The organism is Legionella sheltonii (assembly GCF_026191355.1).
GTDB classification, from domain to species: Bacteria; Pseudomonadota; Gammaproteobacteria; order Legionellales; family Legionellaceae; genus Legionella; species Legionella sheltonii.
This window is the reverse complement of the sequence record NZ_JAPHOQ010000001.1, coordinates 115,343-173,013: the sequence shown is the minus strand read 5'-3', so window position 1 is coordinate 173,013 and position 57,671 is coordinate 115,343. Positions and strand designations below refer to the sequence as shown.

The following is a 57,671-nucleotide window of genomic DNA, read 5'->3' as shown; positions in this document are numbered from 1 at the left end:
CAATCCTTCTGCACGTATCACAGTGAAACGGGTTACCCCTATAAAATTAAAAACACTCTGCAGATAATATTCTTGATGATCCATCGCCTGCATGGATGCGTTATTCGTATAAAAATTGCCCCGAGTAGAAAGAATAATCACTCGCTTATCACCTGCAAGTCCCATGACTCCTTGCTCGGTATATTTAAATGTTTGCCCAGCCACTAAAATACGATCAATCCAGGACTTCAATTGAGAGGGGATACTAAAATTATACATCGGTGCGCCAATGACGATTTCATCGGCACTTAAAAATTCATGCAACAAAATTTTAGCAAGCGCCAACTCATTTTTTAACGCTTCGGATCGTATTGATTCAGGCTGCTTGGCGGCATTCAGTGACTCAGAGGATAGGTGGCTAAGACCTTGCTTATCCAAATCACGATAAATCAATTCTCCTTCGGGGTATGTACGTTGCCAATGATTCAAATAATGGGTCATTAATTGGCGTGAGACCGATCCTGCTTCAAGGATGCTTGAATCTAAAGCTAATAATTTCATAAAACCTCCAACATTCATTCTTTTAATTAAGCATATAGATAAAACAATAAAAGATAATCTGGTTATTTTATGAAACATTGTCCTATAATTGTTACTAATTAGCGCTTTTGAATAGGATTACGCTTGAACCATTTTTTACCTGATTTAAATGATTTATTTTATTTTTGTCGTGTGGTTGATGAAGGAAGCTTTACTAAAGCCAGTCAAGGTTTGATGCTAACTAAATCCAAGCTAAGCAGACGAATTAGCGAATTAGAAAATCATTTAGGGGTGCGTTTACTGAACCGTTCTACACGTAATCTCAGTCTAACCGACATAGGGCGCTTGGTTTACGAACACAGCATCGCTATGGTGAATCAAGCAAGCTTTGCTCAAGATGCAGCACTGCAAGCACAAGCACAACCCAAAGGACGAATTCATGTGACGTGTCCTACTTTATTTGCGCAATCTGATTTCGGCCTGATTCTGATCCATTTTATGCAAAACTATCCTGACATCCAGATCCATCTTTATGCTAATGACAGAAAAGTAGATTTAATCGAAGAAGGATTTGATGTAGCCCTGCGCTTTCAGATCAACGATTTAACTGATTCCAATCTCATCGCAAAAAAACTAGGAGAAAGCACCCACGTGCTAGTCGCCACTCCTAATTATCTAAATAGTAATTCAGCCCTTCAGACACCACATGATTTAACGAAAATCTCCTGGTTGGGAAAAAGTAGAGGGGAAGGATATCAGCAAATACAATTCGTACATCAGACAGGAGAAAAAGTGAGCATGCAATTATCCTCCAGGCTAGAGAGCAATGAATGGATGATATTGAAACAAGCCGCCTTAGCCGATCTGGGTGTTGCACTGCTTCCTCTAGAGTTGTGCCAACAAGAAATAAATAGTGGTGCATTCAGTCGTGTTCTTGCCGATTGGTCTTTATCGACTGCCAGTTTGTACCTAATTTATCCTTCAAAAAAAGGCTTAACTCCTGCTCTGCGTCATTTCATCGATTTTGTGAGCGCGGAAACTCAGAAGGGCTGTGCCAAACAGACACGTGTTTTGATGAATCGCTAGGGACTTTTAACCCCCAAATTATTTTCGAAACAAAAATAGTGATGCGCCGAATACTTCAGAAATTTGAATTAAGCGCTTACTTCATTAACGATGCAACCAACCCGCCCATTTCAAAAACACCTTTTGCAAACATTCCAGCGGCATATCCTGCACTTGCAGACTGACTGCCCATCGTGAGCGCGCCCGGGAATGGTTGAGCAGCACTAAACGATAATCCATCGACTAGGCCATATAAAAAGCCCACGGTATTGCATGCTTTATCGACAGCAGAACTTTCATTTTGTTTTAATTCATTCCCTTGTTCCAATTGCTCAACAGATCTATCAGGTTTTGGGCCCACCGTACTTTCATATAATGCAGCATATCCCGAAGCAGTTTTCATCACTTCTTTGCCAACAGGCGTAGCGCTCAATTCTTTTTTGTGCTTCAAGAGATCAGTAGCAAATTGATTTCTGGAATAATTTTCAGACCAAGAATCAATTTCATTTTCAGGTAGATTAAATGGCATTTTTGTTTTGTTTCGTATGAGTGTATTGAGCAAAATCATAAAGTACATATCAGCTATTTTTTTATTTGACTCTTCCTCTAATTTCACTTGTTTACGAATGGATTCTGGCTCATGTCCCTGAGAGAGTAAATGCATCGCCTCCTTCTCGTCTGGCGTCCACTGCTCGGCTCCCAACATTTCCTCGGTTACTTGTTGATAAACTTGTTTAAATTCAGAAATTGCTCGTATATCATCGAGATCTTTTTTAACATCTTTTGAACTGCTGAACATAATTACCCCTCTATGTGGTGCAAAGTTAATACAATTATAGCAAATTCTATGCTCTAGTGGCGAAAACGAAAAGAGTACCTTTATTTAATATAATTCTTGTTGAGGACCAGGGCGATTCAATGAAAACTTATAGAAAAGAATTGTGGTTTCATCTTCCCGAACGAATGGGATTTATCAACATAACCGATAAAGTACGAGAATGCTTAAACGACAGTGGCATTCAGGAAGGACTCATTTTAGTAAACGCAATGCATATAACTGCTTCCGTTTTTATTAACGATGATGAAGTGGGTCTACATCAAGATTATAAAAAGTGGTTGGAACACATTGCCCCTCATGAACCCATATCGCATTATCAGCATAATGACACAGGAGAGGATAATGCGGATGCCCATATCAAGAGACAAATCATGGGTCGTGAGGTAGTCATAGCAATCACCGAAGGAGCACTCGATTTTGGACCTTGGGAACAAATTTTTTATGGCGAATTCGATGGATGCCGCGATAAGCGAGTCCTGGTAAAAATAATTGGATCCTAATAAAGCATTCCGTACCTTTTATTTCCAATCATGAAGTGGTTTGAACGATATACAAACCTCTTTATTGGTTAATATAACTCTTTGGCTATTTTTCCCTTTTATTTCTGTGTATTATTCCCGACAACTTTGCATCTATTTTAACAAAAGGGGATTTTTATGAAGCATCTTATTAATAATGTCTTGCGTACAAAGAATATGGTGGAGTTGTTGCACGCTATGGGTATTCCCGTAAAGAAAGAGCAGGTTACATGCAAAGACGAACGTATCATTTTTAATCTCGAAAGCATCAAAGAAGGTGTGGAATTGGCTGGAGATTTGCAAAATCTGCTACAAAATGATGCGGTAAAACTACCGATTAAACGAAGGACTGTTGCTGAGTTACTTGCCGAGGAGATTGCAAATGCAAGCTGCTCTGACAGTACAAATAGCGAGACACTCAAAAAGTCCTGTCTCGCGTTATTGGATATTTTACAACTCAAAGATACACTAGATGAGCAGCAAGAATACCTTGATATTCAACTTCCCTCTGCTGTTTATGGACCAATATTTAGTGCTCTAAACTATAAATACTTGAGCATCAACGGTGAAAAGATAAAATTTAATATTAAAGAATATTTAAAAGCGCACAAACAAGAACTTATTTTAATTGATGGACAATCACCTTTACTTTTTGCCTATTCAGAACTGTTTGAAAATAGAAAGGTTTTTTATGCCGAGAAAAAAGTAAGTGCCGATATCACTGAAGTAACACCTTACTTCTTCGTTCCTGATGCACTGACACCACCTGCCTATCATTTTGTTTTGGATACAAGCGGCAGTATGTTTGGAAAGAATTTAGATACATTAAAAAAGAGTGTCATCGAACTGGCGGATGCCTTATTTCAATACCAACCCGATGCAGTCATCAATATCTCTGAATTCAATACGGAAAATCGAACTGTTGGTAATTTCCGCAAACAAGACATGAGCCGACTCAAGTATGAGGTGAACAGATTATCAGCAGACGGTTCAACACGGCTTTATGCGACGATCGTCGATCAATTAGCGATGCTGATTCACTCGAAACTACACAATAATATTTTATTATTTACAGACGGAATAAATTCGTCAGATCATGAATCCCTACTCATAAATCAACTGGAACGAACAGTAGAATCCTTAGGTGAGGAAACTTCTTTAATTCGTGTGAAAAATAAATTCTTCATTTTGAGTTATGGAGTAAAACAACCAGAGGTATTACAAAAAGTGGCCAACGCATTTGCCTCCCCAATTATAAATACAAATACCGTTGATTTTATTGAGGCGTTGTCTCAACAGGATAAGTTACAGGAATGGGCAGCAGCCAGAGAGTTATTCACTTGTCGTCTTGAAGTGGCAGGAAGTTCTACTTTGGATACACAATCAGAAGAGTATGTTTGTTCGTTTGACATGTCTGGCCAATTTGTTGCTTTAAAGCCCAAGCTCCATAAGAATAATGAGCGTCTGCATTTAACGATCACTGACAGTAATGGTAAAATATTGCTCGATGATCAACGATCTTTAGCGAAGAAACCAATGGACTCTGTGCTATTGCCTGGCATCGCAAAAACGGCAGTTCAACATGGTGTGTTTGCAGTGCAAAATACGCCCAAAACAGATGTTCCTACTCCATCGGTAACGCCAACATTTCTTTAAGTCCTCTGTTAGACTATAGGCCAAGGAAAATTAAGACCAAGGCCTGTAGTCTTAACACGCTACTCAATCGCAAAAGTCCGAATCCAATTGTATTGGAACACTCTCTATAATCAGTCAAAATAAATGGGTGCCCTACTTTAATCGGAGCAACGCACTTAAGTATTAAAGGATCTATAATTGAGCTCAAAGAACAAATTTAGTGATCATGATTTTTTTGGCAATACGATTATTTATCGCACCAATGATTCTTGGGGTGATATTTTTGTCATTGATAGAGGCAGTATCAGAGCACTGAACTTCGATCCAGTCTATGATCAAACCGGTATTTATCTTCAATACCCGCACATTCCTGTCCACGAATATACCCGCGTGATGTTGTTAGTTCTCGCATTTATTCAACATCCAGCACGCATCACCCTATTAGGGTTGGGCGGAGGAAGTTTGCTTCATTGCCTTCATTTTCTCTTACCCGAGTGCTCGCTGTTTTGTATTGAACTTCGTAAAAAGGTCTATGAAGTCGCGATGGATTTTTTTCAATTACCTGCGGCTCAAAATATTGAGATACTTATTGCGGATGCGCAAACCGCAATCAAATTTCAAAAGGGTCATAGTACGCAAATCATTTTTGCTGATATGTACCTCGATTATGGGATGGACGCTTTTCAAATCCAACAGCAATTTATAGAACAATCTCATCGTATTTTGGATTGCAAGGGGTGGCTTGTGATCAACTTTCACGAGCTCCCTGAACTGGATTCCCCTTTTATTCAATGCCTGCAGGAGTATTTCGTTGAACTCTTTATTTGTCCAACAGTAAGCGATAATTATATTTTATTTGCCGGCAAATCACCGGTTGGCGATTTGCATTCAGACAGTCATCAAACCACTCTTGCCGAATTGGAAAATAAACTCAACATCAAATTGCTCCGCTTACTTCGCAAAACGAAACGGTGCTATGGAAAGTGAGACGGTCGGGATGGACAATTCGGATTCTATCTCTGCACGTGGAGTGGGAAAGAGTGTGGAAAGAGTATGTTGAGAAAGCTTTAGTCCGCCTTTAAATTTTAATCCCGGATCCAATTTAACGGGTATACGTTGCAAATTTTTTATTTCTGAAAAAGCATCAGCAAACAATTTGGAAACAGGATGTTCAGGAGCAAGTTCACCATAAATCATTACTTCTTTAAACCAAGACTGTTTGGCGAATTTTAAACACTCGGGGCTGTAGAAATGGAGAATTTCAAGCAATTCATTATTTCGAGGCATATTAAGCTTAGAAAAAATACTGACTCCAGACCGAGGTTCTGGTTCTAGGACTTCTTGAATTATTTTATTTATCGTTTTTTGGCAGTGAATAAATTTTGCCAATGACTTGGTTAAGAAGGACATGTCCTTTTTCAATTGCCTTAATTGTTCCACCTGCATCGCCCGTTTCTGATTGGTTTGAAAATAAGCCTCAACGCGAAACAACAATTGTTCCATCACAGGAACAAAATCAAAAGTCAAAATGGGTTCCAGTTTGCCAGTAACAGCATCAAGGTGCGGGTTTGCTGCATAGGCAACAAGTTGACGCCATTCTTTACTCACGTTCATTAATGATTTCCTGTCATTGATCGAAAGCAGCTCAATGATTGTAAGCTTCAATTCTTTAGGTAATAGCTTAATGAATGCAGAGTTATCTTTTAAAAACTCTTTAAAACTAGATATTTTAAGACGTTCATCGTGAATAATGCGCAAACTAAGCCCCGGATAATCGCGAGCAATCTTGGTGAGAATAAGGTTTTGTAATCGGTCAGGAGTGCGAGCTTCCGTTGTTGCTGGACTCTCAGATTTAGCGAGCATTTTTACATTCCGTTATAAAAAAGAAAATAGCGTACATTATAATCTCATAAAAAGATATTTTTTGTTTTATTTATAATTAAATCAAGTAATTATTATAAGAAGGGAAACACTTTGCTAAATGGCTCCCTGACTGGGGGCAGAAAAGTCACTCCTTAACATAACAAACGCAATAAAAAATATAGGCCTATAATATGGAGATAAGGACTCTTTTGAAAGCATGAGGGATAATATGATCAAAGGCGCCGAACTCTTAGTTGCAGCCCTGGAAAATGAAGGTGTGAAACACATTTTTGGCATTCCTGGGGAAGAAAATCTTGACGTTGTTGAAGCACTTCGCAACTCGTCCATTGAACTGGTACTGACCCGACACGAACAGGCCGCTGCATTCATGGCAGCAACCTATGGTCGCTTAACGGGTAAGGCGGGTGTTTGTCTCACCACGCTTGGCCCTGGTGCCCTCAATCTTACCACCGGGGCAGCTTATGCACTTCTTGGGCACATGCCCATGATCATGATTACTGGCCAAAAAGGAGTTTTATCCTCACGGCAAGCGCGATTTCAAATGGTGAATACCGTGGCGGCAATGCAACCTTTAACCAAAATGTCTCGCCAAATAGTTTCCCCGTCAATGATTCCTACGATAGTGCGCGAAGCATTCCATCTTGCAGAAGAAGAAACCCCAGGCCCAGTTCACTTAGAACTCCCTGAAGACATTGCTGCAGAAAAGAGCAAGCAGGTGCCGCTCATTCCGCCACATCCTTTTGAATACCCTATTGCGAGTGAGGAGGCCCTCAATCGTGCCGCTGAAATGATCATGGCGGCGAAACGCCCGCTGGTGATGCTTGGCGCAGCAGCTTCCCGTCCACGAGCAACCAATGCGTTGGCTCAATTTATTACTCGAACGAATATCCCCTATTTCACCACGCAGATGGGTAAGGGCACGGTTTCTGTAACCACAGAACTTTATATGGGCACTGCAGCTCTTTCAGAACGCGATTATGTGCATGAGGCGATAGAACAAGCCGACCTCATTATTACCATTGGCCACAGCACCGTTGAAAAACCACCGTTTATCATGGGTCCCCAGCTGAAAGTCATTCATGTTGGCTATCAATCCGCTACCGTAGAAAAAATATATTTTCCCCAGGCAGAGGTTATTGGTGATATGGGTCCATCCTTAAAACTACTGGCCGATAAGATAGAAGGCAAGATTCCTCATGCAGATGCCCTCCTTCCTTTGCGGGAAGGTATTTTAAGTAAAATTACTGCGCGCTCTACTGAAGATCGCTTTACTCCACAACGCATGGTTCATGATGTTCGACAAGTGATGCCACGCGATGGGATTCTCGCGCTGGACAATGGCATGTATAAAATCTGGTTTGCGCGAAATTATCGCACCCAAATGGCTAATACCATTCTTCTCGACAATGCGCTGGCGACCATGGGCGCAGGCCTTCCTTCAGCCATTATGGCCTCACTGCTGTATCCTAAGCGCCGGGTGATGGCGGTGTGTGGCGATGGGGGGTTTATGATGAACAGCCAAGAATTAGAAACCGCGGTTCGCCTTAAATTAAACCTTGTCGTCCTCGTGATCGAAGACCACGCCTTTGGCATGATCCGTTGGAAACAAGCAGTAGATCACTTCCCCGATTTTGGAATGACCTTCTCTAATCCCGATTTAGTCAAATATGCAGAAGCCTATGGGGCGCGAGGTACACGAGTGGAGCACATTCAAGATTTTCAATCCATTTTGGAGAATGCGTTCAATGAGGGCGGGGTACATCTGGTCATTTTTCCAATCGACTACTCGGAGAATAAACGCGTACTTGTGGATGAATTACAAAATCGGTTGCCACCAGAGCACAAGGTGAAATAATGAAAAACACACTGCACGTGGTACACGCATTTGATCGCACATTAATCAAAGAAATTCCTACGGATGATGCCCAAGCTCTTGCAACCAAGATTAATACGGCAGCATCTGCTCTAAGAAATCGTGCTGGATGGCTGAAACCTCACGAACGCATGACCATCCTGAAAGGTGCCGCCCAATTATTGGCAGCGGACCAGGGCCGCTTTGCACGGCTTATTGCACAAGAAGGAGGAAAACCATTTACTGATGCAGCAATTGAAGTCACTCGTGCTATCGATGGATTAAACGATGCGGCAGAAGAACTACGACATTTTGCAGGCAAAGAAATTCCAATGGGCCTTACCCCTGCCAGTGATAATCGCTGGGCATTTACGATTAAAGAACCCATTGGCGTAGTGGCTGCTATTTCTGCCTTTAATCATCCCCTAAACCTCATTGTTCACCAAGTTGCGCCTGCAATCGCTGTAGGTTGTCCGGTCATTATTAAGCCCGCAACCACAACTCCCTTATGTTGTCTGGAACTGATTAAGTTACTACGGCAAGCCGGCCTTGATGAAGCGTGGTGTCAAACGTTCATTACCGAAGATAATTCTTTAGCCGAACAACTCGTAACTGATGAACGAATCGCTTTTTTAAGCTTTATTGGCTCAGCAAAAGTTGGCTGGTACCTACGAAGCAAACTTGCGCCTGGAACTCGCTGTGCGTTAGAACATGGAGGTGCGGCCCCCGTAATTGTCGATCGCAGCGCGAATCGAGCTAAAACCACACAAGCGCTTACTAAAGGCGGCTATTATCATGCCGGACAAGTGTGTGTTTCCGTACAACGGATTTTTGTGCATAAAGAGATCCTCTCTTCATTCATGGATGAATTCGTGGAGCGAGTCAAATCACTGCGCGTGGGGGATCCACTATTAAAAGAAACTGAAGTTGGGCCATTGATTCTCCCTCGCGAAACAGAGCGTGTCGTATCGTGGATTGATGAAGCGGTAGCCAAAGGAGCAACACTTTTTGGTGGCGGTCGTCTTTCTGAAACCACCTTAATTCCCGCCGTACTGCTCAATCCGTCCGCTGATGCCAAAGTATCCCAATTGGAAATTTTTGGTCCGGTCACCTGTGTTTATGAATATGAACAGATGGAGCAAGCAATTCATACCGCAAATTCATTACCCTTTGCCTTTCAAGCCAGTGTATTTACAGAAGATTTAGGTACCGCATTAAGCGCAGCCGAACGCCTTGATGCCTCAACGGTGCTCATTAATGATCACACCGCATTCCGCACCGATTGGATGCCGTTTGCTGGGTTAAAGCAATCGGGTTATGGTGTGGGTGGAATACCCTGGACGATGAAGGATATGTCCAAAGAAAAAATGATTGTCCTGAAAAGGGATGGCTTTTAGCAGTCCAATTTATAACCCAAAGCGCCGCTGTGTGCCTCGTTCGAGTTATATCGCGCCCTTAGCAAACTCAACCCTTCGAACCACCGCATTAAAATAGTCTACACTTAAAAAGAGTCTCATTGACTAATCTTTATTGGACAATCGTGTGATGGAGTTATCATGGAAGCAAAATCAGAAAAAAATTCAATTATTTTTTCATCAGCAATGAATGCTGCTAAGGCTGGTGAAAGACTGGACCTGGAAGATGCGCCCTATAAATCAGATAAGGAAGTATGGCTCTTACGGGAAAGTTCTGTCCCCGGACTTCTGACTGTCACTTTTTATAGCCATGAAAAAAACAACTATTCTCATGCAAGGTTGGGGTTTATGGCTGGCAGATGGCATTTTGCTCCCGCAGATGACTTTAAAGCCAAAGAATTTGTAAAACGGGCCGAGGCCGCTTTTAGCCAAGCGCTTCCTGAAAAAAGTTTTGATAGTTTAATTGAAATATTAGACAAACAAGGATTTGACATAAATAAACTCATATTTCCCAATCCCAAAGAGTCTTCCAAAACGGAGCAATTATTAGCCTATACCAATGATTCGCTTGAAGACTCACCCAGCATATTAGAAAGATATAGGACGTCCTTGTAATTATAATGAACTGGTTTACCTCCAACACGGCCCCATTTTAAAAAAGTACTTCCTGGATCAAAATGGACTATTAGGGCGTGTTGACAATTCATCCCCACCGGCTACGTGCCGCGACGTGTTCGCGGCAACCAGCCGATCTTAATCAGTGGCAAATTTCTTCATAAAGATGATGCCATTCTGTATTTAGGTTCTCAATCAAATTTAACTTCCACTGCCTGGGCCAATTTTTGAATCGCTTTTCACGTCGAGCAGCTTCTATATAGGTTTCATGAACCTCATAATAAACCAATATATGTACATTGTACTTAGCTGTAAATCCCGGAATCAGGCTGTTTTTATGTTCCCAGACTCGTTTAATTAAATCTGATGTTGAACCAGCGTATAGTGTACCATTTCGCTTGCTTGCCATAATATAGACATAAAATGACTTCATTTTGCTTCCTTGTTTTGCTCAGAGTGTTGGACTCAATGCGATGATATCACCTAAATTTCACTGATTACATTGGTAGCCAAATATAGGAACAAGCCATTGCGAGCATTGACGCATCATTTCTCTTCAATTTATCATATCTTGTGGCAACAGCTCGAAAATGTTTAAGTCGCGCAAATACGTTTTCAACTAGATGACGATATTTGTATAGACCCCAATCAATATCAGCATTCCCAGTTTTAGAGTTCGTCTTCCGAGGAATCATTGGAGTAGATGATTTTTGCCTAATCTGATCTCGAATTTCCTCGCTATCATATCCTTTGTCTGCAATGGTGTAATCAGCTTTAGGGAGTGTTTCAATGAGACCTGAAGCTGCTTTAGCATCATGTACCTCTCCGCCAGTCAATTGAAATTCAATCGGAAGGCCGCAAGCATCAACTGCCCTATGAATTTTTGTTGTATTACCACCAACGGATTTCCCTATTGCTTGATGTTTCTTTCCTATGGCGCCTGAGCTATGTTGATGGGCACGAACGATACTGCCATCAATAAATTCCGATTCAAGATCAGGATGTTGTATGAGCGCTTTGAAAATCATCATCAACTTGTTCTTTGAGGACCAACGATTGAATTGTTGATAGACAGAATTCCAAAATCCAAACTCTTTAGGTAGGTCTCGCCAAGAGCAGCCTACACGCATGCGATATAACATTGCCTCAACCATCATACGAACATTAGGTTTGTCATATATCTGATGTTGTAGCATTATCTCCTTTAGCTTAGACCATAGCTCATCACTGAGCATCAGTCTAGCCATTGCAAACTCGTTTTATACTTGATATTGAAATCGATATATTATGAGTTTGCTCTTATTCATCAATCGATTAGAGCAATGAATTAAGTCCATCTTTAACTTGACCATTTCCTGGATGCCGCGAACACGTCGCGGCACGTAGCCGGTGGGGATAAATTGTCAACACGCCCTATTAATTTTTGCTTTTTATAGATCGAGCTGTTTTCACCATTTTCATTATCATGAAATACCTTTCAATTATTCGAGTTATTTACAAAAAATGAAAAACTTGCTCTCGAAGTTTCTGGATCTATTTTAAGGGTTTCCGAACTATTTAATAAAGAATCGACTTTTTTTATTAATTGAGATAATTGCTCCTCGATGAGTCTATTTTTTTGTCTTAAATCCTCAATTGTCCGCTCATGTTCTGTAACTTTTTCTCTAAGTATTTCTTGTTTCCGTAATAGTGCATCGTGCTTCCAGCGATGCAGATTCTCTTGAAAAAAATTAGAATTATTGTGCACAAACTCATGGTCGCGTGTTATTTCGGCCCCCCAAGAGATAAATTTATCAATTAAACACGCTCTCGTAAAATTATCCACATGTTCATTAAAAGCTACCTCATCTATCATTACTGCAAAAGTTTCGCTATTTATCGTAGGTTTATATTTGTCAATGATCTTGAAGAAGGGACTGCTATCCTCGAGGAATGGACTGGTCAAAAGATAGGTTAAAGGGGTAATACCTATCTTCATTCTAAATGTACTGTTTATGTCTGCCCCATGTTTTATTAAAAATTCAAAAAAATAAAGTAATCGAGCCAGTTTTGCCTCAAAAAAATCGATACTATTTTTTCTTGCTAATAGTTCGGATACTGCCTTCATTAGTTTATGGAGGATTGTTTCACCATGTCCAAAATTAAATTGAATTAACTGTTCAGGAAATTCAAAAGGATCATATTTTTTTGTGAAATCTTCTAGATCCTTACATAAGGCATCACGATGAATTTTTTCAAACAGGTCAAGCAGTTCTCTTTCATTATAAATTCGAGTGGTCTTGCTAAGTTTCATTTTTTGACTCCTTTCAATTCGACGTTTAATCAAAACTAGATTCTTTTTATGAGGATAATTGCCCCTATTCAAAGGCTTGGCTTAAAGTCCAAAAAAAGAGTGCCACGTTGGCGCTGGATTTGTGTCAACTTTTTCCGAGGATTTTATTAAAGAATCGATCTTCTGCGTCAGTTGCGCCAGCTGCTCGGTAAGTAAATTATTTTGCTGCTCCAAACGTTGCACGTTCAGTTCGTAGCCTTCCACTTGTTGTTGAAGTTTTTCATGTTTTCGTTCCAATACCATGCAACGCCATCTATATTTATACTCCTGAAAGAATATATCACTTACACAGATAACCTCGTGTTCGGTCGTGATTTCGGCGCCGTTCAAAATCAGAAGATCAACTAATTTCCTTTTTTTAAGATCAGGCACATAGGGATTTAGAAGTAAATACAATATCATTTTTTCTAAAGTGGAAGCTGCTATAGGCAATTTAGCTCTTTTACCAATATCCAAAATTTCGCGAAAATAATTTTCGCCAAGGATGATTTGGTTTGTTACAAGATAAGATAAAGGAGTGACTTCTTTACCAGAGTCGTCTTTTATCCTGATATTTATATCTGCCCCACTCTCGATTAAAAACTCAAAACAAAGGATTAAATTTGCTAACGCACAAGGCTCTCCCCTACAATCAGAGATTGCTTTCAGCACCAAACAGAGGGCTGATGTGTTGTTTTCACTTCCCGATTTAAAATGAATTAACGGCTCAGGAACTTCAAAAGAATGATATTTATCCCAAAATGCTCTGGGATTCATAGACAATGCATCATTTAGAATTAATCCAACTAGGTTCAATAATTCGCTTTCAGTAAAATTACGGATAGCTTTAATGAGTTTCATTCTAATGCTTCCTTACCGGCTATTTTGAGCAAGAGTAGTTAACCATGCGGTGTAAATTGTGCCAAATTATATATATTTAATTCCTTTTCTATTTCAGCAACTTGCGACACAATTCCTTCAAACCCCTTCGTTCCAAAGCGCTTATGCTCTTCATCTTCAAATTTTTCGCCCAACTCTTGGTACTCACTATCAGAGACAATGGACTTAAAGGCAGGAAACAGAACCGTATCTTCGCGGGCAGCATGGGGTTCATACATATTTATAAATTGGTACAAAACTTCGATAAGCTTTTTATCGTGCGATTTGGAACTTTTTGCGCGAGTCGTCTCTAAAATATAATTGGTTAATTTTCTGCCCGCTTGATGTTGCGTTTTCAGGGTGGCCACCAAATCAACCAGAAGACCGGCTTTTTCAAAGCGTGGGAATAGAAAGTTCTCTTCCAGTTGTTCATGGTATTCTTCAATAAATTGTCTAATAATTGTTGCCGACTTATTAATAAGTACGGGATTTAAATCGCGCTCCTTTTCAATTCGGTTAATCGCTTCTCGATAAATAAGCATGATCCGACGCAAAACACCATGCTCCCGCATCAAATCCTCATCAGGAGAGACATCCTCCTCTTTTTTTTCTAATGCTAATAGAGGTTTTGCAAGTGTAGAACCTGCAATAAGAGTACCGCCAACGACAACGGCTGCATTTTTAAGAAACTGTCGACGATTGCTATCGATTAATTCAGACGACATCCTTGCTCCTGTAACTGATAGAGAAAATTCAAATTCTTGCCATGTAGTTTCATTATGCTGAATCGGCGAAAAAAAAACCATCCGGATAAACAGGGGAAATTACTGTAGCCAGATGTTTAAAACATAAAGCTCACCCCTCCTCCATAGTAGGTATTAAAGTTGCCAAGCTCACCGCTGAGGCTTTTCCCTATTTCCATATCGATTGCAAAATCTTTAGTAATGAGAAAAATAAGCCCTGTATCCAAATTGTATCCTGCGCCCTGATTTGGCGCTGTACGTGTTTGCCCAAATACTTCCAGATAAAACTGTAACCAATTTCGAGCGTACCAACCAAAGCAAACATCCGGGCTAAAGCTATTATAACGTACGCCGCCAGCTGCACTGGAAGTGCTCCAGGAGGAAATGGAGGCCATCGCAGTAAAATTAAAAATAGGTGTTTTATACGCTAAAATCCCATTGAGGGAATAGCCATCATGTGCCGTGCCATAATCTTTGCTCCCTGAAGCGGGAATGTAAACTACTCGTGTCGCAACATTCCAATATTGGGTGTAGGCAATATCATGTTTTAACGCCAATTGCGTTGCGAAAAGTCCCAAAATATTTGCATGAGAATTGATTCTTTCGCTGGGAAAAAGAATGCTCAATTCGCTGAGCCACGGTAAACCAATTCGAGTTTTGGATTGAGGTAATGTCCATTTCTCGTCTCGATTAATGAATTCGTTGTATTGTATGCCCCCGTCCAAGGTAAATTGGCCATAGGGTACGGGACAGGCACTGGTAATAATCGTTGGCCGTTTAAAATAAGTGAGGATGCTGCCATTTGCGCAGGGATAAATACTCGTACTTGCAACCGATTCCGCAAAAGATAATGAACTCGTGAATAGTAGGATAGCCAAAGCGATTTTTTGTAACATCTAATTAGGCATTTCAAAAAAAACGTACAAGATGAGCTACTTAAACTATTACAACACGGGAGGAAATTCAATCATTGGGTAAAGCCCTCACCCCTACCCTTCTCCCTAATAGGGAGAAAGTGCCCGTCAGGGCGGATGAGGGCAACAACCTTAAAAATCTTATTTATGCTGCCAACCTGAAATTTGTTGCAAATAATGCACCTCTCCCGATGAATCAAACATTTCCGCTTCCATTGATTCTTCCAAGGTGTAATCATCGTACAATAGAGCATGCTTACTCACCATTTCTCGCTCTGGAGTCGCATTTCCAAGAGGACCTCCCGGGATGGGTTGAGGTAGCATATTAAAAAAAGTATATTTTTTTTTGTAGTTAATTTCATGGGTATATACAGAATTTTGTGTATCGGTGGAATATCCATAAAGCAGGGACTCATGATTTTTAATCGACCCATCAGGCCGGGTACTGATATCTATTATACGCGGATCCCAGGCATCAACCTCTCAAAAGGAGTAATCATTTTCATCTTTTAATTGAATTTTAATTTCTAAATAAACATGATCCCATTTGACCGAGCGAACAACACGAATTCGCGCATTAGCGCCTAGACGATCAATTTCCTTACCTATCTCCACTAAAAGATAATCTGCCAATTCATGACAATTACCCATACCCACATACTCAATAAGATCATGTCGATATTTATATTGAGACTCTTCAGTTTCGTTAAGCGGAGCACGAACATTTTTAGCGAAATAGCTATTTTCTTTAATCTCTCGGTGATATTTAATGTATCCACCTTTTTGGTTACTGATCGCTATTTTCTTTCGTGTGTCTAAAATAGCCTGAGTACATATTGCTACAAACTCTGCTCTTGATAATAAAGCCATAATAAAATCTAACCCATGCACCACCATAAATAAAAAATAATTATACCATTTTGTTACTAAATTGATCACTCACGTTATTTAATGTTCCCAACATCATTAACACGGTTGCTACTTAAGACGTGACATATTAAGAATATAAAGGGGTGTCCTTTCCAACTACTTGGGGACTTTTCTTCCCAAGCTGCTCCTCCGATCCGGATACCAATCATTTTTACCTCTATAAATCATTGCCCCCCTGTCAGAAATAACAGATCCGCATGGTTGTTTACCTTAGGTACAATAATAAGCAATGTACAAAAACCAATCATCGTCATAGACGAAACAAACTTTTTGGCAATTAAGAAGATAAACAATGAAAAAATATGTCCTCCTCGCTTTATTAGGATTTACCACCTTAAGTGCTTATGCCTGGGAACCCTTTTGTACGCAAAGCACAACCAAAGCCAATAAAATAGTTGCCTATTTAGGAGCAGACTCGCAATGGAATATTGAACAGGAAGATATGACAAAACTCCGGGCCCAATTGCATGCAGTTGATATAGTTAATTATGCTTTTGTACGACTTGTCACAAATTCGCAGGGTAATACCCTACCCAAACTAACAATGAGTGATATAAAAAATATCCAAACACTAAAACAACTTCGACCGGATTTACCCGTGATCATCGCTATTGGTGGTTGGGGTGATCGCGAGGGATTCAGTAAGTTTATTAACGAGCCAAAACAGCGAGCAGCCTTTATTGAGGCAACAAAATCTTTACTGCAAGAAAACCAACTGGATGGTATTGATATTGATTGGGAAAATGAATTGCTGGCCTCTGCTGAGGAGATAAGAAATATCGCCGCATTGATCCGCGAATTAAAAGCAGAAATCGGCCCCTCAGGATATTGTGTGAGTAATGCCGTTCCCGGAACAAGTTGGTATTGGGAAAAATATCCAGATGCTCAACTATGGTTCGAAGCAGTAGATTGGACGACTGTCATGGCCTATGACCATTATGGTACGTTTGGCATGAGAACCGAACATGGTGCGGCCCTTTATGAGAATGATCGTCCTGAAGACTCCCATTATCCCTATCCCAAAACCTCTGGTGATATGGCGATATCCCATTACTATCAACAAGGTTTAGCCGCTGAAAAAATTCTTCTTGGCGTACCTTTTTATTGCCACTCGTATTATGTAGATGGAAAATCAATCGATACTAAGGCAAAAAATCCCGGTTTACATAGGCCAGTGATTGACCCTAATATTAATTCTCAAGTGAGTTATAATGAGGCGTGGAACCATTATGGAGAGGCATTATTTGCCTACCGTCAGCAATCCACTTCTACTCTGGAGACACAAAATTATTATGGCCTTATCCCCCTAGAAAATAGCACTATGTATCGCTTCATGAGTTGTGACAGCCCACAATCTATTGCCAATAAAATGGCTTATATTAAAGGTAACAATCCGCTGGGTAACAATGCTAACAAACCCATACCACTCGGCGGCGTATCATTCTGGAGTTTACAACAAGATTTAGCATTTGAAGATCCTCAGTCTTTATTACGTGCCATTGATGAAGGATTAAAATAAAAATACTCACGACACACTCAATTACACCAATGCATACGTGCTCGTGAGCAGACCTTGCGCCCCTGCCAAACATTCAGTATAGTGAAATATCAAGTTGATATGTAGTTCCACATTTAGACTATGGATAGCTTAAAAGGAATTTTACATGACCAGACTAGAAGAATTAATCTACTCCTTAACCACCGTGATCCTTCGTTATCACGACGGCCAACCTAAAGTAAAAAAATTAGTTACAGAAACGGATGAAGAACTATTGCAAGCAAAATACCTCATTTGTGCTAAAGAAATAATTCAAAATCAAGAAATTCCTTTTAAAATCTATTTAAGTAATCTGATTAAACAATGTACCGATAGTGGAAGAAGTCCTTTCTTATCTTATCTTTTGCATGAAGTGGCCTCGCTCAAAGTATTGTTGGACCAAAAAAAATCACTTGAACCGATGCAATTAGAAGAATACACCAATCAAATTGCTCAATTATTCATAGATCTTAAACGACTATTGGATACCCCAAAATCAAAAACTTATAAAGTCACCTACAGCAAAACTGCAGAGAGTCCGGCGGTTCCCAATCCTCTTTATGGTTTAAAAATCAAAGGATATTTCGAAGACGGATTATGCAATTCAGGAGATATTTTAAAAGATAACGTTTTAAAACCATTCAAAATCACTATACTCTCTTCAAATGAAGATCTTAAAAACATAGCAAAACAAATTTGCAACGAACATCAGCATACTTTTTTAGTACCTGAATTATTCACGCAAATTGCTCTTCATAAAAAAACAAATTTAGAATATGAAGAGAAACTGAATTCAATAGCAACACAACAGCAAGAAAAGCAAAAAAAATCAGAAAGCGTTTCTTCCAAACAAATGCTGGCTATTTATTTGCTCTGCTTTCACTATCAAAGGACACTAGCACGAGCAGAAAAGCAAAAGACCATGCTCGACACGCAACAAAAAATAATTGCTGAACTGCAACAAAAAGTCAGTGAGTTAACACAACAGATTGAGAAAAAACCCTCATCTTTCAAATTTTATAGCCCTTCTTTTTAAGCATTCTGCCTCCCGCTCTCCATAGAAGCGTCTTGAAAAATCCATGCTGATAAAATGGATTTTTCGCAACACCGCAAAATTTTTTTGGTAAAAAACCTTATTAAATGATAAACAAAACAGCAAAATATGCGAACAAAATGACCAATCAAGCCTATTTTTAATAATTCCTTAATAAAAAAATATTATTATTTTGTACATGATATTTAAACCACAGTGAGGTTAATCTGTGTTCAGCAAGCAATATAAAACAAGGACTGATGCCGTCAATGAAAAAATCAGCCGCATTATGAAAGCGACTGAGGTTCAAGACATACGATCTTTGGCAAGTTTCGATGAAATTTTGACTAAAAATCCACACCGTGAACATATTCAAGGTTATTTTGCAGAAATTCCATTATCTGAATATCAGGCATTTGTACCTAATGGACCTCACTTCCCAGATCGCTATGGTCAACCTTATGAAGGTGGCCAGTTTGATGCGCCCTTATTCACCTTAAAAGAATGGCGTGACCATTGGCAAGAAGGGCACCCCGATATGGAGCAACCCGATTTATTAGTCAATGCAAACTGGTTTAATGTATGGACCACCGGTGTGCCAAACGAGGGAGAAAAAATCAACCCTAGAAAGCAAGCACGTACCTATCTTATTGGGTTATCCCTGAGTAACGGTGAGTTGGTATCTACCCATAAGGTGCTTGATCAAGAAAATGTTGGCCTAGATACGATTACCTTTGATGCATCAACTAAAAAAGCGGAGATCATTGCACATGCTCAAATTGATCTTGAATTAGAAAAAAATCCCGACTTTTATAATCAGAAAAATGCCGTATCAGGATTTATTATTCTTCAGGATAAAACCCAGCAAAAAACCCCTGATTTAAATAATAATCATTCAAATCGATTGCCACGCACCGGCGTAGGATACAAAAATAATGGCAACACCCTGGTTGTAATGGTCATCCATAATCCTAATCGCAATTTTGGAGTCACCGCCGAGGAGTTTGGGGATTTATTTAAGGCGCTCGGTTGTACTGATGCAATCAATCTCGATAATAGCGGCTCAGCAGAACTTTATTACACAGGCTTGGGTGAATTCGGTAAAAAATCAGTCACCGTCCAAACAAAAACGTGTGATGCTGGAGCGCTAACGGAACGTCCTAAGCCAAATTGTTTGGGCTTTAAAAATGTAAGTCAATGCACCTTCTTTGCCAAGGATGATTCAGACATACCAACACGCAAAGAAAGTCTCGATATGCAGAAAAAATCAGCAACTGATGATGATATAAGCTACACGTATTACATTAAACGCTAGTTTACGGTCGATTAAAATTGTCGTAGGCAATTTGCTCTCTCTCCTCTATAGAAATTGCATCGGAAGAAGAAGTATCCGATGCAATTTTTAACGTCAACTCCCGAGGAAATTTGCCCGGACCAAAGAAACTATTATTATCGCGATAGGCTTGAGCAAGCATATGAGAAGCATATTGAATTTTATAATATTCAGTGAAGTACGAACAAACTACCGCAATATGAAATCGTGAAGCAGTATCATGTATACGTCGGTCATTGAGATAGAGAGTGCGCTCATTGGGATTAGAAACGATAAGATTTGCTTTAGCGAAATTCAGCATATGAATCACGCGATCCTTTGCCTCAACCGTCGGAAAGGTAACCCCTAACAGCTGATTTTTTGATAGAAAAGCGGGGAAAGAAACCTTATTTCCATCGACAACCAGGGCGCCAGTTTCTTGGGTTTCTTGTACCTCTTTGATTCCGTATCGACGCAAAAATACATCCCTTATTTCTTGATTTGGAAACTCAATAACCAATGATTTTTTATCACCATGAGCATATTCCGATAATTTGATGACTGGACCAAGAATACGCCGAATAAAATGATTCAATCGTTGGTTTAGATCCGGTTGATTGGCACAATAGCGATCTATAATTTTAGTGAACCAAGTAGTGCATCGGTTATTTTCAGTAAGTAGCGGTTCCAGTTGATGATGCACTTGCAGTACTTGCTTAGAGCTCCACGAATGGGAGGGGATCTTGTCTAATAAATGGATTTGCTCATGCATGATCTGGGTAATCGATTGCACACGAGGGTAATTTGGATGATTTCGAAGTTTATTTGATAAGGCTATAAGATCATTCATATCGATAACCATCAATTCTAGTATGACGTTTTTTATTGACATTCTGTTTCCTTACAACGCTCCATGATTCACAGACTCTACCAAAATGAGCTTCATTATGTCTAATAATTCCATTGTGTCATTTTATTTATCACCATTTTCTATGGCTCTCTATACATTCGCGAGCTTGAACCAGCATGGCTGAAATGTTCTAGGCCCTTAAAATAAATTCTTTACCCTTGTGGGTATTTTATGTACCCTGGCTTTTCCCAAATTTAATGAATAAGGATCTTTCATGGCCAATTTTTTTACTTTTAGCGTTTATGAAAAAGAAATGCGATCGTTCATAGATAAAGTTGTCCAGACCACTTCCTTACAAAAGGATAAAATAACCACATGGCTTTATAGCGATGGAGTAATGCAATTTCGTGGGGGGCAAGCTGCAGATTATTATCCTTATGTTAATGAAAATCTGAAAAAATTTAACCATAGGCCATTAATCTCCAAACAACATTCAATGGGACAAATATTAACTGGCTTTATGATGCTTAAAAACGCATTCATCAACCAGTTTGCAAAGGAGGATCCCGAGCTCAAAATCAAGTTAGAACAATTATTTATTCTCAACCTTTATAGTGCCATTGAAAATCACTTACCCTTTATTGCCATTCAAAGCGAAATATCTTCTGAATTGAATGCTTATCAAGACGAAAACGGTTCTCTTGAACCCAAAGAAGCACTTCAGCTCACAATCAAAATGTTTGAAGAAAAGCGTTTAAAAAATCCTCAATTGGAGGAAGATTTTAAAAATCAATTAATTTTGATGAATGAGTTTTTAGATGATTTAAGTAAAAAATCACTCCCTTCAGACCAAAAATTCTTTAAACCAACTACCAATAACAATGGCACGACAACAACGACTGAGCAATTGACACCCAAATAAGTAAATGCTTTTGCAGAATATAGGATACCCTAAACCCTCTCCAAGGTGTGGGGAGAGGGGATTAGGCATCCCTCGACCCTTGTCGGGAAAAGGACTTATTTTAACAATTATTTGGTGGAATCACTAAATTCAACGCGATTTCGTCCTAAGGTTTTAGCACGATACAAAGCGTCGTCAGCAAGCCTTATTAAGTAAGTGGGATCATCGTTCTGTGGAATACATCCAGCAACACCTAAGCTAATCGTTACAAAACGAGAAACATCTGAATCTGGATGAGGCAGTTTCAATGCATAAACAGCTTCACGCAATGTATCCGCAAATTGGATAGCACCTGCAACAGGAGTATCTGGCAAAATACATGTAAATTCTTCACCACCATAGCGCGCAAGTAAATCGGTACCACGATTCATTGTCTCAGCTAACGCACGCGCAACGCACTTCAGGGCATCATCACCAGCTAAATGCCCCAGACTGTCGTTATAACGTTTAAAGAAATCGATGTCGATCATAATCAAGGAGATTGATTTGGCATAGCGCAAAGCACGCTTCCATTCATGTTTCAGGAAGTCGTCGAATCGACGACGATTGGCTACGCCAGTTAATCCATCCAGATAAGACATTTCTTGCAGCAAAACTTGCAGCTTCTTTTTTTCTGTAATGTCTTCTCCTACTCCCACATAATGTTGGATTTCTCCATAGTTATCAAAAACGGGGGCAAAACTCCAAGATTGCCAAAACGTACTACCATCCTTTCGGTGAAAGAGAAGTTCACCATTCCAGGATGCACCAGATCGAATAGTTTTTCGTAAATTAGTAAGCGCCTTTCTTGGTGTTAGATTATTTTGGATAAAATCAGTTGTATGACCATAAAATTCTTCTTTCTTATAGCCTGACAATTTAATGAGTTGAGGATTAACGTAAATAATAGTTCTTTCTGTATCAACAATCAGCACTGATACTGGGCTCTGTTCAATAGCCGACTGCATTTCACGTAAACGATTTCGTTCCTGTATCGCTTGGGTTATATCATGAAATGCGATCACAATCCCTTTAGTGCTTTCTTTGAGTTTAATTGGCGTTGTAATTATAGAAACAGGAAAGCATGTACCGTCTTTCCGCCAAAAGTAATCATCATCACTCGCATAGGGTTTCTCGGTTTTTATGACTTCCAAATTTTTACAATCCTCAATCGGATAAGGAGCATGAGTATGATACGAATGATGAAAGAGTAAATGGGCATTTTTACCAAGCACTTCCGCTTCCTGATAGCCTAAAATACTGCAGGCAGCAGCATTGATAAACTCTATCGCCGCATCTTTATTGATAACGACTAACCCCTCGCCAAGTGCCGATGTAATGTCACGTAAATACTGCTCACTGAGTTCCACCTGTTTTTTCGCTTGTTGTAAAGCACGTGTTATTTTTGCATTGAGTTGCAGGGCTTCTTCCAGCTCTTGGGTACGTTTTTTTACCTTATCTTCAAGAAAAATTGTATTTTGAAATACTCCAAAATCTGTTCTTGGCGTATTCATATCTTGTTCTGCTCTATCAATCAATGCCTTGATAATTTTATTGAGGCGCTCGATTTCTGCGTGCAATTCCTGTGTATTTTTAGGCTTGCTTTTCTCAGACATCGCTATCTGTCCGTAATTCACCTATTGCTAAGCCGGTGAGGGTTTGATTGATATGAATTCCCTTAAATTGTTCCCCATAAGTGCTAAAACCAACGACATGATGATTTTGAAAAATTTTCTCTACGTCCTTTTTCAATCCTTCCCGTTGCATCTCCAGATTACGAAGGATGCAGTCACACGCTAGAACCAATTGCGGCGTACCTATAGATGATTTAATGTCTTGAAAGGTTTGCTCAATATTTTTTATAAGATCAATACCATGTGCGGCCATAAAAACTAAACCGTTATCAATTGCACAATAAAACTTTAAGCTTCCATCGGGATTAGCCTTTTGAATCGAACGTACATAATCAACTCCGTTGATGCGTATTACAAGTGGGGTCGCAGAAAACTGTTTGGGATCCAGTTTGTCAACTTGAGTATTGACGATACGCGCATATTCCTCCACTGCCGGATAGCCATTAATTTCATTAACAATGCGACGCTCAGGATCTGCTTGCGTCACAACCAGCTTTTCATTCCCACAAACGAAATGTTGTGATTTGAATAGCTTAAAAGGATAGATTGTATTGACTAAGACAAGCGCGACAGAATCAGTATGAAAAGCCCCATCGGCAAATATCCAGGTTTGCTTAAAATGCAAATCATCGCCTGCAGAACCACCAAAAAGTGCGATTTCTCCTAATGCATCTTGCAAAATATGAGTGATTTGCTCTTCGCGAAGGGATAATCCATCCACTAATAAAAAAGCAAAACTGTTTTCAGAATTAGTAGATGGTGCCTGTGCTTCAAGATGTTGAAGGAGATTATTGGCAAATACCTGTCCTTTGTCGTAATTAATATTTTTTATATCATTAAGATGTCCAGCCACAGCAGTAAAACCATCTGATGAAAAACTGACTCCTGAAAGAGAATGCTCTATATAACCGCTGGGTCCGATTTCACCAGCCGTTGTACATCCAATTACCTTTATATTTGGAAACAACCCATTTATTTCCTTGGCTATGACATCTAGGTCATATTGACTCGAGCAAAAAAATAGAACCAGTTCCATATTTGGTTGGTGCACTGCAGCATAAAATTCCTTAACCGCTGCCTGGGGATCGTTTGCGGTTGACTGCCCTATACGAATAGATTGCTGAGTGCTCATCTAACATTCTCCATATTTTTTAGAGATGCACGTTGAAAAATAAGGTTTTAAAATGACTCTTAATTTATTGCAAACTTAAATATAAATATAGCATAGTTGGCGATCTGGGGCCAACGTAGGATGGACCTACGCCCATTTTAAAAATCAGAAGATGGGGCTTGTTGCTGAGACTCAACATGTTTCACCAGTTTCGTGTAGCGTGGTAAAACATAATTTAAAGAGTGCATTTGCGATGATTGAAAAAATGAGACGTGTTGTGGCCCGCCTTTAGCTAAAATTAATTCTACTTCTTTATCTATTTTCATTTCTGTCTCCAGCCAACCTGATGCATCGTGTACTAATATTGGTAAAGCAGTAGCTTTAGATGATAAAGCCTGATTTAATTGACGACTGTACACTCTTAACTGGAATTTCAGAGCATCTTCAGTACACGTTTCAGCACTATAACCCAAGGTGTATAACTTATTTGTTGCTTTGGGTATCACCTCAGGCGAAGCAATTTCTATAAAATCATTAAATGAAAATGTCTGAGGGACTCCTTTTAAACAATTATAAACCACGGTCCCTTCACCACTCTCGACAACTCTCTTTTCACCTGTTGAGGGGATTTGAGATAAACCCATTTCATGTAAAGCCCTAAGAATTTTTAGATCCAGCTGGCCTTTAGCCGGTTTTTTTATTAAATCAATGGTAAAAGCTCCATCCATGAACGCAACTTCGTCCTTAATGAAGGATAAATCGGTATCTGCGTCTACATGAGTGATACTGACATTGCCTTTTTTATCGGCAATAATGAGTGCCACACATCCTTCTAACCCTACTGTAGCCGGGAATCCTTTTTGGGTCGCCGTTTTTCTCACTGTTTCATTTTGACCTGCAATCAACATGGCCCTGGGTTCGCGTTCAGTGATTTTTTTTTCTTCCATTTCTACACTCTACAACAATTTTAATTGTTTTAAGTATACTCGAAGGCCAGTGATTATAGCCGATTTTCTTTCCTAAAAATTTAACTCAATTTAGAACACGAGCTGGACTTCCTTATAAACATCCATTTATTTTAAGCATTGTAAACGAACCATTAATAAAATCTTAAGTTTCACTCGTTACACTATATGTTTTATTGTTAATCTAAAAGGATAAAATATGCCTTTTGTTATAAAAGTATCAGAAGACAATGCGGTTCAATATTCCCCAGACCAATCAACCTTTTATCGATTGCACCCAGAATTTGATAAGTCATTTCAGACAGATACAACTACTTATGAACCTATTATCATCGATCCTAAAGAAGAGGTTATTCTAGAATCAGTCGGTATACACCATTGTCATACGGTGATTGTAAAAGATCGTACGCATAATAATTTTTTTATGCTGCATGTATCACCACAAGCGCTGAGAAGACCCTATGATCCAGTAAATAAATTGGCGGGAACAGTGGTAAGTACTGGCATGTATGGTATGTTTTCCATGAATTTTGATGCATCCCTGACCAATAGTAAAAAACCAGCCTACATCGATTTAGATCCACACTATTACGGCAGCAAAGCGATCGGAACTCATCCTGACTCCGAATTAGAAGTGATTGTGGTTGTAAATGCTGAGTATTGGAATGTAAAAAAAGTCCAACAAGAAATTTTAGAGACATTACAAGAGCGAATTCCAGGAAAAGTCGTTAAGTCTAATGTAATTATTAATAACGCCTTAGAGCATGCTTACTATTACAGCACTGCATTTGAACCGAAATCTGAATCTTTAACAGTCATCTCAAGAAATGGTTTATATACCGAACCTTATAAGAACGCTTTTGACAATAATGTACACCAATATACTGATGATATCCTTCCAGAAGATAAACAAATGGAGCTGAGAAGCCAGTTAAAGAGTTTACAGGATGAAGCTCAAAAAATTTCACAGTCTATATTAGAATCAATTGACCCCTATGGAACAATAGAGCAATTTGTTTTAAAGCCATCAAATGAACTGAGCTCCTTGATGCAAGGCAAAAGAACTGAACTTGAAAAAATCATTAAGGGAATAGAAGCGGTAATGAGTAAAAGTAAAAATCCAGTACTCAATCTAGGGAGTCCAACTTTATACGAGACGTATAAGCAACTGGGTTTTCTGCATTTATTTGCTGGGAATTATGAGCAAAGTGTATCCTATTTTAGCAAAGTAGCCCTTTATGCAGCCAACATGAGAAAAGCCGAATTCGATGATGATAAGAGTCGCTACGCAACGCTTACTGGCGCCATTTATGAGCGCCTTGGAGATCTTGAACAAGCTTATATTTTTTATAAGGACGCGCTATTAGGCTGTTATTATAGGGAACGCCTTGATGCCGATCTGCGATTTGCCCGTGTTGCATCCCAACTTAAAGGAAAAGAAGTGGAGGCTCTGGAGGCGATAATTCATGCCAAAAACATTTTCATTGATTTAATTGATCGCCTTGAAAATCAGTCACCACCCAAGAAAGAAGAAATACTTAACGCCTTAAAAATAAGAGGCGCTGTCTGTGATATTCAACTTAGTTCATTAAAAGAACATTTAATCGAACACCACCATGAGAGCCCTGAATTACAACATGAGTTTGATAAACATTTTGCCCTATCAACCTACACTATCTAAGCTTTGAACGATGTTATGGGATCTTAAGCCCCATAACATCATGAGTTATTCGAACCGAAACGGTGAATTGAGTTAACATTTAAATGAACAAAATAGTGTGTGATCGTGATCCTCGAACTGAGCATTCAGCGAATCCCCATCGGGATAGCTGCATAAAAAGTTTATACCTGCCTCAATTTCTTTGAGCTGTTTATCCGCCATAAATCGTCCGTCCACATAGAGACTGTAGGTTGTAATTGCAAAAACTAAAGTGGATACAAGCATCATACCTAGACCAAGAAGGGCCGTTCCCAAGGGCGCAGTAAATACACTAAGCCCAAATAGAACAACTCCAAGGCCGCCAACCGTAGCAATTATGGAATTAGCGAGCATATTAATACCGCCAAAACACTTACTTGCTTTTTTATCTTCTTCTAACTCTGATTTTAATCGAGCAAAGGTATTGGTTAATGGTTTAACGTATGAAGCAGGATTAAATTGCTTATCCGATAGTGTCTTATCTAATGCTTCTGTAATGAGTGTCTCTAAAGATTGAGTGTCTAAATTTCCCACAACCGCTTTTAATTCATGGAGGCTTGCTGTGATTTTTGAGATATGCTTCTTGAGTTGCAATAACGCTTGATATTTATTTACGTCCCAATTTAAAGTTTCTTTGGCTATAAGTTTGTCTCGGATGGCTTTTTCAGCAGGCGTTTGAAAAAAATTTGGAAAGTAAATTGTGGAAATGATCATAATAGAACTTCTTCGGTTATTATTTTAGCGCATTATAAAAATGGAATACTTCTTTTTCAAGGGATCTCACCCCGTTTCTAGCCCCCCCCCTAAAAAGTCATTCATACATTGACTCCTGCAATAATATGACTCATTGAATTGAACCTCAACAGCGTCCTTAATGCATTGTTCCTATTGCTTATTAAGCAGTACAATCCGGGTTTAATTGATACAAAAAGAATCTAAAATCACCCAAAAAAATTATTTTTTTACTAAAAGTAATCTTTAAGTATAATGTGGGCAATATTTTATTCTTAGGATCAAAAATGGCTAAAAATACTCTTTTTAACTTTCTTTCTCAAAATGAGTCTATTGTCCAGTTACCTCAGGGACATAAATTGATATTAGGGTTCAATAAAAGCAGCCAACACTATTATTACCGTATCGAACTGCCTATTGAAAAATTTAGTATAAAAGACCAAGAAAACATGTATACATTGGATAACCATCACCTTAGTGTATATGAGAATGAAAATCGTCAAAATCCCAAATTAAGTCAATACCATTACACTGCTGAATTTATAAACCAATCGGGTGAGCGATATCGTCTTCATGTGTATTTCAACGCGTTCGATGAATTAATTCAAAATATTGCCTTTGAGAAAGCGACTGTTGATGGCTATAAGTTAATCGACAGTACCCATATGAGAAATCAATTAATCATTTTAGCACTTAGGCATACTGAACCGCTGATCAATCAATTAAGACAACGACATCAGGAAAAAATTAAAGATTTAGAAACTGATTACAAGGATTGTGATCAAAGGCTCTTAAAATATTTTGATTCAGAACAACAAAATACTACCGAAATTTTGGAAATCACAGAAGAAGCCTGTGGTGTTTTAAAAGAGCTGATCCCACTCATCCGGTCTTCCAGCTACGTAGAGGCTCTTCGCTTTCATGAAGCGACCGCGCGTTCTCTTAAGAAACCCCATACCACCTCGATTGAATTGATTACCAGCACCCCAAGTACTAATGAGGATAATCATGTTGAAGATGTTGCGAAAGAAGCGCCTTCTCCTCAAGATGAAGCATCTTTAAAAGATGAACCATCTTCACACGATAAAGCGGCGCAAAAAGAAGATAACTCCTCACATGAAGAAGTGACCCAAAGTACTAAAACCAAAGTTTTGATTATTGATCAATTAGCAGAGGAACTCCGGGAGCTAAATACTCAATTTGAAGAATTGAGTAAAGCATCCAGTGAGGTTCAGGCGAAAAAAATCGAACAATTATTGGCAAAAACTTATGAAATTAACCTGACCTATGAGCGTCATATCCGATTGAAGGATTTGCATCAGTTACAAAACATACGTCGAAAACTGCAAAAACTTGAAGCGGATTTATTACCTAGTTTATTGTTTGGCTACCAATTTGAACTGGCTGCGTTGTTAACCTCAAGCCACCACCTACTCCGCGCTGAAAAATTTCTCACTGTTGCGTTACAAACAAATAATTCAAGGTTACTTGATTTTATTTTGACCTATAGTGATATAGACATAAATAACCAACGCGTTACTGTGTTCAAAAAATCATTCGCATCCGCTGTACATGCCTGCTTGCAAGAGGATAGCCCCTCTCATCCTATGAATGAATGCCTCTCTGTTCTTATTAAACACGGAGCATCTCTGTTTGCGCCCGACAATAAAGGATTGCCTCTTGTTTATTCAATTCTCACCGGAGAGACACACCCTCTACGAAAAGCTTTATTTATGAATCGCGACAGAACGATTGAATCCATTGATTTTTTCAAAAAATTGAACGCATTACTTAGAGTTTATTTAACGAAAGAGACTCTGAGTTTGGAGGACAAAAAGGCTATAGAGTCTGAGCTGAAAAGCTTTGAGGATCAATTGGAAAACTTGCAAAATCTGCATATGGAAGATCCCAGTTCGCGTTTTTTAATGAAACGGGTGAACCACCTGGAGGAGAAATACATAGGGGCGATCTTAAGGCAATTGCGGCAAGATCCAGAGGTAATGAATTTAAACAAAAGAGTTCTAAAAGCTTCTGCAGAACTGAATTCTAAACTCAGTAAGCACCAACGAAGGCAGGCAAATATTTTCGCTTCTAATCAAATCCAGGGCTTAGAGAAAATTTTGGGCAAAGTCGATGTAATGAGTTTTGGTTTTGATTTCCTTAAAGCCAGGGCCCTTGAAGGGATTAACAATAATTTGCAATTAATCCAAAAAAAATCTGAACTCCTCGATATTCAGAAGGAAATACTAACTTACCGAAATAAAAAAGCGAATAGAAAGTATAGAGATCTTATGCAGCAACAAACTGAGTTACTGCAAGAAATAAAGGAATTAGAGAACGAGAGCCCTATGTTGCAAAATTTTGAGGCACTGGATAATTCCTTGGAAGCACTTGACTCACTGGAGCAAGCGCTTAAAAGCCTAGGTGAAGAACTTCAGCCCCTAAAGGGAATAAGTGCGTTATTGAATCAATTCTCCAGTATATTTTCGTTTCCAAACAGCACCACAGCGGATTCAGCCACTGAGACCGATGAAGATAAAGAAAATAATGAAATACTCGCGAAATTCGAAAAGGACCTTGAAGATCTCCAAGAGCTCTTGAATAAACCAAGCTCTTCCCTTTAGTCGTTCATAATCGTTATCTGGGTTTATTCTCAAACCCAGTTAACGACTTAGCCTTCATTCAGGCCATATACCTAAGGCAACGCAAAATGCCAATTCATTGCTTTGGACAAGCCTTCCAGCATAATTTCACCACGGATGCTATTGCCTTTGGCATTAACTTTGGGACTAAGTACCACAATGCCTGCTTTACCAGGAACAACTGCTATGGTATAGCCCGATACGCCGCTTTTAGCGGGCATGCCGGTTTTGACCATGTGGGTGCCTGTCTCATCATAGAGTCCACAGGTTGCCATAACCGCTAAAGTAATTTTAGTGGTTTCAGTAGAAATGATTTGTTCCCCAGAGTCTGGGTCCCTTCCTGCATTCGCTAATAGGGTAGGCAGGAAAAGCATTTGTTCTAAATTGGCTTCATAGGAACAAAGTGCAAAATACAAATCCAAGGTTTCATGAACATCCGCACCAAGATTGTTTCTACTCTTGAGTAAATAGGCAAGGGCACGGTTACGATTGCCTGTGCGTTTTTCTGAAGCAAACACGAGGGGATTAATACTGAGACGTTGATTAAACAGTTTTTGTGTCCAATGTTCTAGCCAACCAAATTGCTGTTCGCCTTTTCCCGGAATATGGGAGCATAAGGTAATCGCTCCGGCGTTCAACATGGGATTTGATGGCTTGGGACCAAATTGTTCCAAACGGGTAATTGACGCAAAATCATCTCCAGAAGGTTCTACTTTAACCCATTCAAACACTTGCTCCCCATATTCTTCAAGTAGTCCAATCAAAGGAATCATCTTGGCTGTACTTTGCAATGTTACCGGACTCAACGGGCTGTTACTGTAAGAAAGCAGCTGTCCACCCAAGGGTTGTACGGCAATTGCAGTCAAGTCTTGATTCACATTAGCAAGCTCTGGAATATAATCCGCCGTTTTACCTTCTTGATTCACCTCTGCGGTATGAACTAAATCTTCTAACAAATTGATGGTAAGCAATGATGTCATAGTACCCTTGGACTGAAAAAGCAGCCATTATGATAAATTTAGCACATTAAAACAAATTAATTTGCAAACCGGATTAATTAAAAACTTAATGAATGGAGGATAGTTAAGGAATAAATAGGTCGGGTCACGGCTCAAATCCTTATCCAAGGGTAGCTCTTTCCATTGCTTTCCACGCTAGGTTGCGCTCCAGCAACTGCCGCAATCCATAAAGAACACACAAAAGTAATGGACCTATTTGACAGGTATGAGACCAGTCTACTATATGTTTTATACGGAGGTAAAAAAAAGGGTTCACAATGCCAGGATGCTCACGCTGTGAGTCTATTGATTCATACGTATTGCAGGGGAAAGTATTTCTCCATATTATAACCCCCACAGGCCATACATTTTCCAAATTAAAATCCGGGTTGGAGGCGGAATTTAATTTGGGAGCAGTAGATCGCGGCTACCTCTACCTCGATCTGCCCCCTGAGCAATTTGATCACTTTGCAACCTTAGTCAAGGCATTATTAAGCCAACAGGAACTCAACGACTCCAGTGTTATCATGCTGTATGATAGTCAAACCAGCATCAGCCCTGCAGAGGCGCTCAAGGCGACACGAACGCTGGCTTCCTTTGTCAATATGGCCTCTGCACAATGGCTGGTTCACATGCTAGACCAAAACCTGCTCAAAATCTGGTTTCAACCAATAGTTTCAAGTGTAACGCATGAGATTTATGCTCACGAATGTCTGCTCCGCGGGGAACAAGAAGGGAAAACCATCGGTGCCCTGGATATTCTTTCTAGTGCCAAAGAAGCGAATATGCTGTTTATACTCGATCGCCATGCCCGTATCAACGCCATTAACACCGCAAGCAACCACAAAAAAAAGCTCGAACGGCTGTTCATCAACTTCAATCCTACATCCATTTACGATCCCCAATTCTGTCTGCGTACCACTGATGAAGCAGTAAAGCAGGCACAATATAAGCCCGAGCAAATCGTATTTGAAATCACTGAATCAGGCCTTGTGGATGATAGAGAGCACTTGGTGCGTATTACACAATTTTACCGGGAGAGGGGTTACCGTATCGCCCTCGATGATTTAGGCTCAGGATATAGCTCGCTGAATATGCTCCATGACCTTCACCCCGATCTGGTCAAGCTGGATATGGAACTGATCCGCGACATTCATAACTCACCAGTCAAACGGGTCATGGTTGAAAAAATCATTGAAATAGCTCAGCAAATAGGCATAAAAACTGTTGCCGAGGGTGTCGAAACCAAGGAAGAACTGGATTGCCTGAAACATTATCCGATTGATTATTATCAGGGCTACTACTTTGGCAAACCTGCACCAATATAGGCGGCTGTGTTGGAGAATTGGCCCAACTTTGCCTCATTTTATTCAATGAGCAATTCTGTAATTTCTGGGTGATCTCAGGAATAGCTTGTTCTCTGCAGAAATCTTCTTGCACTTACCCACCGCGCTCATAACTTTAAATAGCCGTTCTCAATAGGGCGTGTTGACAATTTATCCCCACCGGCTACATGCCGCGACGTGTTCGCGGCATCCAGGAAAGGGTCAAGTTAAAGATGAACTTAATTCATTGCTCTAATCGATTGATGAATAAGAGCAAACTCATAATATATCGATTTCAATATCAAGTATAAAACGAGTTTGCAATGGCTAGACTGATGCTCCGTGATGAGCTATGGTCTAAGCTAAAGGAGATAATGCTACAACATCAGATATATGACAAACCTAATGTTCGTATGATGGTTGAGGCAATGTTATATCGCATGCGTGTAGGCTGCCCTTGGCGAGACCTACCTAAAGAGTTTGGATTTTGGAATTCTGCCTATCAACAATTCAATCGTTGGTCCTCAAAGAACAAGTTGATGATGATTTTCAAAGCGCTCATACAACATCCTGCTCTTGAATGGGAATTTATTGATGGCCGTATCGTTCGTGCCCATCAACATAGCTCAGGCGCCATAGGAAAGAAACATCAAGCAATAGGGAAATCCGTTGGTGGTAATACAACAAAAATTCATAGGGCAGTTGATGCTTGCCGCCTTCCGATTGAATTTCAATTGACTGGCGGAGAGGTACATGATGCTAAAGCAGCTTCAGGCCTCATTGAAACACTCCCTAAAGCTGATTACACCATTGCAGACAAAGGATATGATAGCGAGGAAATTCGAGATCAGATTAGGCAAAAATCATCTACTCCAATGATTCCTCGGAAGACGAACTCTAAAACTGGGAATGCTGATATTGATTGGGGTCTATACAAATATCGTCATCTAGTTGAAAACGTATTTGCGCGACTTAAACATTTTCGAGCTGTTGCCACAAGAGATGATAAATTGAAGAGAAATGATGCGTCAATGCTCGCAATGGCTTGTTCCTATATTTGGCTACCAATGTAATCCGTGAAATTTAGGTGATATCATCGCATTGAGTCCAACACTCTGATCAAAACAAGGAAGCCAAATGAAGTCATTTTATGTCTATATTATGGCAAGCAAGCGAAATGGTACACTATACGCTGGTTCAACATCAGATTTAATTAAACGAGTCTGGGAACATAAAAACAGCCTGATTCCGGGATTTACAGCTAAGTACAATGTACATATATTGGTTTATTATGAGGTTCATGAAACCTATATAGAAGCTGCTCGACGTGAAAAGCGATTCAAAAATTGGCCCAGGCAGTGGAAGTTACATTTGATTGAGAACCTAAATACAGAATGGCATGATCTTTATGAAGAAATTTGCCACTGATTAAGATCGGCTGGTTGCCGCGAACACGTCGCGGCACGTAGGCGGTGGGGATGAATTGTCAACACGCCCTAGTTTTCTTTTGATTTCATTTCAAGCTCCTCTTTTTGAGAAATTCTGTTTATGCATTTTTTAGTTTACTGGTAGGTGCATTTGGCCAAACGCACCATGTTTATCCTTTTCAAGAGAATCTCTCCAAGCTTGTTCCTCAGACTCCGTTTCAAAAATTTCTGTGTCTGACTTTTTTGAGTGCTCTTCTGCTACTTTTTTATGTTTAGGCACTGGCATACTGCTGGGTTTATTCTTAAGTTGATTAATACGTTCCACCGCATGGGGTTGAGGATTGAGATAGATTTTCATAAGAGTCCATTTATTAGTCATTGTGACTATAAGTATAGTTCTTTTAGTCATAGCAAAGTTGAGGATTTGGGATTTTGAAAACGGTTGGATTTGAGTAAAAATTGGGCGCAAAAATAATATCGGTCGAGGAGCGGAACATGCATCAGTATTTGATGCTTTTGAAGCATTATTTTTGCGCAAATAAAGCCATTTCAGCGAATTGGAGGGCAACGCATTTTAATTTGCTCTTGGTGACCGGCCATTATATGAAGCAACCCGAGCGCCCCATTCTAACAGATTTTTATTGCAATCATCTTTATCTAAAATTACCTCGATAAAGCATAAGGCATCTGTTTTCTTTGCTTCTACGATTGCATCCAAAAGCGCTTGATGCGTTGGAGCTTTAAAAGCTCGAGCTTTGGCCTGCTGCCCATTAAAAACTTCCACTAAATCAGCATAGTGCCAATTATTAATCACATTGTATGGGCCATCATGAATTTGAACCTCAATGGTATAAGACGCATTATTCATTAAAAAGATAATGGGTTTATAACCATAACGAATGATCGTTGACAGTTCTTGAGCACTCATTTGGAAAGAACCATCACCAATCAACGCAATAACGCGCTTTTTATTATGAAGCGCTGCCTGCATACCCAAAAGTGCTCCTACAGACCAGCCAATCGATCCATATTGCATTTGAATTTCAAATGGGCAGTTTTCGGGTAAATTAAGACGCATGCCATTAAACCAGGAATCCCCAGTCTCCGCCAAAATTCCGTAATCACTACTTAATAGTTTCTGAATTTGGCCAAACAGGAATCGTGTAGTGAGCGGTGAGTTTAAATCATCCGGCTCGTGATATAAGGGGGCTGATCCTGCGATGCGTTTATAAGCTTTCACTGAAGCATCATTGACCTTCAATTTATCCTTCAGACCGCGCAAAAACTCATTCATGTACACTTCGGTATATACTTTACCTGCAACAGAAACACTACCATCAGCTATGACAATAAGCTTCTTGGGTTGGATATTACACATATGACCAACCGTGGTGTAATCGTTAAAATTAGGCCCTATAAAGAAATAAAGGTCGCTTGATTCGACAATTTCTGCACATCCTGGGGAGCTGACTGGTCCCCAATAAATGCCAATATAATTGGGATGTTGTTCTGAGACAAAGCCCTTTGCATCAGGCATTGCAGCGAGGGCATAACCGCAGGAATGACTTAAGGCTTCAATCATCGCCGTAGCCTCACAGGGGCGCGATTTACTTCCTGCGATTAACACAGGCTTGACTGCAGAATTAAGGTGATTGGCTGCATCTTCAATTGCGGCAGCAAGAGAAGAGGTATCACTCAAACGTTTGACATTCAGCGCCCGCTGCGTTGGTGGAGAAACACTTGCTCCAGCAATGTTGCATGCAATTTCAATGTAAACAGGTTTTTTCTTTTCAAGTGCAATGGCAATGGCAGAATCAATTTGCATGGGCGCATCACCAGGTCTATGAATAAATACGCTATGTGCTGTAATTTTCGCAAATATTTCACGGACATAGCTGTAATTTTCCGTTGCCAGCGTATGGTGTAAAATTTCCGCATCCTGCACCGAGTTTGTATTAGGTCCCCCGGAGATCACAATGATCGGCAAATTCTCAGCGTAAGCCCCTGCAACTGCATTAACCGCACTCAAGCCCCCAACGCTATAGGTTACAACCAGTGCCGAAACCCCTTTGATACGCGCATAACCATCTGCTGCATAACCTGCATTCAATTCATTACAACAATTAATCATGTGCAGTGAGTCGTTTTTTAAGAACTCGTCGAGCAAGCCCAGATTGTAGTCCCCAGGAATTGCAAAATAATCATTTATTCCCAATTCTTGGAGGCGTTGCGCAAGATAAGTGCCTACCGTAGCCATAAAAAATCCTTTTGCGGAAATACTGCTTAAGAAGTAAATTTATTATGGCAGTGGCCTGCTCTTTCTTCAAGGAATTCTTTGAAACGCCTTAAATCCCCTGAGCTGATAAATCTCCACTAAAAGATAGCATTTCAATGATCTGAACGCTTTATCATATACGCTGTCATCCCCGCGCAGGCAACAATCCATTCTTCATAAAAGTTCATAACTCGATTAAGTTTGGGCAAGCCACACTTCTTAGCAATTTCAAACGACCTCGATTTCAACAGGTGCAGTGCCTTTTATACCGAGTTTCTTAGCGGCAGCAAAGGATAAATCAATGATTCTGTTCGATAAAAAAGGACCTCGATCAGTAATCCGAACCACAATCGTCCGGCCATTATTGAGATTTTTAACCCGTACTCGTGTAGCAAATGGGAGTGTTGGATGTGCTGCTGTCATCGCATACATGTTGTAGCGTGTTCCGCTCGATGTTTTTTGATTCCGAGCATGTGACCCATACCAGGAAGCGACTCCTTTTGCTTTGTAATTTTTGGCAGATTTCATCACATGATATGTTTTACCTCTGACCACATAGTGATCCGGACCATTAGCTTGTTGATGAACACAAGCAACCAGTAGCATCGGGAGTATGCCGGTAATGAGACGTTTAATGGTTAATAAAATTGCATTATAATTCATAAGTTATCTTCTACTTCCACACCAGATATTTGACATATAAACAATTAAAAAGTTATCGAGATGACCTCTATAAAAAACTTCATTTAAAAAATTAATCGATCACGAAGGATGTCACAATACACCAAGATAAATCTATTTTTAATCAAAAAAATTGCATCATAGCGCAATATTTTTCCTTAAGCAAAACCAGTTAAAGTGCATCAATAGGGTCTGACTCCATTGATGCTACCCCATTAATCCTTACAAATGGTCAACAAAATACTCCCCTATTCTTCGTAAGACATATGAATCCATGAAATAAATTGAATGGTTTGCATTAGGAACTAATAACATATCAAAATTTTTATCGGCCTTAATTAGCGCATCCACAAGTTGCATCATATTGGCTGGATGAACGTTATCATCGAGATCCCCATGAATTAAAAATAAATTTCCCTGCAATCGATCCGCCAGCAGATAGTTTGATTGCGCGGTATAATCGACATCGCTTGGCAACCCCTGATATCGCTCCCCCCAGAATGCCAAATAACTCCGTAAATCTTGTAACCCAGAAATACAGACACCCACTTTATAGAAATCAGGATAGGTCAATAGTGCGCGCGTTGCCGCATATCCTCCCGCTGACTGTCCCATAATCCCCACTCGCTCGATATCAATATAGGGATATTGCTTCGCTAAGTTCCTAATGATCTCGATATGGTCCTCTAATCCTCCCGCGGTTTCTAAATGCTGATAAGAATATTCATGAAACTTTTTAGAGCGAAACGGGGTGCCACGTCCGTCCACATTAATGACGATAAAACCCAACTCAGCGACGCTTTGAGGCCACCAACAACCATGTACATATTCTGGAAGATCAGAACAATACGTTTTGGGTACCCGAGTCAATTGTGGTCCGGGATAAATTTCATCAATGATTGGATATTTTTTCTTGGGATCAAAATCAGTAGGGAAATAGATCAGGCCATAAATATCAGTTTCCCCATCAGCTCCTTTGAGACAGAAGGGCTGTGGCTGCTTATATCCCAAAGCAAATAATTGGGAAAAATCGGCTTCTTCCAGTGTTATGATTTCATGGCCATTTTTATCGCGTAATTTAGTGACTGGCAGGGACTCCATAGACGAATAATAATCGATAAAATAGTGCTGCGATGGTGAGAAAACAATGGTGTGATCTGCTGTTTCCGGAGTCAGTAATTGTACCTCACTCCCATCCAAACGGGCACGATATAAATAACGAAAATAAGGATCAACACCTGGTTCTTTGCCATTCCCTAAAAAATAAATCCACCGATTGGTGCTGTCTACATGGAATACTTTGCGCACCATCCATTCACCTTGAGTTACCGGATTTTTTAGTTGTCCGGTCTGTAAATCATGTAAATAAAGATGCGCCCATCCATTCTGATTGGATAACCAAACAAACTCTTTCGAATTCTCTAATATTCGCGTGTAATTCTGCCAGAGGATAAGCTGGCTGGGTTCGACGTAGGCGGTGGATTTTTCGATTAAAATAGTCCGCTGCTGTTCTGTAGCAACATCCAGTTCACAGAAAGACAGTTGATGGTTTCCACGCTCTTCTTTTAAAAAAAAGATTTTTTTACTGTCTTCACTCCACCATACATAGCCTGCTTCAATTGGAGACCCCACCAATGCCGGCATCAAGGGAGGTAAGTTAATCGCGTGCAGCTTCTTTTTTTGCACGTCAATCAAGCATAATTTAATTTCCGGAATAACTTCATCCCCTACAAAAGGAACATGGGCCTCAAAAACTTGGGGACGCAAGGAACCATCTTCAGGAGCATGTTGTAGCAAAGGTAATTTTTTTACCTGCTCTTGATTGCATTGGAACGTCACAATCTTTTGTGAATCAGGCGACCAAAGCGCCATAGGTGGAAGTGTTACCTGCATACGACGCAACGACAAGGAAGTTAAATTCGTATCAGGGGAAGCAGCATATGCCTTGCTTGCAGTACCATCTGCAGTCAATTGATATTCTTTATGCTCATCCAATGAAAAAAGAAATAAATTATGATCCTTGCTATATAGTTCCCAAAACTGATCCGGTGAACGTATGCGCGATACAATTAAGGCAGGAACAAATCCCCAAATTTCCATAATCGAAGGACAATGGGACATGGCCGTTGGCTTGGATGTATCTGCCGTAAGTTCGAGGGTCTGAGTTGTTCGATCATAATGAAAAATAAAATGCTCCATATAGAGCTGCAAAACATGCTCATTAAAAAAATCGACTTTATTGATGGGTAAGGCAAAGGCGTTTACTTCGCTTTTTAATTCATTCGCAATGGTTTTTGCCAGTACTGAATGGTCAAATGCACGCTCTTTCTTTTTAGTTTCCAGATTAAAAATAAGATACTCATAACCTTGGGTAGTATCATGACGATAGCAAATAAGCTTTTCACTGGGTGACCATGCGATCGCAGGTTGTAAGTTCTTGATTAAACTAGAAACATTTTGGGGAAGAAATTTTTTTGACTTCTCATAACGCGCTGCTCTGTCTTTTTCCATAATTAGGCCCATTATTTTTGATTTTGTTGCATTTTGGCAATCATGTTATTCAAATCACTGTACACCCACGCTTCAGCAATTTGATTATTATCATCCAAACGAAAAATGGTAATACCACTATAAAATACAGATATCCCTGTGGCGGGAATGCCTGAAAATTCCCCTCGGTGGGTTCCCTGACCATGCCAGCGCGTCACCACTTTATCACCACTCACTATAAAGTCATCAATAGAATGGCTCAGATCTGGAAAGGCTTTATACCATTCCAACAAAGCTTGTTTAAAATCGTGTAAATTTGCTGCTTGATCATAGCTGAAATGAATTAATGTCTTTGCTGAAAAGAGCTCATCGGCTACTACAGCCTTTTGTTGGTTCCACAGTTCATCAAAAACTCTTCTCACTGTCTTTTCTAGTGCGGTAGTCATCTTCATTCGTTCCTTGATAGAGAAGATCATTTTTTAAGGCATCAAACCTGTTACGCTGCGCGATTTGAGAACTTTTTATTTTCTTGAGTTCTATTCTTATAGTCTATAATTTCCTCTAGTGCATTAAACGTACTTTCATGTTTTGCCACTACAGTAGAATACAGTCTGGAACTAAGGAGTGCCGCAATATCAAAATCGCTTAAAGGTTCTCTTCCTTCCTTATTTTGTAAAGCATCAATTAATTTTTCTGCCGCCTTAATTTTATCCTCGACACTAAAACCAAATTTTAAGACATTCATTGTTGTTTTATAGCGAGCAGACTCTACATCTTTCTTATTGATATGCATCCATTTGGGTAGTAAGTCCCATTCCGCTCGACGTGTCACGCAATATTTTTTCAGATCTTCAATAAAATTATATATTGCTTGAGCATCATCTTTTGGAGCAGCATTTTTCTGGGTGGCCTCCGGAGGATGATTAAAAAGATCCAGAAAATCGACTAAATTATTTTTTTCTGCATATTCACGTGCAGATTCATTTCGCTTTGTATCTTTTTCACTGGGATTAGCACCATATTCCAGAAACAACTTAGCAAGTTCAAACTGATTATTCTGGACAGCTAAAAGCAAAAGATTATTGTCGTGCTCAGGATCATCCGGTTTGAAACCATGCTCCAATAGTGCCTTGAAACTTTCTAAATATCCTCTTGATAATGTTCCTTCTATGACCCTCCTAAACTTATAATTGAGCGGGGAAGTACTTGCTCCATATTCAAGCATTAATTTTACTAGCTCGTAATCATTTTGTATTATTGCATCTTCAAAGGCAGTTTCAGAACAATAGGGTCGAAAATTTGGATCAGCACCATTTTCTAACAGTATTTTAACTATATCCATGTTCTTTTTTGCTATTGCCACGCGCAGAGGGGTATTAATATTGTATGGATGGGTTTCCAGTTTCGCGCCACATTTAAGTAACTCTTGCACTGACTCTATATTGTTCCTGAAAATAGCTATGAGAAGAGGGGTGAATTTATCGATAGTCGGTTTATTAACATCTGCTCCTTGCTCTGCCAAGCGAGGAATAAGTTCATAATTATTATTGTAAACCACCGTATTTAGCAAAGTTCCTCCTCGGTAATCCTCCCATTTGGTTTTACTCGCCATATCCTGCTCAGATAATCTTTTTACTTCCTGCTTCCATTCAGTTAATACATGTTGCAATGGTTCATTTCCTGACATCGTAAAAACGCGCGTGTTAATTACTCCCGTTCCATTTGTAGAACAAGCCCCCTCTATCAACAAGGCTTGAGCAATTGCACCATCGTCTGAATATTCCTGAGCCGGCGGCGTATTTGCATCAATAAGAATCCATTTATCTTGTTTCGGATTAAAGCAAACAGTAATCGCATGACGTAGCCCATGCCCAGATATAACTAAGCCTACAGGCTGAGTTGGCTTGGGAATCATCGCATTAATCTTTTCTCTCAGAAGTGTTAAATATTCTGTGGTCATTTCTTTTTGTTGATAACTCATGTTACGCACGATCTATTTTAAGCAGCCATATTTTTAAGCTCCCGCCATGCAAGCTGATTTGCTCTAAGGATCAATCTGTACTTAATGGCAAAATGATTTAATTGAGTTTTTATCTTCAACAATTCCAGCTTGCAGTATGCAATAATAGAAGCATAAATATGATTACACTGAGTTTTAACGGTTCGAGTGGGCGACTTGGTTAAGCTTGCATTTTGCTTAATTGATTTGTGATACTCTTCAATCCGCCACCGTTTCTGGTACACTTCATAAAGACGTTCGGCACTACTTGGCATGTCATTAGAAACAAGATAGAGAATTCCTGTTGAACCGTTTTCGTTTTTGAACACTTTTTTCAGGAGCCTCACGGGGAAGTCTAGGCCTTTAAGCCAGACTGTGTGGGCTACATCCTCTTCTAATTCTAAAGCTCTTACTTGTTGGTACCGTCCGTTTTTGGCCTCGTTTTCAGATAAAGCTAACGTGCGGTTAGATTTAATCCCAATGATAAACGATTTTTGAAGGTCTTTATGGATGTGAACCATATTGGCCTTCGAGCCAAACCAGTTGTCTGCAAGCACATAATCAAACATCACTTTATTGGTAATGGCCTGAGTAATCAGGTTTTGAAATAATTGATTTTTGGTAACCGATGATTTTCTTCTGGCTTGTTTGGTTTTAATATCACAATAGGCAACATCTTTTTTAATCACCTCATACCCTATGGGTACACTGAAGTCAGCATAGCGAACCATGCATGACAAGATGTTGATTCCTTTGAGCACGCTCCCTTTAGCATGAGAGTAATGCCAACAATTAATTTCATTCTCATCCGTGTAGGGTTTCTCTTCGATGGAGTCATCCAGTATTAAGACACCACCAACCGTTTCTTGCGACCTCACTGGCTTTTTTACATAGCGCCAAAGGGATTTTGAATCAAAAGACTCAAAACGAAGAAATCGAGTCACCTTGTCATGCGCAAATGCTCCATCAACCAAATCAGATAATCCGGTGGCTGTCGCATATTTGTTCTGACAAATTAAATAATCACTATAAAGATCAAGCATATCCATTTAACTTCCTCCCTAAAATAAGGACGAAATTCTAATGCTTTTTATTCAAACTACAAGGTCATGTGCGTAACATGAGTTGATAAGCTCCGTACAAAACTGGCGGCAATGCAACTATTCCTCCCTTATCTTCGATTTTTTGAGGAATGGTAAATTTGATGAAGTCACCTTGCTCGAGATTTTGCCCACTATCAAATAAATGCGGATAAAGCCTACGTTGTTGCGTTAATTCGATGCCATCAAAAAAAGCGAGTGTATCGACTAGGAGATCTTTTGCTTCCAAGTAATCTTCCAGTATCTTCTTTAATAATGTCTCTTTGGTTTCTTTTCCCCCAGTTGGTCGGCTGGCGAATTGAATCGCTGCCTCTTTTTCAAAATCATTTAATGGGATATTTAATAAATGATCGACTCTTTGTTTAAAAACGTCTAATTCATTTGCGAAAACAGCCTGCATTCCCATGTAAGCATAACCATTACAGATTCCATCCTCATCAGAGGTGTAACCTAATACTCTCATTAAGCTAATTAATTGACCATGCTTGCTGAGCGTTGTTTCAACTTCATCTTCCATTTTCAATCTCAAAATAACCTGGAATACTTATAATTATAGCTTACTTATTCTGTACTTTATGGAGTAGTACTGGTCTTAGTTAGCGCAGTTGCAGCAAGGACCCCCACTGCCGCCGCAGTTAATCCCAATGCTAAAGCAGGCTTAAAAAAACTAAATTGATTGGGTTTCCTTTCTACTCCATGCATTTTCGGTTGTTGAGTCATTGTAGGATCCTTTGCCAAGCTTGCATCCATAAGCATGGTAGGCCCTTGTGGCGGGCTCGCATTCACTATCATCCCTTTACGTGCCTTAATGCTTACCTTAGAAAAAGGGATGTTATCCTTGCGTGCCTCCATAGTGTAATCACCGGGTGGAACATTGAGAAAGGCCACGCCGCCATCTTTTGAGGTCTCTTTCAGTGTGCGGATAAACGGATTGGTTTTGTGGACAATTGGAAAAATACCGAAATAGAATGTTCTTACATCGACTTTAGGGGATAAACTCACTGTAACCCCTTCGATGCCTTGAGGAATATCATCCATGGTCGTATTAGGAGGCGTAACGGTTGCGGCAATTTGGCAGGCTTGCGGATCTTCAGTTTCCCCCATAGCAAAAGCAAGAAATTTATAAGCCATATTTGAAGCGACTTGGAATGAAATATTGTTCAGGAAATTTTCGTTATTGATTCCTTCTGGTGGGACAATCAAAGTCGCTGTTTGTGTCGTCTTATAGCCAGTCCAAAAAGATCCAGACTTTTCAAAAACTAAAGTAATGGGTTCGCCAACAGGCCATTCAAATGGCCCGAATTTGCCGGAAGAATCGGTCTGAAATTTTAGCTGGTTATTTTCAAGTACGGTAATTGTTGCACCGGCAATAGGCTGACCGGATATAAACGAACGAGCAAATCCAGATACCAATGCTGTTTTCATAAATAAGTTCCTTTTATAGATTAACCCCAAATAATTATTCCGTACTCTAATGGGTTCTACCAAAAATAGAAAGACTCAATTACCCTAGGTCAATGGGTGCATCTGCAACAGGCTAATCGCCGTACGAAAATAAAGTAATGTAGTGTAGAAAAAAACGGAGCCCATCAAACCAAGGACGGCGAAATGATTTTTTTGCTTAACTGAATTGATTTTCCGACTTCTTTTCTTCAATAGAGACCATTTCTTCTGAAGTAGCCTCCAGCTGCTTTTGAAAGAAACCTGGGCGTCCTTTATTGGGATTTTCTGTAGATAGAAAAGTGAGAATATAGGAAACTACATCAAAGGGTAGTCGATAGGTTGTGCTGTCTCCACGAATAAGTTCAACCATCGGTGCCAAAGCCCTTGCCAAATCAGACTCACCATTTCTGGCCAGAATAAATCGAGATCGGTTTTCGCCTAGTGCTTGCAATAGGGTATCTTTTTGTTGCGCTGTTTTATTTACAAACAGCTTATTTAAACTTAGATTAATTGATTTTACATGAGGTGGAATAGCAGCCAAGGCCTGAGCCAGATCAGCAACAGGCATGTCGCCAAAATTATTTCCGCTTAAATCAAGCGAAGTCACCTGCTCAGGAATCGCTGCAAAAGCCAGAGCGAGGTCAGCTCCAGATTTGGCGCCAAGATAATTTCCGCTGAGGTTAACTGACCTCACCCCCTTCGAAAGATTAGCGAACGCCAAGGCTAAGTCAGCACCAGGGGTATTACAGAAACCATTCATGGATAAATCAAGTGAGTTGACACTGATTGGTATTGCCTTAAAAGCTTGCGCGAGTTCAGCACCCGATTTTCCGCCTAAACCATTTTCTGCTAAAACAAGAGATTCCACAGAGTTGGGAATGACTGCAAAAGCCTGAGCTAATTCATTACCTGATCTTGCCCCCAAACCATTATTTTCCAAATTGAGTAACAAGATGCTTATCGGGATTGCTGCAAAGGCTTGAGCTAATTCAACGCCTGATTTGGCACCAAGGTAATTGCCCCCTAAATAAAGCCTGATGACACTGGTTGGAATTTTTGAAAAAGCTTCAGCTAATTCTACTCCAGATTTATTGCAAAGCTTATTCGAGCATAAACTCAGGCTGTGACAACCATTAGGGATACTATTAAAAGTGGTTATGAAATGATTTCCTAAAAGCGAGGCTAGATTGTTTAACTGGTAATACATAGAGTCCAAATAAAATACAAATATGACTTATATTAACCTATTTGGTAAAAAAACACAAAAAGGACTAACTTTTCTTGGACTAACGGCTTGAGTATTTTTTGAGGTGTCGGTCTAAAACACTATTTCATCAGTATGCTATCCAAAATGATGGGCTAAATAAGCTCTAAGCTTAGGCACAATAAACTCTGGTTTTAGCTCCTCAAACAGTTCAAACGTTTTCTCTTTCAGTTCAGGGTCAGGAGTATTCACATATAATGCCGTCTTAAAATCAAAAAGATGCACGGCGACGTGATTTAAGCCATCTTCAAAAGTAGACCACTCCTGTTTCTTGATCCAGGGAGAAAAAATCGTAAACGAAGGCTTGTTTAACGCCTTAGCAATATGGATTGCACCGCCTTCATTGCCGATAATCGCATCACATTCATTCATTATGGCAATAAACGTTCTCAAGTCATAATCAGATAACTCAAAGAATATCTTTTCTTTAGCGTTCTCATTACATAGTTCATACACTTTTTGTGCTTCACGTTTTTGGTGAGGCATAAAATTAAATAAAATATTCACATCCACCTGGCTTACGATTAGATTTACAAGCGTCGCCATATATTCAAGGGGATAGGTTTTTAAGGGGCAGCTTCCAATAATATTCAGCATGATACTTTTTTTAGCAGGTATTTGATGCTTTTTAAATAGAAAAGCTGCTTTGCGTTTTTCATCATCAGCAAGATAGATCTGCGGATGGCGATCCGCTACCACATCGTTTAAAAAAGGTTTAATTAAAAGAAGTTTTAAGTCAATCGCCAGCCCAGGTTGGTTGCTTTCTACTGTTTCCCTGGAAAAATTATCTGTATAGAGGAAACTTCTATATTTTTTCTTATAGGAAATACGCCGCTTTGCTGCACAAAGCCAAACAATAAGCCAGCTTTCCAACTTGGTATACGCATCAATCACTACGTCATACTGCTCGCGTCTGATTTTCAAAACAAGTTTTATAAAGGCCCGTAAACTTGTTCTATGTTTTGGATCAAAAGTAACAACTCGATTAATATTAGGATTACCCTCTAATATAGGTAGCGCCTGTTGATACACTAAATAATGAACTTGTGCGTGCGGCATTACTCTTTTTAAATTATTAGCAAGAACGGTGGAGATCACAATATCACCAATCTTTTTATGCTGCATTACCAATATTTTCATTCTTTCTCTCATATAAACTTAAATTAATAATGAAGTAAGAACCTTCAATGTTCAGAGTTTCCACCGGCGATGAACCCACCACCATTGCTCGGGATGCTCGAGGATTAATTGCTCCAATTTTTGGTTATAGCGTAGGGTATTATTGTAGATTGCTTGCTCTTCATCTGGATGAGGTTCCCATGATAAGGCCGGATGAAACTCAAGCACATGTTTCCCAGAAGGTTGGCGATAGCATGAAACTGGAACCACCGGAACTTGATATTTGTTTGCAAAAAAAGCGAGGCTTCGATAAGTCCCAGCCTGAGTACCGAAAAAATTGACCGCAATCCCTTCTTTATTTTTAAGTTCCGCATGTTGATCCAGGGCAAACAAAATGAACTCTTTATTTTTTAATGCCTTGACCATTTTTGTTGGGGCGCCTGATTTATCAATTCGGTTTACATCATAACGCTCAGCAAAAGCGAATATAAATCGTTCAATCCATCGTATACTCATACGCCTTCTAATGACATTAGAACAGCCGCGCAAGGGTTTTAGCTGGGGATATGCTATATAAAAAGACAACTCCCAGTTCCCTAAATGGCTCATGAGAAGAAAACATCCCCGCTCTTGCTTTTTTGCTTCCCAAAGATATTCTTCTCCTTTGATTTCCACCATATTATCCAGCCGGCTTTTTTTATACCAATCCAAAAAAATCAACTCTTTTAATGAAGAAGCAACATGCGAATAAAACGATTTAGCCAATCTTTTTTTTTGTTTTGTGGAAAGCGTCTCTTTAAAAACTCGGTTAATATTTTCCAAGACGATTTGCCTGCGGATAGGTAATAAATGATAAAAAAGAAATCCAGAAATACTAACCCGAAATTTAGTCCTCAACTGCTCCATCTCCTACTACATTACCATCGCTTATAAGACCAAAGCCATTGTTCAGGGTATGCGAGCAGCATTTCCTCCAGCCTTTTATTATATTTTTCCGTATTTTTCAGATAGGTTTGCTTCTTGTCTGGTGACGCATCCCTGGGAATTTCAGGATGAAATTCGATGACGTGCTGCTTTTTGTTTAATCGATAAAAACTAACCGACAAAACAGGACAATCCAGACGATGCGCAAGATGAGCCAAACTCCCATAAGTTTTACTGGACAGACCTAGGAAACTAGCTCTTATAGTGGATTTACTCTGGCAAGGTGGCCGCAAATCAAAAGGAAAAAAAACTACATTTTTAGCTCTTAAAGCGTTGCGGGTTTCAGCAAGGGCATTATGTTTTTTAATTATTTTAAATCCTGCTTTTTCAAAACGCCCCCAAAAAATGGAGTTTAAAAAATTTAATCGCAATGGTTTACGAACACAATAAAAATGATGGGCTCCCTTTTCAACTTGATTCAGAGAAAAAAGAGGAGCAAATTCCCAATTACCAAAATGTCCGGTTAAAATAAGCACCCCTTTTTCTTTGTTCAGTGCATTGTATAGATGTTCGACCCCAACAATTTTAACCCGCTTCGCTAAATATTTTTTTGTCAGAAAATTCATTAAAAAAAGTTCTTTAATGCAAAGAAACATATGGGAGTAATAAGCAACAGTGATGCGTTTTTTCTCGTTTGAAGAAAGGAGGCTATGAAACACCTGTTCAATATTTTTTTGAGCCATGCTGTACTTTGAAGGCATTAGGAAGTAAACGACCCATCCCATCCAATGTACCGGAAGCAAATTAAAATTGCGTTTCAACTCGAGCATATAACATCCTAAATCTGTAGATTGAAACAAGCAGAAAATGTGCTCACGCAGTCTACCTGCGGCGGTTTAGAAAGTAAAATAGTATTTGGCTTTTAAATACCAGTTAAGTAATATCGGCGAATTACAAATCTACATATTAATCATTATGGATACACTCAAAGCGCCTACACGGATTGCCCTAGTTGCCGGAGAAGCTTCCGGAGACTTACTGGGTGCAGGATTAATACGGGAACTAAAAAAATATCTGCCCCATGTTGAATGGATGGGTATTGGTGGCCCTGAGATGACACGCGAAGGCTTTCACTCCATGATCAATATGCAGCGCCTTTCTGTGATGGGTATTAGCGATGCCCTACTTCACTATCCCAAATTATTTAGAATCAGAAAAATGCTTTATAAAGAATGGCGAAACAATCCACCTGATGTGTTTATTGGGATTGATTATCCTTATTTTAACTTATCACTGGAATTGCGTTTAAAGAAATTGGGGATTAAAACCGTTCACCTGGTCAGTCCGAAAATTTGGGCCTGGCGACAAAAACGAGTTTTTTACATCAAGGAAGCGGTTGATTTGATTCTTACTTTATTTCCTTTTGAAGAAGCTTTATATAAGAAATTCAATGTTCCAGTTCGCTATATAGGTCATCCTCTAGCGGATCAGATCGACCTAGACATTGATGCAGAACCCATTAGAAAACAATTTGGATTTACAGCACACGATCAAGTAATCAGTATCTTGCCAGGGAGTAGAGCCAGTGAAATAAAATATATGGGACCCTTGTTTCTTGATGTTATGCATGAGCTCACCACGCAGATGCCTGAACTTCAGTTTATTGTGCCCACAGCCAATGCCCATTTAAAAGCTCTTTTTTTACAACAGGTGCAGGATAAGGGATACAATTTAAAACTTAAGATATTGGACGGACAATCGCGTGAGGCCATACTGGCTTCAGATTTTGCTTTGGTCAAATCAGGAACAGCGACATTAGAAGCCATGTTATTAAAGCGTCCGATGGTTGTCGCTTTTAAATGGAGCGCCTTGAACCACGCCATTATCGCCCCCCAAGTTAAAATACCCTTTATCTCATTACCTAACATTTTAGCGAACCAGGAATTAATTCCTGAGTTTATCCAATCTGCAGCATTGGCCAAACCGATTGCACAAAAAGTATTAGAGTTGTTTCATACGGCAAAGACTGAGGAACTAAAACAGCAGTTTACGTCCATCCATCATTGCTTAAGGCAAAAAGCAAATGAAAAAGCAGCCTTAGCTATTTATCAGCTTCTGGAGTCTTCCCCTTCTTAATCCATTTTTTTAAAAAATAGGTTTGCCGGTGCCAGTCACGGTCATGAAGAGCAGGATATCCACCCACACGGGCACCTGGCTCGACGTTCTGAGTTGCAGTAGAGCCGACTAAAATCGTTGCCCCATCCCCTATGGTAAGATGACCACTTATACCTACTTTTCCGGCTAAAGTGACATACTCACCTAATTTACTGCTGCCCGCAATCCCAACTTGCCCACAAAGAATAGAGCCTTTTCCTATTTTTACATTATGGCCAATTTGTACCAGGTTATCCAAGCGGCACCAATCCCCAATTTCAGTGTTTTCCATAGAACCTCTATCAATGCACGTATTGGCACCAATTTCGACATTGTTTCCGATAACCACTCCGCCCGCCTGAGGTATTTTATAATATCCTTGCTTATCACCAGCAAAACCAAACCCATCTTGGCCAATGCAAGCCCCTGGATAAATCAATACTTTATTGCCCATCACGGTATGACTAATACTGACGTTATTTTCAATGCAACAATCATCTCCAATGACTACTCCATCACCAATAAAGGTATTGACGCCAATTTTACAGCGAGCACCGATGCGAACATCCTCACCTATATAAGCACCATGAGCAATATAACACTCTGGGCCAAGGGTAGCACTTGCAGCAATAAAAGCAGAAGGAGCAATAAAACTCTTAATGGGATCAGTTGGGTAAAAAAGCTGGGCAATAAGTGCATAAGCTTTATAGGGATTTTGATGAATCAATAAATGCATCTGTGCAGGTGCATGATGTACATAATTTGGTGAAATAATGCATGCCCCGGCACGAGAGGATTTTAACGCGCTTATATATTTTTTCTCATGCAACATGGAAAGATGGTTCTCTTGAGCACTCGAAAGGGGAGCTACATCTGAAACAGTATATGTTGCTCCATCATGTTGATGAAGTGATGCACCAGAGGACTCAGCTAGATAAGCCAAGCTAAAAGGACCTTTGGGAGTAGAAAAACGAAACGGCGTCATTTACATACCTTTAATTAATGAATCTTAACGATACAATCCACGCGTTGAACCTTTAAGAAATTGCACGATGTGATGGATGTCAATATTATCCGCAAACTCAGATTGTACTTGTATGATTGCTTCTGCAATACCCAATCCTTTATTAAATAAAGTCTTATACGCACGCTTGATACAACTTTTTGCTTCAGATGAATATCCTCTTCGGCGTAGGCGTTCTACATTAATGCCATATAATTTTGCAGGATTTCCGGAAACCAAAGCATAAGGGCAAACATCTTTAGTAATTAAACTCAGGGCTCCTATCATGGACATACGGCCCAACTTGATAAATTGATGCAAACCACAAAGCGCACCAACAGTGACCCAATCTTCGATGACTACATGCCCACCGATGGCGACTGCATTTGAAATGATATTATGATCGCCAATGAGCACATCATGGCCCACATGAGCTGAAGTCATCAGCACATTATTATTGCCAATACACGTCTTGCCCCCCCCTCCTCTGGTTCCACGATTTATCGTGACGTATTCTCGAATAATGTTATCATTTCCAATGAGTACTTTGCTGATCTCTCCATTAAACTTGAGATCCTGAGGAATGCCCCCGATAATTGCCCCTGCGCCTATCTGATTACGCTCCCCAATTTCTGTCCATCCCTCTATGGTTACGTGAGAAGCAATTGACGTTCCTTGAGCAATCCTTACATTTTCACCAATTATAGAGTAAGGACCAATTGTGACATTAGAACCGATTTTAGCCCCAGGAGCAATCAATGCAGTTGGATGAATATGATTTAGGGTAGGAATAACAGGACTTGCTAAATGATCTAATTGACTCACTAGCATTTTTACCTCCACAACTTAAATCTCAAAACGACAGTCCTTTTTCAAAGGCGCATTAAGTATCCAACCCTAATGCACCCCTTAAAGTCTTTATCAATCTAAACACGCTTTTGGATATCAGATTTTTAGATTAACACGTGTAGCTTAATTTAATGAACACATCACGAACAGCAAATCGTTGCGCGAAATAGACATTATTTTTAGTAATGCTGCTACGTATTGAATCGGCATTAACCTGCGACCAATATTGTTCAGTATTAATACCTCCTTGAACACCAAAACTGCTGCCATTACTGAAAGGAATCTGTGCAGCAACTGCTAAATTCGAACCTACTACAATAGAAGTCCAAAGCGTTGTTGGTGTAGATTGATCGTAACCATAATGACCATTGTTTTGGGTAACTGGAATATTAGGAATAGCTCTTAACGTATTTAAATCCTCATCCCAGCTAGAACTATATGAACCACCTAAAACAGCCGCAGATACATCACCAACGATACTAATGTAACGATTTAGACTCCAAGTTGCACCCATACCAATTTGGGGACCAATTCCGAAATATTTTGCAGCGTAATCAATTTCGTCCTCTAATGGCACTAGAACTGTAGTAGGTGGAAATACATCCACATCGTATAATGCCCATGATCCAGCATACTCAGCAGAAAATCCTTTTTTAAACTCAGTAGCCTTTATTCCATAAAAACGTGAGAATCGAACATGATTTAAAAATGAATTTTGGAAATAATGATGGGTGAGCAACTCAACCGTTTGAAAATCATAATGCGAACTAACGGATGCGCTCGCATCGATCATTTGCTGCCCATTAAACGATATATTAGTTACAGGATTATTGACAATAAAATTTGTTTCATTTTGCACGATTTGACTTAATCGATTAGACAATACGCCATTGGGGCCAGTATTATCGATGTCACTAAAACCCTTACTTTTTAAATTGGTATACGTCAAGGTGATATCATTGTCTGGGTTAAATTTATAACCTACACCCACTAAGAAACCCCAACGTGAATCAAGGCTTATTTGGTGTCCTTCAATGTCACCATTCGCAGAAAAAGTATCGGCAAATAAGGTTTTATTAATTCCTTCATCACTTAAAGAGCCATAGATTGGAGCTCCAGTAACGAAAAAGCCATTAGTGAGATCTTGAGCACCACCCATAGTACCAGAAAAAACCAAGGTGCTGTTTGCAAGAAATAAGCTGAAAAGAAATTTCCTTTTTTGTTTTAATATGATCACGTTCACTCCATTTAACAGATTACAAAAGAATTGAATCAGAAATTCTCTGATTGCTATAGGTTAACAGAAACTTATTGGATGTCTACAGGTTTACATTAACTAGTATGAATAAACCTCTAGTCTCAATTATTATTTGGAAGAGAACAACAAAAAGGAGGCTCATTGGAGGTTTTTTTGTCTCGTTACTTCCTTGATATTTAAATCAAAATTAAATAAGCTGATGTATCGATTCCTTTAAAGGAAAACAAGATCGCAATGATCCATTTTAAAAAAATAATACTCTTTTTTTTCTCTTTCTTTTTAAGTATCAACACCTACAGCCAATCACTCACAAACCAACAGACAATCTTAGTGAGCTATACGGATCTTGGCACATTGTCTAAAGAAGCAGCACAGACAATATTAAAAAAAATGCCTCCACTTGATGGACTTGAAGCCAGTTACGATGTGACACTTTATAAAATCAACTATAAAACTCCCGCCCCTGATGGACATATGACGGTTGCATCAGGCCTAATGGCTGTACCATCAGTAGCAGCTGACGTGGGCATTGTGAGCTATCAACATGGAACTCGATTCAATCATGAAGATGCTCCCTCCAGAATGAAGGAAAGCGATTCGATTTATCCTGCCTTGTTTGCCAGTCATGGGGGTTATCTGACTGTCCTGCCGGATTACCTGGGTTTCGGCGATAATGAGTTAATGCTGCATCCTTACGTTCAATATGAAACGCTTGCCAGCAGCAGCGTCAACATGCTTTTAGCGGCCAAAGAACTTGCCAAAATAATAAATATTAAAGTGAATGAGCAGCTTTATGTTGGTGGTTACTCCGAAGGTGGGTTCTCCTCTTTAGTCCTATTTGAATTACTGACCAAACAGTATCCAAACATACCCGTTACTGCAGTTGCGTTAGGTTCTGCTCCTTATGATTGGGATGAAACTATGAAATTCATTATGCTGGATCCTGGTCCAAGAGCAACTGCCTATTTAGCTTATTTTTTCTTTTCCCTGCAAACCTATAAAAATTATTGGACTGATTTAAATCAGATATTTGTTAGTCCGTATAATGCTATAGTTCCAGAATTATTTGATGGGCTCCATTCCTCTAAAGAAATACTTGATGCACTCCCTCAAAATCCGGCATTAATTTTTCAACAGGAATTTTTCAATGCCATCTTAGAGCATACGGATGGCAATTCCGAAAACCTCAAGAATTATTTCAATCATTATGATTTTTCCCCCACTGCACCTTTGCTGCTCGTTGGCACGAAAGGAGATAAAGACGTTCCTTATCATGGAGCAGAACTTGCCTATGACCAATTTACAAAATACAGCAGCGCTGTTTATATTCAATCGGTCAGTGATACACTCGACCATCGGGATGCAGCACCCTACGTTTTTTATGAAATGCTTCAATTTTTTAAACAATTCCATCCTACATAAACTCCCTTCCTCCCTTGGGGAGAAGGTGCCCATAGCGGATGAGGGAGCTAACCCAGAGCCTCTCTCAAATCGCTGTTAATTTCTTCCAGCCATAACGCCCCCATCAACATTCATAATCTCTCCGGTTATCCAGCTTGCTTTATCGGAAAGAAGAAATTCAATCGCATGAGCAACATCTGGGGTTTGTCCCACTCTGCCCAAAGGATGAAATCCATTAAAGTTTTGTAGCGATATTTCAATCTTATCTTCGTCAATAAACGATTTGTAGATAGGGGTTACAACCACTGCAGGTGCTACCGCATTTACTCTGATATTAAATTCTGCAAGTTCCATTGCTAAATGTTGAGTTAGCGAGTGCAACCCCGCTTTTTGCATTGAGTAAGCTGATGAAGGCGTAGCCTTGACTGCTTGTTTGGCCCACATCGAACCAATATTAACTATCGCCCCGCCCCCATTCTGTTTCATTTTTTCAGCAACGGCCTGGGTGATAAAGAAGAATGCCTTATTGAGATCGACCTGCAGATCGTAATCTTCTTCTGTATGCTCTAAAAAGGGTACCGGTTTGAAATAGCCAGCCGCGTTCACAAGATACTTTATTACGCGTGTTTCATTTTTTATGTTCACAATCAATTGTGACACCTGGGTTTTATCATAAAGACTAACCACTAAACTCGCTACATTTCCCCCTATACTCTTGATTTCATCAACAGCATGCTTGAGTTTTCGCTCATTCGTTCCCGTGATAAGTAAATCCAAACCATTTGTTGCCAGTCTTTTTGCTGTTTCTAATCCCATACCACTGGAACCACCTATAATTATCGCTAAATTTTGATTTGACATGTTATCCCCGTTTTTTATAAATATTTGTTCCATGGAGTATGGGCACTGTATAATCTTAAAAAAAGCAGGTACTTAGTGGTACGGTAGGTACTTTTTGGTATAACTTATTGAATTATTTGAAGAAAAAATTTGGAACAAAAGAAACCTCTAAAAACAATGACGATGGTTGAGACGATTTATGGTTGCAAATGGTCACTTACCGTCTATTCTCTTTTGCAAAAGGGAGTGAATCGCCCCGGCGAAATGGTACGCCGTGTCGAAGGCCTCACAACCAAAGTTCTAAATCAATGCCTTAGAAAAAACCTGGAATTCGGTATTCTTGGGAAGAACATTTTTCACGAAATTCCTCCCAGAGTAGAGTATTTTGTTACTCCATTTGGAAAACAATTTTTAAAGATTCTTGATCAAATCGAAGCACTGAACAGTACGATCGAATCATAATTAAAAAAGAATGGTTTAATTCACCAGACAAGAAACCGGACCGTTATCAAGTTGCAATTCATTTCCACCAAAATCCGTCATAAATTGCCCGATGTATTTTTGACTTTGTCTGTTTAATTGCGCTGAAATAAAAACTCTTGGCCGATCTTTCTCATCCTGATCCATGGCAACGAGCAGAAAATTACCTGTACGCATACTGAATCGGGTCACCTCAACTGGATAATCAAAATCAATTTTAGGCATATCACCTATTTTGTCAGGTAGATTAAAGGAGATAGAATCTTTTATTCCTTGCAGATGACAAACAACAGATTTTTGCCCCGCATAGGTTGCCTCAATTCCAACCAAAGTCAGTAGTAATGAGAAAATCAGACGTTTCATGGGAATAAACTCCGATCATATTTTGAAGAGCCTTGAAAATAAATAATAGCTGAATAGGCAAACATACACCAGTTCCTTTCTCTTTGAGTCTCACTTTGAACATGCTGTGTTTCAAGAAACATTCTTAGTCCTAAGTTGGAAGTGCTCCTGTTGATTCCAGAACACTCAAAAGGTGCTGTAATTTTATGAGCGATATTCTGCTGAGTTGCTGAAAATAATCCCGACGCTTTTGGTGCAGCAAGTTTCGTGAATTTGCGCTGTTGCTTTTCTTGGCCCTCCCCCTTATCCTCTTTTTCTTTTTCAGAGTTGGGTGATTTTAGGTGTAGACTCCTTTCTTGAGCTTCATGTAGGGCAGCAAAGCGAATGAGCGGAAATTTGTAGTGAATACCATTAAGAGCACAACACAACGCATCGAGCCAATCCCACTAAGAATAGCTCAGGGTTTCGCCCGCTTCTTCTATAACCGACTCAGTATCAGTTAAAATATGACAAAAACCGCGCGTGATACAATGATACAGCGTATCTAAAAATTTCATGAAGGGATTGCTGTGCCTTTGCCCACTGGCTTCCTCCAGAGTGTACTCTTTTGCATTAGAAAAAGCCTTACTTAATTGGTTTTTTGATTCTTGCAGAAAGTGGTGCGCTGCTTTAACCAACTTCGTTCTACTGAAACTAAATTGCCCCTCCAGTATATAGGATTGTTGATCAAATAGTTCTTCTTGTTCTGACTCTTCCGAAGGAAATAAAGAGACCATCTGCAGTTTAGACATTTCTTTTTTTTCTTGCTCACAATGAGCCTTATGCTTCATACTGAGTTGAGGATGCTCGGTAACCATGCCCTGAACTTTAGCTTGTAATTCTTCCAATTGCTCTATTTCTAAGTCCTTTCCTCTGACTTGAACCAATAAATTATTTATCTTGCCTGCCATTTTTTTACTGATTTGGGATGGCTTACACACTAGATAATATCGGATATATGTAGTTTCTAATTGATCTTTTATTAATCGCAACCGACTTATCTTCGCCCGAAGATTTTCTTCGGTATCAAAAAAACCTGGACTTTTTTGTCTTTTTTGTAGTGACTCCATTTTATCATCAATTAACTCAAGAGCTTCCTCCAGAGCCTTCATACGATTCACTAAAATTCGTTTAAAATATAGGGGATCTTCTGCAAGTTCTTGTTGTTTTTGAATGATGCGGGTTACCAGCTCAATTAACTGTTCTTCCATTTGATGTTTTTGAGCTAATTTTTTATCAATTACATTTCCCCAGCTATTTTGAAATTTTTCTTTGTCGAGCCGATATCTTTTCAGCTGTTCAAGCATTTTTTCATTAACTGGGAAATAAAAAGGTGGATCAAAAAAATCTTCTGAAATGGGTGATTTCAGCATTTTTTTAATCAAAGCGGGGGTGATTTCAGCATGATGTGTTAAGACATCTCCAACGCTATTTACTTCAAAAGCTCCAAGCCCCCCCATATATCCGTCCTTAAGGATAGCGAGGATATCATTTAGATTTTCATAAAATTGGCTTATTTTCATTACTCTTGGCTCAAAACGGGCATTCACTTATTATAACATAATGAGCTTTTTATGGGCAATCAAGACAGTAATTGAACTTCACCCTAACTATTAATTCTATTCTATCGAGCTAGAGGACATGTCCTCCATCCACTGCAAAAACTTTACCTGTAATCCAATTTGCT

Annotated in this window: 56 protein-coding genes (2 of these 56 running past the window's edge); 19 read left to right on the top strand and 37 right to left on the bottom strand. The window is 39.6% G+C overall.

What is annotated here, in order from left to right; genetic code table 11:
- Positions 1–540, bottom strand: partial view of an FMN-dependent NADH-azoreductase gene (locus OQJ26_RS00745; protein ID WP_265701998.1) — the 5' portion only. The gene continues 72 nt to the left of window position 1, outside the view; the window shows 540 of its 612 coding nt (coding positions 1–540); it begins with the start codon at positions 538–540; the stop codon falls past the left edge of the window.
- A gap of 123 nt (positions 541–663) precedes the next feature.
- Here OQJ26_RS00745 and OQJ26_RS00740 point away from each other — a divergent pair, with 123 nt between their 5' ends.
- The gene (locus tag OQJ26_RS00740) at positions 664–1,605 is read left to right on the top strand and encodes a LysR substrate-binding domain-containing protein (RefSeq protein ID WP_265701997.1); all 942 of its coding nucleotides are present in this window, start codon (positions 664–666) and stop codon (positions 1,603–1,605) included.
- Between the two features lie 76 nt (positions 1,606–1,681).
- Here OQJ26_RS00740 and OQJ26_RS00735 read toward each other — a convergent pair whose 3' ends face one another.
- Entirely contained in the window at positions 1,682–2,383 is a 702-nt protein-coding gene (locus tag OQJ26_RS00735; RefSeq protein WP_265701996.1) for a hypothetical protein, read from the bottom strand.
- A gap of 119 nt (positions 2,384–2,502) precedes the next feature.
- On the opposite strand from OQJ26_RS00735, the gene OQJ26_RS00730 reads away from it, so the two are divergent.
- The 3 genes from OQJ26_RS00730 to OQJ26_RS00720 all read left to right on the top strand — a co-directional run bounded on the left by OQJ26_RS00730 (position 2,503) and on the right by OQJ26_RS00720 (position 5,562).
- Positions 2,503–2,922, top strand: a complete 420-nt coding sequence (locus tag OQJ26_RS00730; RefSeq protein ID WP_265701995.1) for a secondary thiamine-phosphate synthase enzyme YjbQ — start codon at positions 2,503–2,505, stop codon at positions 2,920–2,922.
- 156 nt (positions 2,923–3,078) lie between these two features.
- Positions 3,079–4,596, top strand: a complete 1,518-nt coding sequence (locus tag OQJ26_RS00725) for a VWA domain-containing protein (protein WP_265701994.1) — start codon at positions 3,079–3,081, stop codon at positions 4,594–4,596.
- Between the two features lie 177 nt (positions 4,597–4,773).
- Positions 4,774–5,562: a class I SAM-dependent methyltransferase gene (locus OQJ26_RS00720; RefSeq protein WP_265701993.1), complete on the top strand. Its 789-nt coding sequence runs from the start codon at positions 4,774–4,776 to the stop codon at positions 5,560–5,562.
- Here OQJ26_RS00720 and OQJ26_RS00715 read toward each other — a convergent pair.
- The gene (locus tag OQJ26_RS00715; RefSeq protein WP_265701992.1) at positions 5,527–6,438 is read right to left on the bottom strand and encodes an F-box protein; all 912 of its coding nucleotides are present in this window, start codon (positions 6,436–6,438) and stop codon (positions 5,527–5,529) included. The two genes, OQJ26_RS00720 and OQJ26_RS00715, sit on opposite strands and share 36 nt — an antisense overlap.
- 229 nt (positions 6,439–6,667) lie before the next feature.
- Between OQJ26_RS00715 and OQJ26_RS00710 the strand changes: the two genes are divergently transcribed.
- The 3 genes from OQJ26_RS00710 (at position 6,668) to OQJ26_RS00700 (ending at position 10,341) form a co-directional block, all read left to right on the top strand.
- Positions 6,668–8,314, top strand: a complete 1,647-nt coding sequence (locus OQJ26_RS00710; RefSeq protein WP_265701991.1) for an acetolactate synthase large subunit — start codon at positions 6,668–6,670, stop codon at positions 8,312–8,314.
- Entirely contained in the window at positions 8,314–9,708 is a 1,395-nt protein-coding gene (locus tag OQJ26_RS00705; RefSeq protein ID WP_265701990.1) for an aldehyde dehydrogenase family protein, read from the top strand. The genes OQJ26_RS00710 and OQJ26_RS00705 overlap by 1 nt, the downstream gene beginning before the upstream one ends.
- 159 nt (positions 9,709–9,867) lie before the next feature.
- Positions 9,868–10,341: a hypothetical protein gene (locus OQJ26_RS00700; protein ID WP_265701989.1), complete on the top strand. Its 474-nt coding sequence runs from the start codon at positions 9,868–9,870 to the stop codon at positions 10,339–10,341.
- 142 nt (positions 10,342–10,483) lie between these two features.
- Here OQJ26_RS00700 and OQJ26_RS00695 read toward each other — a convergent pair whose 3' ends face one another.
- From OQJ26_RS00695 to OQJ26_RS00660, 8 genes are all read right to left on the bottom strand, one after another.
- Positions 10,484–10,774, bottom strand: coding sequence for a GIY-YIG nuclease family protein (locus tag OQJ26_RS00695; protein ID WP_265701988.1), 291 nt, complete (start codon positions 10,772–10,774; stop codon positions 10,484–10,486).
- A gap of 64 nt (positions 10,775–10,838) precedes the next feature.
- Positions 10,839–11,588, bottom strand: coding sequence for an IS5 family transposase (locus OQJ26_RS00690; RefSeq protein WP_265701987.1), 750 nt, complete (start codon positions 11,586–11,588; stop codon positions 10,839–10,841).
- 230 nt (positions 11,589–11,818) lie between these two features.
- Entirely contained in the window at positions 11,819–12,634 is an 816-nt protein-coding gene (locus OQJ26_RS00685; protein ID WP_265701986.1) for a hypothetical protein, read from the bottom strand.
- Between the two features lie 81 nt (positions 12,635–12,715).
- On the bottom strand, positions 12,716–13,513 hold the full coding sequence (locus tag OQJ26_RS00680) for a hypothetical protein (RefSeq protein ID WP_265701985.1): 798 nt from the start codon (positions 13,511–13,513) through the stop codon (positions 12,716–12,718).
- Between the two features lie 38 nt (positions 13,514–13,551).
- The gene (locus OQJ26_RS00675; RefSeq protein WP_265701984.1) at positions 13,552–14,256 is read right to left on the bottom strand and encodes a hemerythrin domain-containing protein; all 705 of its coding nucleotides are present in this window, start codon (positions 14,254–14,256) and stop codon (positions 13,552–13,554) included.
- A gap of 116 nt (positions 14,257–14,372) precedes the next feature.
- Positions 14,373–15,170, bottom strand: a complete 798-nt coding sequence (locus OQJ26_RS00670) for a transporter (protein ID WP_265701983.1) — start codon at positions 15,168–15,170, stop codon at positions 14,373–14,375.
- A 159-nt stretch (positions 15,171–15,329) separates the two neighbouring features.
- Entirely contained in the window at positions 15,330–15,455 is a 126-nt protein-coding gene (locus OQJ26_RS00665; protein ID WP_265701982.1) for a hypothetical protein, read from the bottom strand.
- A gap of 216 nt (positions 15,456–15,671) precedes the next feature.
- Positions 15,672–16,058 carry a hypothetical protein gene (locus tag OQJ26_RS00660; RefSeq protein ID WP_265701981.1) on the bottom strand — a complete coding sequence of 129 codons (387 nt, stop codon included), beginning with the start codon at positions 16,056–16,058 and terminating at the stop codon, positions 15,672–15,674.
- A 352-nt stretch (positions 16,059–16,410) separates the two neighbouring features.
- Here OQJ26_RS00660 and OQJ26_RS00655 point away from each other — a divergent pair, with 352 nt between their 5' ends.
- The 3 genes from OQJ26_RS00655 (at position 16,411) to OQJ26_RS00645 (ending at position 20,003) form a co-directional block, all read left to right on the top strand.
- Positions 16,411–17,637 (top strand): glycoside hydrolase family 18 protein, encoded by a 1,227-nt coding sequence (locus OQJ26_RS00655; protein WP_265701980.1) that lies wholly within the window; start codon positions 16,411–16,413, stop codon positions 17,635–17,637.
- A gap of 145 nt (positions 17,638–17,782) precedes the next feature.
- Positions 17,783–18,691: a hypothetical protein gene (locus OQJ26_RS00650; protein WP_265701979.1), complete on the top strand. Its 909-nt coding sequence runs from the start codon at positions 17,783–17,785 to the stop codon at positions 18,689–18,691.
- A 226-nt stretch (positions 18,692–18,917) separates the two neighbouring features.
- Positions 18,918–20,003, top strand: coding sequence for a phosphodiester glycosidase family protein (locus tag OQJ26_RS00645; RefSeq protein ID WP_265701978.1), 1,086 nt, complete (start codon positions 18,918–18,920; stop codon positions 20,001–20,003).
- A gap of 1 nt (position 20,004) precedes the next feature.
- Here the strand turns inward: OQJ26_RS00645 and OQJ26_RS00640 are convergent, their stop codons facing one another.
- Positions 20,005–20,892, bottom strand: coding sequence for a hypothetical protein (locus OQJ26_RS00640; RefSeq protein ID WP_265701977.1), 888 nt, complete (start codon positions 20,890–20,892; stop codon positions 20,005–20,007).
- Positions 20,893–21,124: 232 nt separating this feature from the next.
- Here OQJ26_RS00640 and OQJ26_RS00635 point away from each other — a divergent pair, with 232 nt between their 5' ends.
- Positions 21,125–21,772 (top strand): hypothetical protein, encoded by a 648-nt coding sequence (locus tag OQJ26_RS00635; RefSeq protein WP_265701976.1) that lies wholly within the window; start codon positions 21,125–21,127, stop codon positions 21,770–21,772.
- A gap of 107 nt (positions 21,773–21,879) precedes the next feature.
- Here the strand turns inward: OQJ26_RS00635 and OQJ26_RS00630 are convergent, their stop codons facing one another.
- From OQJ26_RS00630 to OQJ26_RS00620, 3 genes are all read right to left on the bottom strand, one after another.
- Entirely contained in the window at positions 21,880–23,406 is a 1,527-nt protein-coding gene (locus OQJ26_RS00630) for a sensor domain-containing diguanylate cyclase (protein ID WP_265701975.1), read from the bottom strand.
- Positions 23,399–24,556, bottom strand: a complete 1,158-nt coding sequence (gene nosP / locus OQJ26_RS00625; RefSeq protein WP_265701974.1) for a nitric oxide-sensing protein NosP — start codon at positions 24,554–24,556, stop codon at positions 23,399–23,401. Before nosP ends, OQJ26_RS00630 begins: the two co-directional genes overlap by 8 nt.
- Positions 24,557–24,693: 137 nt before the next feature.
- Entirely contained in the window at positions 24,694–25,482 is a 789-nt protein-coding gene (locus OQJ26_RS00620) for a hypothetical protein (protein ID WP_265701973.1), read from the bottom strand.
- Positions 25,483–25,699: 217 nt separating this feature from the next.
- Between OQJ26_RS00620 and OQJ26_RS00615 the strand changes: the two genes are divergently transcribed.
- A complete protein-coding gene (locus tag OQJ26_RS00615) occupies positions 25,700–27,181 on the top strand; it encodes a tetratricopeptide repeat protein (protein WP_265701972.1) in 1,482 nt (493 codons plus the stop codon).
- Between the two features lie 72 nt (positions 27,182–27,253).
- On the opposite strand, the gene OQJ26_RS00610 is transcribed toward OQJ26_RS00615, so the two are convergent.
- Positions 27,254–27,913, bottom strand: a complete 660-nt coding sequence (locus OQJ26_RS00610) for a hypothetical protein (protein ID WP_265701971.1) — start codon at positions 27,911–27,913, stop codon at positions 27,254–27,256.
- Between the two features lie 305 nt (positions 27,914–28,218).
- On the opposite strand from OQJ26_RS00610, the gene OQJ26_RS00605 reads away from it, so the two are divergent.
- Complete coding sequence (locus OQJ26_RS00605; RefSeq protein WP_265701970.1) at positions 28,219–30,555, top strand: hypothetical protein; 2,337 nt, start codon at positions 28,219–28,221, stop codon at positions 30,553–30,555.
- A gap of 71 nt (positions 30,556–30,626) precedes the next feature.
- Here the strand turns inward: OQJ26_RS00605 and glsA are convergent, their stop codons facing one another.
- Positions 30,627–31,553 (bottom strand): glutaminase A, encoded by a 927-nt coding sequence (gene glsA, locus OQJ26_RS00600; protein WP_265701969.1) that lies wholly within the window; start codon positions 31,551–31,553, stop codon positions 30,627–30,629.
- A 296-nt stretch (positions 31,554–31,849) separates the two neighbouring features.
- Between glsA and OQJ26_RS00595 the strand changes: the two genes are divergently transcribed.
- From OQJ26_RS00595 to OQJ26_RS00585, 3 genes are all read left to right on the top strand, one after another.
- The gene (locus OQJ26_RS00595; RefSeq protein WP_265701968.1) at positions 31,850–32,899 is read left to right on the top strand and encodes an EAL domain-containing protein; all 1,050 of its coding nucleotides are present in this window, start codon (positions 31,850–31,852) and stop codon (positions 32,897–32,899) included.
- 320 nt (positions 32,900–33,219) lie between these two features.
- Positions 33,220–33,969, top strand: coding sequence for an IS5 family transposase (locus OQJ26_RS00590; RefSeq protein ID WP_265701967.1), 750 nt, complete (start codon positions 33,220–33,222; stop codon positions 33,967–33,969).
- Positions 33,970–34,033: 64 nt separating this feature from the next.
- Positions 34,034–34,324: a GIY-YIG nuclease family protein gene (locus tag OQJ26_RS00585; protein ID WP_265701966.1), complete on the top strand. Its 291-nt coding sequence runs from the start codon at positions 34,034–34,036 to the stop codon at positions 34,322–34,324.
- A 129-nt stretch (positions 34,325–34,453) separates the two neighbouring features.
- Here the strand turns inward: OQJ26_RS00585 and OQJ26_RS00580 are convergent, their stop codons facing one another.
- The 13 genes from OQJ26_RS00580 to OQJ26_RS00520 form a co-directional block, all read right to left on the bottom strand.
- Positions 34,454–34,861 (bottom strand): hypothetical protein, encoded by a 408-nt coding sequence (locus tag OQJ26_RS00580; protein WP_265701965.1) that lies wholly within the window; start codon positions 34,859–34,861, stop codon positions 34,454–34,456.
- A 36-nt stretch (positions 34,862–34,897) separates the two neighbouring features.
- A complete protein-coding gene (locus OQJ26_RS00575; RefSeq protein WP_265701964.1) occupies positions 34,898–36,580 on the bottom strand; it encodes a thiamine pyrophosphate-binding protein in 1,683 nt (560 codons plus the stop codon).
- Between the two features lie 246 nt (positions 36,581–36,826).
- Positions 36,827–37,261: a septal ring lytic transglycosylase RlpA family protein gene (locus OQJ26_RS00570; RefSeq protein ID WP_265701963.1), complete on the bottom strand. Its 435-nt coding sequence runs from the start codon at positions 37,259–37,261 to the stop codon at positions 36,827–36,829.
- A gap of 240 nt (positions 37,262–37,501) precedes the next feature.
- Complete coding sequence (locus tag OQJ26_RS00565; RefSeq protein ID WP_265701962.1) at positions 37,502–39,790, bottom strand: S9 family peptidase; 2,289 nt, start codon at positions 39,788–39,790, stop codon at positions 37,502–37,504.
- Between the two features lie 11 nt (positions 39,791–39,801).
- Complete coding sequence (locus tag OQJ26_RS00560; RefSeq protein WP_265701961.1) at positions 39,802–40,221, bottom strand: ester cyclase; 420 nt, start codon at positions 40,219–40,221, stop codon at positions 39,802–39,804.
- 44 nt (positions 40,222–40,265) lie between these two features.
- Positions 40,266–41,750, bottom strand: coding sequence for an ankyrin repeat domain-containing protein (locus OQJ26_RS00555; RefSeq protein WP_265701960.1), 1,485 nt, complete (start codon positions 41,748–41,750; stop codon positions 40,266–40,268).
- Between the two features lie 17 nt (positions 41,751–41,767).
- A complete protein-coding gene (locus OQJ26_RS00550; RefSeq protein ID WP_265701959.1) occupies positions 41,768–42,817 on the bottom strand; it encodes an IS701 family transposase in 1,050 nt (349 codons plus the stop codon).
- 58 nt (positions 42,818–42,875) lie between these two features.
- The gene (locus OQJ26_RS00545) at positions 42,876–43,385 is read right to left on the bottom strand and encodes a hypothetical protein (protein ID WP_265701958.1); all 510 of its coding nucleotides are present in this window, start codon (positions 43,383–43,385) and stop codon (positions 42,876–42,878) included.
- Between the two features lie 56 nt (positions 43,386–43,441).
- Complete coding sequence (locus tag OQJ26_RS00540) at positions 43,442–44,293, bottom strand: carboxypeptidase regulatory-like domain-containing protein (RefSeq protein WP_265701957.1); 852 nt, start codon at positions 44,291–44,293, stop codon at positions 43,442–43,444.
- A 196-nt stretch (positions 44,294–44,489) separates the two neighbouring features.
- Positions 44,490–45,518, bottom strand: coding sequence for a leucine-rich repeat domain-containing protein (locus tag OQJ26_RS00535; protein ID WP_265701956.1), 1,029 nt, complete (start codon positions 45,516–45,518; stop codon positions 44,490–44,492).
- Positions 45,519–45,653: 135 nt separating this feature from the next.
- The gene (locus tag OQJ26_RS00530) at positions 45,654–46,715 is read right to left on the bottom strand and encodes a glycosyltransferase family 9 protein (RefSeq protein WP_265701955.1); all 1,062 of its coding nucleotides are present in this window, start codon (positions 46,713–46,715) and stop codon (positions 45,654–45,656) included.
- 51 nt (positions 46,716–46,766) lie between these two features.
- Entirely contained in the window at positions 46,767–47,600 is an 834-nt protein-coding gene (locus tag OQJ26_RS00525) for a lysophospholipid acyltransferase family protein (RefSeq protein WP_265701954.1), read from the bottom strand.
- Between the two features lie 11 nt (positions 47,601–47,611).
- The gene (locus OQJ26_RS00520; protein ID WP_265701953.1) at positions 47,612–48,448 is read right to left on the bottom strand and encodes a lysophospholipid acyltransferase family protein; all 837 of its coding nucleotides are present in this window, start codon (positions 48,446–48,448) and stop codon (positions 47,612–47,614) included.
- Between the two features lie 145 nt (positions 48,449–48,593).
- Between OQJ26_RS00520 and lpxB the strand changes: the two genes are divergently transcribed.
- On the top strand, positions 48,594–49,754 hold the full coding sequence (lpxB, locus tag OQJ26_RS00515; protein ID WP_265702214.1) for a lipid-A-disaccharide synthase: 1,161 nt from the start codon (positions 48,594–48,596) through the stop codon (positions 49,752–49,754).
- On the opposite strand, the gene lpxD is transcribed toward lpxB, so the two are convergent.
- From lpxD to OQJ26_RS00500, 3 genes are all read right to left on the bottom strand, one after another.
- Positions 49,720–50,757: a UDP-3-O-(3-hydroxymyristoyl)glucosamine N-acyltransferase gene (gene lpxD, locus OQJ26_RS00510; RefSeq protein ID WP_265701952.1), complete on the bottom strand. Its 1,038-nt coding sequence runs from the start codon at positions 50,755–50,757 to the stop codon at positions 49,720–49,722. The genes lpxB and lpxD overlap by 35 nt on opposite strands.
- A 24-nt stretch (positions 50,758–50,781) precedes the next feature.
- Positions 50,782–51,606 carry an acyl-ACP--UDP-N-acetylglucosamine O-acyltransferase gene (lpxA, locus tag OQJ26_RS00505; protein WP_265701951.1) on the bottom strand — a complete coding sequence of 275 codons (825 nt, stop codon included), beginning with the start codon at positions 51,604–51,606 and terminating at the stop codon, positions 50,782–50,784.
- A gap of 127 nt (positions 51,607–51,733) precedes the next feature.
- The gene (locus OQJ26_RS00500) at positions 51,734–52,861 is read right to left on the bottom strand and encodes an Lpg1974 family pore-forming outer membrane protein (RefSeq protein ID WP_265701950.1); all 1,128 of its coding nucleotides are present in this window, start codon (positions 52,859–52,861) and stop codon (positions 51,734–51,736) included.
- A 255-nt stretch (positions 52,862–53,116) separates the two neighbouring features.
- On the opposite strand from OQJ26_RS00500, the gene OQJ26_RS00495 reads away from it, so the two are divergent.
- On the top strand, positions 53,117–54,304 hold the full coding sequence (locus OQJ26_RS00495) for an alpha/beta hydrolase family protein (protein WP_265701949.1): 1,188 nt from the start codon (positions 53,117–53,119) through the stop codon (positions 54,302–54,304).
- Positions 54,305–54,379: 75 nt separating this feature from the next.
- Here OQJ26_RS00495 and OQJ26_RS00490 read toward each other — a convergent pair whose 3' ends face one another.
- Positions 54,380–55,144 (bottom strand): SDR family NAD(P)-dependent oxidoreductase, encoded by a 765-nt coding sequence (locus OQJ26_RS00490; protein WP_265701948.1) that lies wholly within the window; start codon positions 55,142–55,144, stop codon positions 54,380–54,382.
- 156 nt (positions 55,145–55,300) lie between these two features.
- Between OQJ26_RS00490 and OQJ26_RS00485 the strand changes: the two genes are divergently transcribed.
- Entirely contained in the window at positions 55,301–55,585 is a 285-nt protein-coding gene (locus tag OQJ26_RS00485) for a winged helix-turn-helix transcriptional regulator (RefSeq protein WP_416209933.1), read from the top strand.
- A 15-nt stretch (positions 55,586–55,600) separates the two neighbouring features.
- On the opposite strand, the gene OQJ26_RS00480 is transcribed toward OQJ26_RS00485, so the two are convergent.
- The 3 genes from OQJ26_RS00480 to OQJ26_RS00470 form a co-directional block, all read right to left on the bottom strand.
- A complete protein-coding gene (locus OQJ26_RS00480; RefSeq protein ID WP_265701946.1) occupies positions 55,601–55,966 on the bottom strand; it encodes a hypothetical protein in 366 nt (121 codons plus the stop codon).
- Between the two features lie 425 nt (positions 55,967–56,391).
- A complete protein-coding gene (locus OQJ26_RS00475; RefSeq protein ID WP_265701945.1) occupies positions 56,392–57,507 on the bottom strand; it encodes a mitotic spindle assembly checkpoint protein MAD1 in 1,116 nt (371 codons plus the stop codon).
- 109 nt (positions 57,508–57,616) lie between these two features.
- A protein-coding gene (locus tag OQJ26_RS00470) for an SDR family NAD(P)-dependent oxidoreductase (protein WP_265701944.1) crosses the window boundary here: on the bottom strand, positions 57,617–57,671 show its 3' end. 701 nt of this gene lie beyond the right edge of the window; only the last 55 of its 756 coding nucleotides appear in the window; its start codon lies off the right edge, out of view; it ends in the stop codon at positions 57,617–57,619.

Coding starts and splice junctions, on each gene's coding strand:
- OQJ26_RS00735 (WP_265701996.1), bottom strand. CDS start 2,383: ATGTTCAGCAGTTCAAAAGATGTTAAAAAAGATCTCGATGATATACGA.
- OQJ26_RS00730 (WP_265701995.1), top strand. CDS start 2,503: ATGAAAACTTATAGAAAAGAATTGTGGTTTCATCTTCCCGAACGAATG.
- OQJ26_RS00725 (WP_265701994.1), top strand. CDS start 3,079: ATGAAGCATCTTATTAATAATGTCTTGCGTACAAAGAATATGGTGGAG.
- OQJ26_RS00715 (WP_265701992.1), bottom strand. CDS start 6,438: ATGCTCGCTAAATCTGAGAGTCCAGCAACAACGGAAGCTCGCACTCCT.
- OQJ26_RS00710 (WP_265701991.1), top strand. CDS start 6,668: ATGATCAAAGGCGCCGAACTCTTAGTTGCAGCCCTGGAAAATGAAGGT.
- OQJ26_RS00705 (WP_265701990.1), top strand. CDS start 8,314: ATGAAAAACACACTGCACGTGGTACACGCATTTGATCGCACATTAATC.
- OQJ26_RS00700 (WP_265701989.1), top strand. CDS start 9,868: ATGGAAGCAAAATCAGAAAAAAATTCAATTATTTTTTCATCAGCAATG.
- OQJ26_RS00695 (WP_265701988.1), bottom strand. CDS start 10,774: ATGAAGTCATTTTATGTCTATATTATGGCAAGCAAGCGAAATGGTACA.
- OQJ26_RS00690 (WP_265701987.1), bottom strand. CDS start 11,588: ATGGCTAGACTGATGCTCAGTGATGAGCTATGGTCTAAGCTAAAGGAG.
- OQJ26_RS00685 (WP_265701986.1), bottom strand. CDS start 12,634: ATGAAACTTAGCAAGACCACTCGAATTTATAATGAAAGAGAACTGCTT.
- OQJ26_RS00680 (WP_265701985.1), bottom strand. CDS start 13,513: ATGAAACTCATTAAAGCTATCCGTAATTTTACTGAAAGCGAATTATTG.
- OQJ26_RS00675 (WP_265701984.1), bottom strand. CDS start 14,256: ATGTCGTCTGAATTAATCGATAGCAATCGTCGACAGTTTCTTAAAAAT.
- OQJ26_RS00670 (WP_265701983.1), bottom strand. CDS start 15,170: ATGTTACAAAAAATCGCTTTGGCTATCCTACTATTCACGAGTTCATTA.
- OQJ26_RS00665 (WP_265701982.1), bottom strand. CDS start 15,455: ATGGTGAGTAAGCATGCTCTATTGTACGATGATTACACCTTGGAAGAA.
- OQJ26_RS00660 (WP_265701981.1), bottom strand. CDS start 16,058: ATGGCTTTATTATCAAGAGCAGAGTTTGTAGCAATATGTACTCAGGCT.
- OQJ26_RS00655 (WP_265701980.1), top strand. CDS start 16,411: ATGAAAAAATATGTCCTCCTCGCTTTATTAGGATTTACCACCTTAAGT.
- OQJ26_RS00650 (WP_265701979.1), top strand. CDS start 17,783: ATGACCAGACTAGAAGAATTAATCTACTCCTTAACCACCGTGATCCTT.
- OQJ26_RS00640 (WP_265701977.1), bottom strand. CDS start 20,892: ATGTCAATAAAAAACGTCATACTAGAATTGATGGTTATCGATATGAAT.
- OQJ26_RS00635 (WP_265701976.1), top strand. CDS start 21,125: ATGGCCAATTTTTTTACTTTTAGCGTTTATGAAAAAGAAATGCGATCG.
- OQJ26_RS00630 (WP_265701975.1), bottom strand. CDS start 23,406: ATGTCTGAGAAAAGCAAGCCTAAAAATACACAGGAATTGCACGCAGAA.
- nosP (WP_265701974.1), bottom strand. CDS start 24,556: ATGAGCACTCAGCAATCTATTCGTATAGGGCAGTCAACCGCAAACGAT.
- OQJ26_RS00620 (WP_265701973.1), bottom strand. CDS start 25,482: ATGGAAGAAAAAAAAATCACTGAACGCGAACCCAGGGCCATGTTGATT.
- OQJ26_RS00615 (WP_265701972.1), top strand. CDS start 25,700: ATGCCTTTTGTTATAAAAGTATCAGAAGACAATGCGGTTCAATATTCC.
- OQJ26_RS00610 (WP_265701971.1), bottom strand. CDS start 27,913: ATGATCATTTCCACAATTTACTTTCCAAATTTTTTTCAAACGCCTGCT.
- OQJ26_RS00605 (WP_265701970.1), top strand. CDS start 28,219: ATGGCTAAAAATACTCTTTTTAACTTTCTTTCTCAAAATGAGTCTATT.
- glsA (WP_265701969.1), bottom strand. CDS start 31,553: ATGACATCATTGCTTACCATCAATTTGTTAGAAGATTTAGTTCATACC.
- OQJ26_RS00595 (WP_265701968.1), top strand. CDS start 31,850: ATGCCAGGATGCTCACGCTGTGAGTCTATTGATTCATACGTATTGCAG.
- OQJ26_RS00590 (WP_265701967.1), top strand. CDS start 33,220: ATGGCTAGACTGATGCTCCGTGATGAGCTATGGTCTAAGCTAAAGGAG.
- OQJ26_RS00585 (WP_265701966.1), top strand. CDS start 34,034: ATGAAGTCATTTTATGTCTATATTATGGCAAGCAAGCGAAATGGTACA.
- OQJ26_RS00575 (WP_265701964.1), bottom strand. CDS start 36,580: ATGGCTACGGTAGGCACTTATCTTGCGCAACGCCTCCAAGAATTGGGA.
- OQJ26_RS00570 (WP_265701963.1), bottom strand. CDS start 37,261: ATGAATTATAATGCAATTTTATTAACCATTAAACGTCTCATTACCGGC.
- OQJ26_RS00565 (WP_265701962.1), bottom strand. CDS start 39,790: ATGGAAAAAGACAGAGCAGCGCGTTATGAGAAGTCAAAAAAATTTCTT.
- OQJ26_RS00560 (WP_265701961.1), bottom strand. CDS start 40,221: ATGAAGATGACTACCGCACTAGAAAAGACAGTGAGAAGAGTTTTTGAT.
- OQJ26_RS00555 (WP_265701960.1), bottom strand. CDS start 41,750: ATGAGTTATCAACAAAAAGAAATGACCACAGAATATTTAACACTTCTG.
- OQJ26_RS00550 (WP_265701959.1), bottom strand. CDS start 42,817: ATGGATATGCTTGATCTTTATAGTGATTATTTAATTTGTCAGAACAAA.
- OQJ26_RS00545 (WP_265701958.1), bottom strand. CDS start 43,385: ATGGAAGATGAAGTTGAAACAACGCTCAGCAAGCATGGTCAATTAATT.
- OQJ26_RS00540 (WP_265701957.1), bottom strand. CDS start 44,293: ATGAAAACAGCATTGGTATCTGGATTTGCTCGTTCGTTTATATCCGGT.
- OQJ26_RS00535 (WP_265701956.1), bottom strand. CDS start 45,518: ATGTATTACCAGTTAAACAATCTAGCCTCGCTTTTAGGAAATCATTTC.
- OQJ26_RS00530 (WP_265701955.1), bottom strand. CDS start 46,715: ATGAAAATATTGGTAATGCAGCATAAAAAGATTGGTGATATTGTGATC.
- OQJ26_RS00525 (WP_265701954.1), bottom strand. CDS start 47,600: ATGGAGCAGTTGAGGACTAAATTTCGGGTTAGTATTTCTGGATTTCTT.
- OQJ26_RS00520 (WP_265701953.1), bottom strand. CDS start 48,448: ATGCTCGAGTTGAAACGCAATTTTAATTTGCTTCCGGTACATTGGATG.
- lpxB (WP_265702214.1), top strand. CDS start 48,594: ATGGATACACTCAAAGCGCCTACACGGATTGCCCTAGTTGCCGGAGAA.
- lpxD (WP_265701952.1), bottom strand. CDS start 50,757: ATGACGCCGTTTCGTTTTTCTACTCCCAAAGGTCCTTTTAGCTTGGCT.
- lpxA (WP_265701951.1), bottom strand. CDS start 51,606: ATGCTAGTGAGTCAATTAGATCATTTAGCAAGTCCTGTTATTCCTACC.
- OQJ26_RS00495 (WP_265701949.1), top strand. CDS start 53,117: ATGATCCATTTTAAAAAAATAATACTCTTTTTTTTCTCTTTCTTTTTA.
- OQJ26_RS00490 (WP_265701948.1), bottom strand. CDS start 55,144: ATGTCAAATCAAAATTTAGCGATAATTATAGGTGGTTCCAGTGGTATG.
- OQJ26_RS00485 (WP_416209933.1), top strand. CDS start 55,301: ATGACGATGGTTGAGACGATTTATGGTTGCAAATGGTCACTTACCGTC.
- OQJ26_RS00480 (WP_265701946.1), bottom strand. CDS start 55,966: ATGAAACGTCTGATTTTCTCATTACTACTGACTTTGGTTGGAATTGAG.
- OQJ26_RS00475 (WP_265701945.1), bottom strand. CDS start 57,507: ATGAAAATAAGCCAATTTTATGAAAATCTAAATGATATCCTCGCTATC.